50 protein-coding genes (2 of these 50 running past the window's edge) are annotated in these 57671 nt (G+C 48.6%); 43 read left to right on the forward strand and 7 right to left on the reverse strand.

The window, feature by feature from the left end:
• From AN963_RS24375 to AN963_RS24420, 10 genes are all read left to right on the forward strand, one after another.
• Nucleotides 1-67 carry the end of a LacI family DNA-binding transcriptional regulator gene (locus AN963_RS24375; protein ID WP_055747128.1) on the forward strand. 926 nt of this gene lie to the left of the window's left edge, so only the last 67 of its 993 coding nucleotides appear in the window; its start codon lies beyond the left edge, outside the window; its stop codon occupies nt 65-67.
• A gap of 98 nt (nt 68-165) precedes the next feature.
• Nucleotides 166-1173 carry a substrate-binding domain-containing protein gene (locus tag AN963_RS24380; protein WP_055747129.1) on the forward strand — a complete coding sequence of 336 codons (1008 nt, stop codon included), beginning with the start codon at nt 166-168 and terminating at the stop codon, nt 1171-1173.
• A 102-nt stretch (nt 1174-1275) separates the two neighbouring features.
• Nucleotides 1276-2781 (forward strand): sugar ABC transporter ATP-binding protein, encoded by a 1506-nt coding sequence (locus AN963_RS24385; protein WP_055747130.1) that lies wholly within the window; start codon nt 1276-1278, stop codon nt 2779-2781.
• Nucleotides 2778-3752: an ABC transporter permease gene (locus AN963_RS24390; RefSeq protein WP_055747131.1), complete on the forward strand. Its 975-nt coding sequence runs from the start codon at nt 2778-2780 to the stop codon at nt 3750-3752. The genes AN963_RS24385 and AN963_RS24390 overlap by 4 nt, the downstream gene beginning before the upstream one ends.
• 21 nt (nt 3753-3773) lie before the next feature.
• Nucleotides 3774-4823, forward strand: coding sequence for a Gfo/Idh/MocA family protein (locus tag AN963_RS24395; protein WP_055747132.1), 1050 nt, complete (start codon nt 3774-3776; stop codon nt 4821-4823).
• 42 nt (nt 4824-4865) lie between these two features.
• Nucleotides 4866-5069, forward strand: coding sequence for a hypothetical protein (locus tag AN963_RS24400; protein ID WP_201783779.1), 204 nt, complete (start codon nt 4866-4868; stop codon nt 5067-5069).
• 147 nt (nt 5070-5216) lie between these two features.
• On the forward strand, nt 5217-5714 hold the full coding sequence (locus AN963_RS24405) for a MarR family transcriptional regulator (RefSeq protein ID WP_236708076.1): 498 nt from the start codon (nt 5217-5219) through the stop codon (nt 5712-5714).
• Between the two features lie 80 nt (nt 5715-5794).
• Complete coding sequence (locus tag AN963_RS24410) at nt 5795-6976, forward strand: MFS transporter (RefSeq protein WP_055747134.1); 1182 nt, start codon at nt 5795-5797, stop codon at nt 6974-6976.
• A gap of 80 nt (nt 6977-7056) precedes the next feature.
• Entirely contained in the window at nt 7057-9456 is a 2400-nt protein-coding gene (locus AN963_RS24415; RefSeq protein ID WP_055747135.1) for an AAA family ATPase, read from the forward strand.
• Between the two features lie 94 nt (nt 9457-9550).
• Nucleotides 9551-11821 (forward strand): S8 family serine peptidase, encoded by a 2271-nt coding sequence (locus AN963_RS24420; RefSeq protein WP_330218855.1) that lies wholly within the window; start codon nt 9551-9553, stop codon nt 11819-11821.
• Between the two features lie 64 nt (nt 11822-11885).
• On the opposite strand, the gene AN963_RS24425 is transcribed toward AN963_RS24420, so the two are convergent.
• On the reverse strand, nt 11886-13532 hold the full coding sequence (locus tag AN963_RS24425; protein ID WP_055747136.1) for a PucR family transcriptional regulator: 1647 nt from the start codon (nt 13530-13532) through the stop codon (nt 11886-11888).
• A 166-nt stretch (nt 13533-13698) separates the two neighbouring features.
• Between AN963_RS24425 and AN963_RS24430 the strand changes: the two genes are divergently transcribed.
• The 6 genes from AN963_RS24430 to AN963_RS24455 all read left to right on the forward strand — a co-directional run bounded on the left by AN963_RS24430 (nt 13699) and on the right by AN963_RS24455 (nt 22028).
• Nucleotides 13699-15207 carry a CoA-acylating methylmalonate-semialdehyde dehydrogenase gene (locus tag AN963_RS24430; protein WP_055747137.1) on the forward strand — a complete coding sequence of 503 codons (1509 nt, stop codon included), beginning with the start codon at nt 13699-13701 and terminating at the stop codon, nt 15205-15207.
• A 15-nt stretch (nt 15208-15222) separates the two neighbouring features.
• Nucleotides 15223-16584 carry an aspartate aminotransferase family protein gene (locus AN963_RS24435; RefSeq protein WP_055747138.1) on the forward strand — a complete coding sequence of 454 codons (1362 nt, stop codon included), beginning with the start codon at nt 15223-15225 and terminating at the stop codon, nt 16582-16584.
• 179 nt (nt 16585-16763) lie between these two features.
• Nucleotides 16764-17351 (forward strand): LOG family protein, encoded by a 588-nt coding sequence (locus AN963_RS24440; protein WP_055747139.1) that lies wholly within the window; start codon nt 16764-16766, stop codon nt 17349-17351.
• A gap of 195 nt (nt 17352-17546) precedes the next feature.
• Nucleotides 17547-18875, forward strand: a complete 1329-nt coding sequence (locus tag AN963_RS24445) for a hypothetical protein (protein WP_407922567.1) — start codon at nt 17547-17549, stop codon at nt 18873-18875.
• A 297-nt stretch (nt 18876-19172) separates the two neighbouring features.
• Nucleotides 19173-21002, forward strand: coding sequence for a UbiD family decarboxylase (locus AN963_RS24450; protein ID WP_055747141.1), 1830 nt, complete (start codon nt 19173-19175; stop codon nt 21000-21002).
• A 90-nt stretch (nt 21003-21092) separates the two neighbouring features.
• Nucleotides 21093-22028: an aldo/keto reductase gene (locus AN963_RS24455; protein WP_055747142.1), complete on the forward strand. Its 936-nt coding sequence runs from the start codon at nt 21093-21095 to the stop codon at nt 22026-22028.
• A 71-nt stretch (nt 22029-22099) separates the two neighbouring features.
• On the opposite strand, the gene AN963_RS24460 is transcribed toward AN963_RS24455, so the two are convergent.
• Nucleotides 22100-23413 carry an MFS transporter gene (locus AN963_RS24460; RefSeq protein WP_152985723.1) on the reverse strand — a complete coding sequence of 438 codons (1314 nt, stop codon included), beginning with the start codon at nt 23411-23413 and terminating at the stop codon, nt 22100-22102.
• A gap of 210 nt (nt 23414-23623) precedes the next feature.
• Here AN963_RS24460 and AN963_RS24465 point away from each other — a divergent pair, with 210 nt between their 5' ends.
• Both AN963_RS24465 and AN963_RS24475 read left to right on the forward strand, forming a co-directional pair.
• Nucleotides 23624-24820, forward strand: coding sequence for an iron-containing alcohol dehydrogenase (locus AN963_RS24465; RefSeq protein WP_055747143.1), 1197 nt, complete (start codon nt 23624-23626; stop codon nt 24818-24820).
• A gap of 235 nt (nt 24821-25055) precedes the next feature.
• Nucleotides 25056-26227 (forward strand): IS3 family transposase gene (locus tag AN963_RS24475; protein WP_407922562.1). Its coding sequence is split into 2 segments (ribosomal slippage): nt 25056-25329 and nt 25329-26227, totalling 1173 coding nucleotides; the frame shifts between segments, so codons are not numbered across the junction.
• Between the two features lie 52 nt (nt 26228-26279).
• Here the strand turns inward: AN963_RS24475 and AN963_RS24480 are convergent.
• Complete coding sequence (locus AN963_RS24480; RefSeq protein WP_055747145.1) at nt 26280-26711, reverse strand: hypothetical protein; 432 nt, start codon at nt 26709-26711, stop codon at nt 26280-26282.
• Between the two features lie 9 nt (nt 26712-26720).
• Entirely contained in the window at nt 26721-27233 is a 513-nt protein-coding gene (locus AN963_RS24485; RefSeq protein ID WP_055747146.1) for a hypothetical protein, read from the reverse strand.
• A gap of 192 nt (nt 27234-27425) precedes the next feature.
• On the opposite strand from AN963_RS24485, the gene AN963_RS24490 reads away from it, so the two are divergent.
• The 6 genes from AN963_RS24490 (at nt 27426) to AN963_RS24515 (ending at nt 34919) form a co-directional block, all read left to right on the forward strand.
• On the forward strand, nt 27426-28772 hold the full coding sequence (locus AN963_RS24490; protein ID WP_055747147.1) for an NAD(P)-dependent oxidoreductase: 1347 nt from the start codon (nt 27426-27428) through the stop codon (nt 28770-28772).
• A gap of 38 nt (nt 28773-28810) precedes the next feature.
• Nucleotides 28811-30088: an NAD-dependent dihydropyrimidine dehydrogenase subunit PreA gene (gene preA, locus AN963_RS24495; RefSeq protein WP_055747148.1), complete on the forward strand. Its 1278-nt coding sequence runs from the start codon at nt 28811-28813 to the stop codon at nt 30086-30088.
• 102 nt (nt 30089-30190) lie between these two features.
• Complete coding sequence (hydA, locus tag AN963_RS24500; protein WP_055747149.1) at nt 30191-31576, forward strand: dihydropyrimidinase; 1386 nt, start codon at nt 30191-30193, stop codon at nt 31574-31576.
• A 29-nt stretch (nt 31577-31605) separates the two neighbouring features.
• Nucleotides 31606-32496 (forward strand): nitrilase-related carbon-nitrogen hydrolase, encoded by an 891-nt coding sequence (locus AN963_RS24505; RefSeq protein ID WP_055747150.1) that lies wholly within the window; start codon nt 31606-31608, stop codon nt 32494-32496.
• 88 nt (nt 32497-32584) lie between these two features.
• Complete coding sequence (locus tag AN963_RS24510; protein WP_055747151.1) at nt 32585-33109, forward strand: hypothetical protein; 525 nt, start codon at nt 32585-32587, stop codon at nt 33107-33109.
• A 97-nt stretch (nt 33110-33206) separates the two neighbouring features.
• Nucleotides 33207-34919: a methyl-accepting chemotaxis protein gene (locus AN963_RS24515; RefSeq protein WP_055747152.1), complete on the forward strand. Its 1713-nt coding sequence runs from the start codon at nt 33207-33209 to the stop codon at nt 34917-34919.
• A 77-nt stretch (nt 34920-34996) separates the two neighbouring features.
• Here AN963_RS24515 and AN963_RS24520 read toward each other — a convergent pair whose 3' ends face one another.
• Nucleotides 34997-36487 carry an NCS1 family nucleobase:cation symporter-1 gene (locus tag AN963_RS24520; RefSeq protein WP_055747153.1) on the reverse strand — a complete coding sequence of 497 codons (1491 nt, stop codon included), beginning with the start codon at nt 36485-36487 and terminating at the stop codon, nt 34997-34999.
• A gap of 235 nt (nt 36488-36722) precedes the next feature.
• Between AN963_RS24520 and AN963_RS24525 the strand changes: the two genes are divergently transcribed.
• The 15 genes from AN963_RS24525 to AN963_RS24590 all read left to right on the forward strand — a co-directional run bounded on the left by AN963_RS24525 (nt 36723) and on the right by AN963_RS24590 (nt 49942).
• Nucleotides 36723-38384: an ATP-binding protein gene (locus tag AN963_RS24525; RefSeq protein ID WP_407922563.1), complete on the forward strand. Its 1662-nt coding sequence runs from the start codon at nt 36723-36725 to the stop codon at nt 38382-38384.
• Nucleotides 38350-39036, forward strand: coding sequence for a response regulator (locus tag AN963_RS24530; RefSeq protein ID WP_055747154.1), 687 nt, complete (start codon nt 38350-38352; stop codon nt 39034-39036). Before AN963_RS24525 ends, AN963_RS24530 begins: the two co-directional genes overlap by 35 nt.
• 147 nt (nt 39037-39183) lie before the next feature.
• Nucleotides 39184-40245 carry a tripartite tricarboxylate transporter substrate binding protein gene (locus tag AN963_RS24535; RefSeq protein ID WP_055747155.1) on the forward strand — a complete coding sequence of 354 codons (1062 nt, stop codon included), beginning with the start codon at nt 39184-39186 and terminating at the stop codon, nt 40243-40245.
• Between the two features lie 49 nt (nt 40246-40294).
• Entirely contained in the window at nt 40295-40762 is a 468-nt protein-coding gene (locus AN963_RS24540) for a tripartite tricarboxylate transporter TctB family protein (RefSeq protein WP_055747156.1), read from the forward strand.
• A gap of 13 nt (nt 40763-40775) precedes the next feature.
• Nucleotides 40776-42302 carry a tripartite tricarboxylate transporter permease gene (locus AN963_RS24545; protein ID WP_055747157.1) on the forward strand — a complete coding sequence of 509 codons (1527 nt, stop codon included), beginning with the start codon at nt 40776-40778 and terminating at the stop codon, nt 42300-42302.
• Between the two features lie 158 nt (nt 42303-42460).
• The gene (locus AN963_RS24550; RefSeq protein ID WP_236708077.1) at nt 42461-43567 is read left to right on the forward strand and encodes a D-TA family PLP-dependent enzyme; all 1107 of its coding nucleotides are present in this window, start codon (nt 42461-42463) and stop codon (nt 43565-43567) included.
• A 99-nt stretch (nt 43568-43666) separates the two neighbouring features.
• Nucleotides 43667-44257: a GNAT family N-acetyltransferase gene (locus AN963_RS24555; protein WP_055747158.1), complete on the forward strand. Its 591-nt coding sequence runs from the start codon at nt 43667-43669 to the stop codon at nt 44255-44257.
• Between the two features lie 96 nt (nt 44258-44353).
• Complete coding sequence (locus tag AN963_RS24560; protein WP_055747159.1) at nt 44354-44767, forward strand: DUF3054 domain-containing protein; 414 nt, start codon at nt 44354-44356, stop codon at nt 44765-44767.
• Nucleotides 44768-44842: 75 nt separating this feature from the next.
• Nucleotides 44843-44974 carry a hypothetical protein gene (locus AN963_RS32325; protein WP_269084411.1) on the forward strand — a complete coding sequence of 44 codons (132 nt, stop codon included), beginning with the start codon at nt 44843-44845 and terminating at the stop codon, nt 44972-44974.
• A gap of 247 nt (nt 44975-45221) precedes the next feature.
• Nucleotides 45222-45584 carry a hypothetical protein gene (locus AN963_RS24565; protein ID WP_055747160.1) on the forward strand — a complete coding sequence of 121 codons (363 nt, stop codon included), beginning with the start codon at nt 45222-45224 and terminating at the stop codon, nt 45582-45584.
• Complete coding sequence (locus AN963_RS24570) at nt 45568-46194, forward strand: thiamine phosphate synthase (RefSeq protein WP_055747161.1); 627 nt, start codon at nt 45568-45570, stop codon at nt 46192-46194. Before AN963_RS24565 ends, AN963_RS24570 begins: the two co-directional genes overlap by 17 nt.
• Nucleotides 46195-46857, forward strand: a complete 663-nt coding sequence (thiE, locus tag AN963_RS24575; protein ID WP_055747162.1) for a thiamine phosphate synthase — start codon at nt 46195-46197, stop codon at nt 46855-46857.
• A gap of 90 nt (nt 46858-46947) precedes the next feature.
• Nucleotides 46948-47856 carry a hypothetical protein gene (locus tag AN963_RS24580; protein ID WP_055747163.1) on the forward strand — a complete coding sequence of 303 codons (909 nt, stop codon included), beginning with the start codon at nt 46948-46950 and terminating at the stop codon, nt 47854-47856.
• 82 nt (nt 47857-47938) lie between these two features.
• Nucleotides 47939-48229: an antibiotic biosynthesis monooxygenase family protein gene (locus AN963_RS24585; protein ID WP_055747164.1), complete on the forward strand. Its 291-nt coding sequence runs from the start codon at nt 47939-47941 to the stop codon at nt 48227-48229.
• Nucleotides 48230-48409: 180 nt separating this feature from the next.
• The gene (locus tag AN963_RS24590) at nt 48410-49942 is read left to right on the forward strand and encodes a two-component system sensor histidine kinase NtrB (protein WP_055747165.1); all 1533 of its coding nucleotides are present in this window, start codon (nt 48410-48412) and stop codon (nt 49940-49942) included.
• A 47-nt stretch (nt 49943-49989) separates the two neighbouring features.
• On the opposite strand, the gene AN963_RS24595 is transcribed toward AN963_RS24590, so the two are convergent.
• Together AN963_RS24595 and AN963_RS24600 are read right to left on the reverse strand one after the other, a co-directional pair.
• Entirely contained in the window at nt 49990-50673 is a 684-nt protein-coding gene (locus AN963_RS24595; RefSeq protein WP_055747166.1) for a response regulator, read from the reverse strand.
• Nucleotides 50670-51863, reverse strand: coding sequence for a sensor histidine kinase (locus tag AN963_RS24600; RefSeq protein WP_083497099.1), 1194 nt, complete (start codon nt 51861-51863; stop codon nt 50670-50672). Before AN963_RS24600 ends, AN963_RS24595 begins: the two co-directional genes overlap by 4 nt.
• A gap of 216 nt (nt 51864-52079) precedes the next feature.
• Here AN963_RS24600 and AN963_RS24605 point away from each other — a divergent pair, with 216 nt between their 5' ends.
• The 4 genes from AN963_RS24605 to AN963_RS24620 all read left to right on the forward strand — a co-directional run.
• On the forward strand, nt 52080-52466 hold the full coding sequence (locus AN963_RS24605; protein ID WP_055747167.1) for a MarR family winged helix-turn-helix transcriptional regulator: 387 nt from the start codon (nt 52080-52082) through the stop codon (nt 52464-52466).
• 20 nt (nt 52467-52486) lie between these two features.
• Complete coding sequence (locus AN963_RS24610; RefSeq protein ID WP_055747168.1) at nt 52487-55627, forward strand: efflux RND transporter permease subunit; 3141 nt, start codon at nt 52487-52489, stop codon at nt 55625-55627.
• 28 nt (nt 55628-55655) lie between these two features.
• Nucleotides 55656-56885 (forward strand): efflux RND transporter periplasmic adaptor subunit, encoded by a 1230-nt coding sequence (locus tag AN963_RS24615; RefSeq protein WP_055747169.1) that lies wholly within the window; start codon nt 55656-55658, stop codon nt 56883-56885.
• A gap of 247 nt (nt 56886-57132) precedes the next feature.
• Nucleotides 57133-57671 carry the 5' portion of a cytochrome c biogenesis CcdA family protein gene (locus AN963_RS24620; protein ID WP_055747170.1) on the forward strand. It continues 172 nt past the right edge of the window, so the window shows 539 of its 711 coding nt (coding positions 1-539); the start codon lies at nt 57133-57135; its stop codon lies off the right edge, out of view.

The raw sequence follows: 57671 nt of genomic DNA on the forward strand, positions 1-57671 counted from the left end.
ACAGGATCGGGTGGAGAGCATCGTCTTGGACTACGAGTTGATCATCCGTGAATCGACGATGGGATAACAAAGTTCATTGCGCAAGAGGGTGTTTCCCGGGTTACTAATAATCGCTTGTAACATGAGCAACCCGGGTTCTCTATGTAAACAAAAGGGGGAGAATGCATGAAACGGTTTCATCTAGGCAAATGGGCGATTTTGGCTTTGTCAACACTGTTGACGCTAGCCGGATGTAGCGGAGGTGGTGGCTCTGCAGCTGGCGGTTCGGGAACTTCAGGGGGACAGGGAGGCGGCAGTACTGCACCAGCAGCTGCTGAAAAAGTCATCGGGATGTCGTTCCCGGCAGCCGACCACGGATGGTTGGGAGCTGTCATTAAAAATGCGGAGGACGAAGCCAAAGCGGAAGGACTCAAATATGTTATCACGACTGCCGCAGATCCAAACAAGCAGACGAATGACATTGAGGATCTCATTTCGAAAAAGGTATCGGCGATCGTGATGCTCCCGATCGAGTCAGCAGCGATGACACCTGTAGCCAAAAAGGTCAAAGAAGCTGGCATCCCACTGATCGTGGTAGACCGTGAGCTGGAAAGCGATGATTTTACGGCGCTTGTAAAAGGGGACAACAAAGGGATAGGCACCCATGCTGGAACGTACTTAGCCGATAAGCTAGGAGGAAAAGGCAAAATCGTCGAGATCATCGGGGTACCGAGCTCTGTCACGACCATGCGTAGCGACGGCTTCCGCGAAGCGATCAAGGACCATCCTGAGATGCAGATCATTGTCAGCCAATCAGGAGACTTCCAAAAGGAAAAATCTCTGAATGTAATGCAGAATATTCTGCAATCTCAACCGCAAATCGATGCTGTATACACGCATGACGACGAGATGGCTTTAGGTGTCTTGCAAGCGATCAAGGAAGCAAAGCGCACGGATATCAAGGTCGTAACCGGAGCTGGTGGACATAAAGATGTGTATAAGCTGATTAAAGATAGTGATCCATTGATGCAAGCGACCTTCACCTATTCGCCCTTGATGGTAAAGGATGCAGTCAAGCAAGCAGTCGAAATAGTAAACGGCAAGTCCCCAGCAGAAAAGGTCACAATGCTCGAAGCAACGCCGATTACCAAGGACAATATTGACAAGTTTTACGACCCGAACGCGAATTATTAATCGCGCCACGCGCTCGAATGAGGGAGGGGCGGCAATGGATGGATACGTCCGAAAGTTGCCGTCCTTTCTGGTGGGCAGGGTGCTGATTGGCAGGAGGAGCTCATGGCTGAAAAAGTGCTGCACATGCAGGGGATAGAAAAAGCATTCAATGGTGTCCCAGTGTTGAAAGGGGTCCATTTTTCTCTGCAAAAAGGAGAAATTCATGCATTGCTCGGGGAGAATGGAGCCGGGAAATCTACGCTGATGAACATTCTGGGAGGGATTCTGCAGCCAGATGCTGGTGAGATCTACATGGAGGGACAGCGAGCTCACATGTCTGAACCTCGGGTTTCCCAACAGACTGGAATTCGTTTTATCCATCAAGAGCTGAATGCTGTCGCAGATCTGACCGTCTATGAAAATATTTTTCTGGGCGCAGAATGGACGGATCGCTTTGGCTTCTTGCGTGTCGATGACATGTGTCGACGCACGGAAGAGCTGTTGGGAAAAATGGGGTCCAACCTTCATCCGAAAAGCATGGTGCGCGACCTGGAGCCTTCCTTCAAGCAGATGGTAGAAATAGCGAGAGCCCTATTGACCGACGCCAAATTAATCATCATGGATGAGCCTACAACCGCCTTGACGAATTACGAAATCGAGCATCTCATGGACACCATGCGCACTCTTCGAGACAACGGAGTCAGTATCATCTACATTTCTCACAAGCTAAAAGAAGTTTTGAACGTATGTGATCGTTACACGGTACTTAGGGATGGGCAACTGGCCGGGAATGGACTCGTGAGTGAAACAAACGAAGAGGAGTTAACCCGATTGATGGTTGGTAAGTCGGTAGGAAACGAATCCTACCATTGTTCTACCCTAAGTAACGACATTACCCTCGAAGTGAGGAAGCTTAGCAGTGGAAAGTGGTTTCAGAACGTTCATTTTTCCCTGGCTAGAGGAGAAATCGTGGGGTTTACAGGACTGGCGGGAGATGGAAGAACCGAATTGTTTGAATCCATTTTCGGATGTCGTCCTTACTCGGGCGAGATACGGGTCAAAGGACAGGTCCAAAAGCTACGCCACCCTCGTCAGGCCTTACAGGCAGGTATCGGGCTCGTACCCAAAAATCGCAAGGAAAATGCCATCATTAAAGATATGAGCATCAAGGAAAATTTGAGTCTTGCATCGCTCGAGCATTTTCAAAAGAATTTGCTTATTGACGGCAAAAAAGAAATAGAAGCATTCGAAAGGTACCGTGGATTGCTCTCCATCAAAGTCTCTGATCCTGACCTGCCCATCGTCAGTCTGAGCGGAGGCAATCAGCAAAAAGTAGTGCTTGCGAAATGGCTCGAAGCCGACCCAGACATCCTCATCTTTGACAACCCGACACAGGGGATTGATGTGGGAGCGAAAAGTGAGATCTATCAGATCATCGCGGAGCTTGCAAAGCAAGGCAAGGCAATCATCGTTCTGTCTTCGGAATTGCCAGAGATCATGAGACTATGCGATCGGGTGATGGTCATGTATCAGGGGGAAATTACGGGTACGTTGACACGAGACCAAGTGAATGAAGAGTTGATCATGCTATACGCGACAGGCGTGAAAAAGGAGGAAAAAGCCGTATGATGGATACTCCCCCGACAGCTAGGCACGCGGCCTCCTGGAAAACACGCGGACAGTGGGTCTGGTCGGAATACAGTGTCGTTGTTGCTTTCGTAGTCATCGTTTTGATTGCCTCTATGGTGGATAGCCATTTTGCTAGTGTGGTTAACTTCACGAACATCCTGCGCCAGGTTTCCATCATTGGAATTATTTCCCTTGGTATGACCGTGGTTATGCTATCGGGCGGGATCGATCTTTCCGTAGGCGCGGTCTTAGCACTTTTAGGAGCTCTAGCAGTCAGTGTGCTCAATGCGACTCAGAGTGTTCTGATTGCCCTCATGGTGGCATTGATTGCAGGGGCAGCGGTTGGTAGTCTGAATGGTCTGATGGTGACAAAAGGCAAGATTCCTTCGTTTATCGCTACATTGGGAATGATGGCATCGGCACGTTCGATCGTCCTCTATTTCGCGGAAGGAGGGAGCCTTTCAGGGAAAGCAGAAAGCTATACGGCCATAGCCAATACAGAGTGGCTCGGTCTGGCAGTGCCAATTTACATCTTTCTGTTGATGACCTTTCTGGTTTATATCCTCATGCACAAGACGCGCTTTGGGCGCTATGTATACGCGATTGGAAGTAATGAAAAGGCAGCATTGCTGTCCACGATCCGGGTTAACAAAGTCAAAATGGGAGTCTACATGCTATGCAGCACATTTGTCGCAGTGGCAGCGGTGGTCGAATCGTCTCGTCTCAATTCCATTTCGTCAGCTAGCTCCGGACTCTCCTACGAGTTGGACGCAATCGCCGCGGTTATCATTGGTGGGACCAGAATGTCGGGTGGACGGGGGAAAATCATCGGAACGTTCTTTGGTGTCCTCATCCTCGGTGTTCTAAACAATATGTTGAATTTAATGAATATTTCTCCGTATTTACAGGGGCTGGTAAAAGGTCTGATCATTATTGCGGCAGTTTTGCTGCAAAAGAAAGAACAGCAATAGGAAGATAGAGGGGGAATGAAAATGACGATCAGAGTGGGAATCATCGGATGCGGATCGATCGCTAACCAGCGACATGCGCCTGAGTATACGAATAATCCACATGTAGAGCTCTCTTTTGTCTATGATCCCAATCCAGATCGTGCCGCTAGACTGGCAGAACGCTTTAGTGCGAAGGTAGCTGATAGCTGGGAGTACATCGTTGATCATCCGGATGTCGATGCCATCAGTGATTGCTCTACAAACGAGATGCATCACGTGATTACGACCCGCGCCTTGCGAGCTGGCAAGCACGTTCTTTGTGAAAAGCCGATCGCAACCACCCTAGAAGGGGCACAGAGCATCGTCCTCGCAGCAGCGGAGTCAGGCACCGTGCTAATGATTGACCATAATCAACGGCTGGTTGCCGCCCATGAAATGGCACGAGTCCTGCTGCAATCCGGTGAGGTAGGCAAGGTGTTATCATTTAAAACGAACTTTGGTCACAAAGGCCCCGAGTACTGGAGCATCAACGCTTCCAACTCGACATGGTTTTTCAAAAAAGATCGATCTGCACTAGGGGTCGCAGGTGATCTAGGAATCCACAAGGTTGACTTGCTCCGTTTTTTGCTGGATGACGAAATCTCCGAAGTGAGTGCGTATGCGGGTGCCCTCGACAAGAAGGACGAGCAGGGGAAGCCGATTGAGGTTTACGACAACATGGTGTGTATTCTACGTACGGCATCCGGAGCAATTGGGACTGCTTCTTTTAGCTGGAGCTACTATGGAGATGAGGACAACAGTACCATTTTGTATGGAGAAAAAGGGATGATGAAAATTTTTGCCAATCCAGATGCAGATATAGAGATCATAAAATCAAGTGGAGAACGCAAGCATTACAAGGTCGGCGCCATCCAAACAAACGAGCATCAGACGAATAGTGGTGTTATCGATGCGTTCGTAGAAACGATTCGATTTCAGGGAAAGCCTGTTGTCACGGGCGAAGACGGTGTGCGAGCGCTGGAAATCATTCAGGCGGCAGTCGAATCCGCAGAGAATGGAAAATCGGTATCAACACTGCCTAAACATGGATAATGAGGAAGCAGAACGGTCACACTATGGCGGGAGGTGACCACTGTGGAACGAAACATGAATGTAAACGGCAGGGATTACAATTTTGCCACCACGTACGATGGAGATTCGCAATACAATGTTCAAGTGCGCAGCGGCAATAAAGTGGTTACGATGTTCAAGATCGCAGCCGATTCTGAGAGTGATGTCTTTGATGCGGCACTCGCTCATTTTTCCGCAGATGTGGAGATGGGCAACATCAATGTGTGAGAAAACCAAGAGACGCAGCCTCCTAGTGGGGCTGCGGTTTCTTTTATCGTATAAGAAATCGAAATTAGCTGAAATGTTTTGCGTTGCAATCAAATGTTTTCCGTGATAAAGTAACAATGTTTCCAAGGACACAAAAAGGGGCTGTACATGATCGTGGATCAGAAGCAAAAAATTTGGAATCAGTGGGTCTTGATGCTGCACAAACAAGAGGATCGTGCTAAACGTCGAGAAGCCTTGCTGCTAGAACAAATCCGCAAAAGTATGCCTGACTATGATGAGCTCGGCGGACTATCAATTACGGAACTGCACGTCATCCAATCCATCGGTTCTCAGGAAAAGGTGAATGTGACAACCATTGCCCAGCAGATCGGTGTGACGAAAAGTGCCATTTCTAAAATCGCGAGCAAGCTGATGAAAAAGAAATTGATTGAGCGCTATCAGCTGGAGGATAACCAGAAGGAAGTATTCTTTCGTCTGACACGTGCAGGGGAATCTGTCTTTCGTTTTCATGAACTCTTTCATTCAAAATTGGAGCGCCACATGCTGGAATTTTTGGGTCGCTATAGCGATGCAGAGTTAGAGTTTTTGCAGAACGTCATGCGTGACGCGACATTGGAAATGGATAAGAACTGGTCAGGTCAGTAATTCTACAATCTTCTCGCTCGCTTTTTTATAAACCGATTGTTTCCTTGGACACAATATTTGATTTTGAGGTGAACCATCCTATGAATGCAAAGAAGATCCTTTACTTGCTTGGGTTTTCGATCTTACTCGGAACCTTTGCACAAAACCTGTTTATGCCGATTCTGCCTGCCATGCAGAATGAATTTCATACTACATCAACGATCATCAACTGGACGGTTTCCATCTTTACCGTTTCTCTGGCCATTATGCAGGTCGTCTATGGGCCGATGATTGATCGTTTTGGTCGGCGCAAGGTACTGATTCCTGCACTCATGTTGTACGCTTTGGCTTCATTCGGATGCTATATGGTCGATTCGATCAACGGGCTGTTAATCTTTCGTGCTTTGCAAGGAATTGGATTTGCCGCCATCCCGATTGTGGCTGCTACCGTGATCGGCGACGTGTTTGCTGGCCCGAAAAGAGCGGAAGAAATGGGAACGTATCAAATGATGTTGGGAATAGGACCCGCGATCGGTCCGTTACTCGGAGGATGGATAGGTGGTGCTGGCGGCCACAGTGCTGTGTTTCTGTTTCTGGCGATTAGTACTTTATGTGTCCTGACAGCGAATGCAGTTTTGCTTCCCGAAACCAAAAGTGATCAAGTCGATACGAAAAAATTTGGCCTCCAATCATTTCGAGATGTGCTCACTCAGCCAATTGGAGCGTCTGTCATTATGATTGGTTTCACGCAAATGTTTGCCTATCACGCCTTTCTCCTTTTTATTCCCGTGCACCTGACACAGGTCTACCAGTTAACAGCCGGGCAAATTGGTCTCATCTATTTACTGATCTCAGGAGTATTCGTCATCAGCAGTAAGCTTTCAGGACGACTGCAAAAACGCTTAGGAACACGTAGAGCGTTGGTGTTCACAGCAGGCGCACATGCGTTCGCAACCTTTTTGTTTATGGTGGCGACGGATATTTCTCTTCCCTTTATGATTATGGCCAGTGCTATTTTCGGATTTACACTAGGAATCGGGATGCCTGTCCAAACGACGTTGCTCTCGGAAGTATTTGAACATGAGCGCGGTACCGCGATTGGCGTGTATAACTTCATCCGCTATGTGGGAATGGCGGCAGGGCCAGTTGGTGGAGCGGCATTGCTCGGTTTTGGCGGGACGTGGCTCGAGTTTGGGATTGCAGGAATCGTGATCGCGTGTGCCGTTCTGTTTGCACGAGCGCAGATCAGCAAACGACAGAAGAACATTATTCCGAGTGCGTAAGGTCAGAGTCCATTCTTTTCATGCTCCCCTAAATGTGCTACAAATGAGTGACAGACAGGTTCGGGAGGAGCATAACAAACATGAATCAGCAGCAAGAACGGGATCCATTACAGGTGATTGAGCGGTGGCGTACCAACCCACCTACGATACTAGAGGTGACAGAAGGCGAGTTTATTTCTTTGTTGCGGGAAATCGAGCAGCAGAGGAGTACGAATCAGGATCTATCTACTTTGGATAGTGCGGAAGCAGTTGTTCTCACGCGGATGGCAGCTCTGCGTATGACCAAAAAAGGCGGAACTACTCTGGCCGAAGAATGGCTAGATCGGGCAGAACAGTTGGACCCGACTTACATGCCGGCAGCGGAATATCGTCTGCAGCTCTCTTTTTCCTCTCTGCGAGAGCACGTCCTCGCCAATGCATTCCCAGTCATCAGAGAAACAGATAATGTCGTAACGCGCAGACGTACGGTAGAAGTGCTGACTGCACTCGCAGCATCAGAGATGGCTGAGCTTGGAAAATGGAGGGCGATCGCTGCACAGGCCCTCCAATTAGCAACGAAATTACAGGATTCTCAGCTGGAGTCTACGGCTCTAGCGGTAGAGCAGCTTTATGCACAGCGTGAGGGCTTGCTAGTTGAATTGACAGAAAGAGTCCAAGCCTACGCAAATTCGCTTTCGGGTGTATTTTTTTCTACGGAGATGCTCTCACAGCTACAGGACACCATTCGGAAGCTAGCGCAGCAGCATGATCAAAAAGCGCTTTTGTTACCCTTGAATGAATCGGGTGCCAAAGTAGAAGTGGAAATGCGGGAGCTTTCCGCTTTGGAGCAGCTCGAAGGACTGATTGGACTAGAGGATATCAAGCATCGTGTCCGACAACTGGCTCAATTTCTGCAATATCGCCGTTTGCGTGAAGAAAAAGGATGGCATATGCAGGATGAATTGCCTCTTCATTTGGTTCTTATGGGGAATCCCGGAACAGGTAAAACCACTTTGGCACGTCTGATCGCTCGACTGTATCATGAGCTAGGGCTACTCGAACGCGGCCAAATGATCGAAGTGGACCGCTCACACTTGATTGGCGCGTATGTTGGCCAAACGGAGCAACGTGTCATGGAGGCAGTAAAGCAGGCGGACGGCGGGGTCCTGTTCATCGATGAGGCCTATAGCCTGAAGCGTCCTGACAGTTCTGGGAGTGACTACGGACAAGTAGCGGTTGATACGCTGGTAGCCGCTATGACGAGTGGAGAGTACGCCGGTCGTTTCGTCGTCATTTTAGCAGGGTACCCCGAAGAAATGCGCCATTTCCTGCTCGCAAATCCAGGGCTGTACAGTCGTTTTCCCGAGACGGGACACTTTCTCTTACCCAATTACACGGCGGAAGAACTTTTGCTTATCGCAGATCATGTGGCTCATCGTAACGATTTTTCCCTGACAGAACCAGCAAAATTTGCCCTGCGCCAACGCATCGAAAAAGCGCAAGTCGATGATACCTTCGGGAATGCACGGACCGTCACCAACATCGTATTGGATGCGATTTTCGCCAAAGGTCGTGCAACGGCTGGAAAAGAGCTGCAATGGGAGGATTACACGGTACTTCTCCCTGAGGATGTCGTAGAGGAAGAGATCGTAACGGCTGAAAAGTCAGCAACGGAGCGGCTAGAACGTTTGGTCGGGCTCACTCAGGTCAAGGCGGAGCTGCAGAAGATTGCTGCCTTTGTAGCCGTCCAGCAGGAACGAGGGGCTCTCGGAATGCCAATGAGTCCGGTAGAATTACACGCGGTATTTACGGGCAATCCAGGGACGGGAAAGACGACCGTGGCAGCTCTGTACGCCGAAATCCTAAAAGAGATTGGCTACCTGAAAAGAGGTCATCTGGTGCAGGTGAGTCGGGCGGATCTTGTAGCGGGCTATGTCGGTCAAACGGCTACCTATACCCGTAGGAAAGTGCGTGAGGCGTTGGGTGGTGTGCTTTTCATCGATGAAGCCTATTCGTTGCTAGGCAATGGAGAGCGAGATTTTGGACAGGAAGCGATCCATACGCTGGTAGAAGAGATGACCAGACATGAAGAAAATCTGGTCGTAGTGCTGGCAGGGTATCCTTTTGAAATGAATCAATTGTTGGCGAGCAACCCTGGCTTGTTGTCTCGCTTTAAAAAGTACGTCCACTTCGCTGATTACAAATCAGATGAGCTCGTCCTGATCCTGGAACAGGCAGCGATCGAGGCAGGGTACCAGATTGACTCACGTGTTATCCTCAAAATCAAAGAAAAGCTGCAAGCAGCGACGGTCTCCCAACCCTTGGAAGGGAATGGGCGATTCAGCCGAAATTTGTTGCAGGAAGCCATGCAACACCAAGCAGTTCGTTTGATGACGATACCCAAGCAAGACTGGAGTCAGACGTTGTTGACAACACTGGAGTGGTCGGATTTTGCTCCCTTACTCGACTGGATACGGGAAGAAGAGGGTACAGAGAACTAGTTTTTGTCCTAGTTCCCCTCCTTCCCTCCCTTTTTCAAATACACGTTTTCCCGTATAATGGAAACATTACGCCAATTCGGGGAAGGGTGTTTTTGTGTTGCAAAGACGTCTGAACGCGGCACTATCGACAGTAGTTGTTTTGTCACTATTGGTCGCCACGTTGCCAGCAGGTGCCAAACAATCAGGAGAACGAAAAGGACATATACAAATCGAGGCAAAAGAAGATCTGTCAATAGACACAGCTTCTACCAAATCAATGAAGTCGGAGCTGGTCATCATCCAGCTCAGTGGACCTGTACAAGAGGATTGGAAGGAAGAAATCGAAGACCTGGGGGTCACTCTGGGTGATTACATACCGGATTACGCATTCCTAGCAAAGCTTGGTCGTACTCAAAATAAAAAGAAGTTGGAGAAACTTTCTTTTATAGAAAATGTCACCCCGTTCACGTCTGTCTCCAAGGTAACGCCAACCCTACGCTCTGCATTGGGCAAACAAAAGGCTGTCGAGGTTGCGGTAGTAGGCTTTGACCGCCAAGTGAATATGCAGCGGACGGTAAATAGCTTGTCGATGCAGGGTAGTGTGAAGGACTTGCAAGCACTGGATGATGCCAAGCATATTTCGGTGGCTACGATGAGTGGACAAGACCTGGAGGAAGTGATTCAGTCGGAGGATGTGATCGCGGTTGTTCCACTTCCGGAAAACAAGCTGCGCAATGACCTGGCTGCAACGATCATTCACTCGGACGAGCTCACCTCGACAGGTTATTCAGGTGAAGGGCAGATCGTTGGAGTAGCAGACACAGGACTGGATACGGGAAATGAAGCAACGATGCATCCTGATTTTCAAGGACAGATAAAGAGCCTGTATGCCATTGGCAGGCCTGGTGATTCGAGCGATCAACACGGTCACGGAACACATGTAGCCGGCTCTATCCTCGGAACAGGCGCAGCATCGGAAGGAAAATACAAAGGTATGGCGCCCGATGCCAAACTCGTTTTTCACTCCATTGAAGAAGAAGATGAAGGTCTAGAAACCGATGTGAAAACGATTTTGGCGCAAGCCTATGAGGATGGAGCCCGTATCCACTCTGATTCATGGGGGGATGACGACAATGGGGAATACAGTCTCACCTCTTTCCTGTTTGACCAGTTTTTATGGGAGCATCCAGACATGACAGCGCTGGTGGCGGCAGGTAACGAAGGAAATAAAGGCTATCAAACGATTGGCAGTCCGGCTACCGCAAAAAATATCATTGCAGTAGGTGCTACCGAAAACGATCGTCCTCGCTTTGGTACCGAGTCTGACGATATTGATGATGTATGGAAATATAGCAGCCGTGGTCTGACAGCAGATGGCCGAATAAAACCGGATCTTGTCGCACCTGGAACGTCGATTGTGTCTACTCGATCGGCGTTTGCGCAAAGTAAAAACTTCGATCGGCGTCTGGATGATCGCTACGCTTATATGACTGGGACGAGCATGGCAACGGCAATTATGGCAGGTGGCGTCGCACAGGTCCGACAATTCTTGAATGAACAAGGAGAAAAAGAACCAAGTGCAGCCCTGTTAAAAGCGATCCTGCTCAGCAGTGCGGACGAGCTGGAAGAAGACATGCGCCTGCAAGGCTTCGGACGCGCCAACCTCTCTCAAGCGATTCAGACGAACTATAAGGACGAAAAGAAAGGCATCAAAACAAAGGAAAAGGTCACGTATGCGATCAAGGTGTCGGATGATTCGAAACCATTGGCCATAACGCTGGCGTGGACCGATTATCCAGCTTCCTTGGTAGCCAAACGCGCGTTGGTCAACGACTTGAATCTGACGGTTACGACACCCAAAGGGAAAAAGCTGAATGGAAATGACTTTTTCGAGGCCCCTTATGATGACGAGGTAGACAATCTGAACAATGTGGAGCAGATCTGGATCAAGGAACCGGAGAAGGGGATCTACAAGGTTACCGTGCAAGGCTACAACATTCCAAAAGGTCCTCAACCGTATGCACTCGCGACGACCGGTGAATGGACCCGCGCAGAGGAGCCTGAACCGGGACGACCTTCTACCGACGAAGTCACGTATAAAGGGAGCGTCACCAAGGAAAAACCGTATCGTGAGTACACGATTCGTGCAGTGACAGTAGGCGAGTTAAAGCTTTCGGTTGACTGGAATGAGGATGCTGACGTGGATGTGTACGTGTATGACAGACGAAAGAATGAGATCGCATCAGCTGTGAGTGCTGATCATCCGGAAAAACTGGAAGTCTCACTGGACAAGACAGGATTGTATGGAGTAAGGGTAGAGTTGAAACAGGGTGCGAAAGCCAGCTATCGACTGAGGCTGAGCTATCCTAAGACGAACTTCAAATAAAGAAAAGCGGTGGAGTTGCCACCACGCCTTCCGTCCGGTCATGCGTTCGTTCGCAGACCGGATTTTATTTGGTTACAGGGCTGTCTTTCTCTTTCTGGAGCCAATCGAGGGCGCGAAGTGCGATTTCCAGGCACAAACGACGATGGGGCTGCATGTAATCGTCTCCGAGACATTCTGCGATCTTCTCCAAACGGTGGTAGAGTGTCTGCCGATGGATAAACAGTTTTTCAGCAGCTTCTTGCTTGGACAGATTGGTATCGAGGTAAACTCTCAGTGTATACACCAGTTGCGAACTATGCTCCTGATCATGAGCGAGGAGCGGGCCGAGATAATCGTGGATGAAGTTTTGGAGTACTGGATCGTGCGGGATATGAAAGAGCAGTCGAAATAGACCGAGATCGGCAAAAAAAGGACTTTGCGCCTCGTGTTGAAAAGCAAGTGCCTGTTCGGCCTCTGCCAAATGCTTGCCGGCATCTGCCAACCTTTTGCCGATCCTACCAATGCCGAACCAAATCCGTGTATCCATTCCCATCATTTGTCGAGTGATGCGCTCGAGCTCCTGCATGGCTTTTTCTAGCACACGACGTGGATCTTTCACTGGCTGTCGTTCTACGAGAAGAAAGGTAAATCGATTCCCGGTACAACGAATGAATGCGCGTAGTCCTAGTCTCGATAGGACCGAACGAAAAACAGCACTCAAGTCATGAGGAGGGAGTGACTCGACGTGCTCATTGGATTTTTTTTGAAAGGACATGAGCATGGTGTGATAGGCAGGGGGCTTTTCTGTTCCGGATAGGCCCATGTGTGAGCGCATCAGTTCTTCCGGGATGGGACGGTTGGCAATCAAATCATCAAATAGACGGTTTTCCGTAGCAAGTGCCTGCTCTTCCACGAACATCTTGCGCATCATGATTTGCGCCAATGTGCTGACCGTGCTGTCCAGGGTGAGGAGCAGGTACTCATCAGAATGACGCTCGTACAGAACCAAACCAAGGTAGGCGAGCAGATGTCCCATTGCCATGACGGGTTGGTAGACGATCTGCTTCGTATCAGTCAGCTGGTAGGAACTTACAGATGTTTGGGTTCCATCGATTTGAGAAAAATGGTTGCGCATCAATTCGGTTAATTCCGTTTGTACACTTTGGGGGAGTGGAGGTACATACTGTGGTGTTCCCTCAGGCGTGTACAAAAAAACCTGCATCTGTACGGCCGTCTGAAAGTGCTGTAAGACTCTAGGTATCCCCTGGCTCTGTAGGCTCAATTGCTGGAGACTTCGTGAGTAGGCCTCCAGATCCCGTAGTGCCTGCATCTGCCGGTTGATCAAATGCTCGTGCAAGTCCTGTGTAATGTCGACAAAACGAACGGGCTGATGAAAGACGATTAGCGGGAAATCATGATGATTGGCTAACTCTTGCATATCCAGAGGGATGTGCGGAATGTAGTCACCTAGCTCCATACAAAGTCCTACTGCTTTGCGACGTATCAGCTCGGATAAGTACGCCAGCCGTTTTTCTCGCTCTCCACCGAAGCCGAGACCTGTCGAGAGGATCAGCTCCCCTCCGTTTAAATATTGGCAGGAATCGGCAGTTTCGAGGACGTGCACCCAACGAATCGGCCGGGCTAGTCCTCTGCCGCCAGCGACGACCTCCGCGTGTTTGAACAAGGGACGTTTGATAGATTCTGCAACGGTTAAACGCCAATCATTACTCAAGATAGGATCCTCCCCTACTTAGTACCTCAAAATAAGAAATAGACCGTGCAATCGACACTCTGTATGATCCATGCTACTGAAACGTTGACGCTTTGTCTAGTGATGACAGGCATTGTTTTTGGATAAAATGGAATTGTCAAACAATGAACGTGAGGGAGTTGAAGGAATGAGCACAACAACTGTCGGCAATCCATTAAAAAACTACATTGGCGGACAATGGGTGGATTCAACAACGAATCGGTACGAAGATGTTCCTAATCCTGCTACCGGGGAGTTGCTGTCCAGAGTGCCACTATCTACGAAGGAAGATGTGGACAAGGCTGTTCAAGCGGCAAAAGAAGCTTTTATCGGCTGGAGCGCGACTCCTGTAGTTGACCGGGCGCGAGTTATGTTTCGATTCCACAGCCTTTTACTACAGCACCAGGATGAGCTGGCAAAGATGATTACCAAGGAGAATGGTAAGAATCTCCCGGAAGCACAAGCTGAGCTCTTGCGCGGGATTGAAATGGTGGAGTTCGCCTGCGGGATGCCTACATTGATGATGGGAGAGACTTTGCCAAACATCGCTGCACAGATCGATGGCCAAGTCATTCGTTTTCCTCTTGGTGTCGTCGGGGGGATTACACCGTTCAACTTTCCGATCATGGTCCCCATGTGGATGTTTCCGATTGCGATCACAGCGGGGAATACCTTCATCCTGAAGCCGTCTGAGCGCACACCTGTTTCTTGCATTCGCATAGCGGAACTCCTAAAGGAAGCGGGCTTGCCAGATGGGGTATTCAACGTCGTGAATGGTGCGCATGATGTGGTGAACGGCTTGCTGGAGCATCCCGATGTGAAAGCGATCTCGTTTGTCGGGTCACAGCCTGTGGCGGAATACATTTACAAGACTGCGGCAACAAACGGCAAACGAGTTCAGGCGTTGGCGGGTGCGAAAAACCATCATCTCGTCATGCAGGATTCCGATATCAGACGCGCGGCTAAGACTATCGTCAGCTCTGCCTTTGGATGTGCGGGCGAGCGGTGCATGGCTGCAAGTGCCGTCGTGGCGGTTGAGGAAATTGCGGACCAGCTCGTTCAGTATTTAATCGAAGAATCGAACGCATTGACCATGGGGAACGGCATGGAAGAGGGCGTCGATCTAGGTCCAGTCATTCGCGATTCGCATCTGTCCAAAGTCCATTCTTACATTGAAAAGGGTGTCGAAGCAGGTGCTGATCTGGTACGTGATGGACGGGAGGATGCAAAGGAGCTTCCTGATGGCTACTTCCTCGGCCCTACCATTTTTGATAAGGCAAACGCGGAAATGGTCATTGTACGCGATGAAATCTTTGCTCCGGTACTCAGTGTCATGCGCGTGAACAATTTTGAAGAAGGCTTGGAGACGATCAGCCGCTCCCGCTTTGGGAACGGAGCTACTATTTACACGAACAATGGTAAATGGGGACGAGAGTTTGTGCAGCGGGTAGAAGCAGGGATGGTTGGCGTAAACGTGGGGGTTCCTGCACCAATGGGCTTCTTTGCTTTCTCAGGCTGGAAGGAGTCTTTTTACGGTGACCTGCATGCAAACGGGAAGGACGGCGTGCTGTTCTACACCAAGAAAAAGACAGTTACCTCTCGTTGGTTTGAAGATGGAGATACCAGCATTGGATCGCAAAAAGTCTTTGTAAAATAAAAGGGGGAGCCCACGATGGAAGATCAGCTGACGCAATCTTTTGATAAGGAAAGCCTATTGAATGCAGACCGTTCGCACATGTGGCATCACATGTCACCGTACAACCCGAATCCCATGATCGTGACGGAAGCAAGCGGATCGTGGATCACTGACATCGATGGCAACCGTTATCTGGACGGGATGTCCGGTCTGTGGTGCGTGAATATCGGTTATGGAAGACAAGAGCTGGCGGATGCCGCCTACGAGCAATTAAAGCAGCTGGCGTATTTTCCGCTGACACAGAGCCATGTACCTGCGATTCGTTTGGCGGAAAAGGTAAGCGAGTGGCTGGGTGAGGAATACCGTGTATTCTTCTCCAACAGTGGTTCAGAAGCGAATGAAGTCGCATTCAAGATCGCTCGTCAGTTCCATCATCAAAACGGCGATCCGGGCCGCTACAAGTTTATTTCCCGTCATCGTGCTTATCATGGAAACACGATGGGCTCGTTGGCTGCGACGGGTCAATCGATTCGCAAGGAAAAGTACGAACCTTTGGCCCCGGGCTTTCTCCATGTACCTCCACCTTATTGCTATCGCTGTCCAGTTGGTAAGTCTTACGGAAATTGCAATATGGAATGCGCACAATTTTTCGATCAAGTCATCAACTGGGAAGGCGAGAAGACTGTTGCGGCTGTCATCATGGAACCGACCATTACAGGAGGCGGCGTGATCGTACCAGCGCCTGAATACATGCCAAAAGTTCGCGAGATTTGCGACAAGTATGGTGTGCTGATGATTGTCGACGAAGTGATTTGCGGATTTGGTCGTTCAGGCGAACGCTTCGGGCATCAAAATTTCGGTGTGAAGCCTGATATCGTTACCATGGCAAAAGGAATTACAAGCGCCTATTTGCCACTGTCCGCCACAGCCGTACGGGCTGATATTGCGGATAAGTTCAACGAGCAAGGGACAAATCTGCATTTCCGCCACGTCAATACATTTGGCGGCAATCCGGCAGCCTGTGCGCTTGCCCTGAAAAACCTCGAACTGATGGATGAAGAGCAACTCGTAGAGCGGGCAAAGGAACTCGGCGCGCAGCTGCGCGACAAGCTTGCGTTCTTGGCCGATCATCCGTATGTAGGTGACATCCGCAGCTTTGGATTCCTCATGGGTATTGAGATGGTAGAAGACCGAAAAACGAAAGAACCAGCCGCTCCTGCCAAGCTGACCCAGGTAATTGCGGAGTGCAAGAAGCGCGGACTGATTATTGGACGTAATGGTGATACGATCCCTGGTTTCAACAACGTGCTTACCTTGTCTCCACCTTTCAGCACGACAAGTGATGATATTGACTTCATTGCCCATGTGATGAAAGAAGCGTTTGAGACATTGAGCTAATACGTAGGCGAACGATAGACAAACGGGTAACACAGGCGAGTTTGAATTTCTCGTCCGTGATTGACCCGTTTTTTTTTTACTGTTTTCATTCACTCTTTTCTGGATTGTTAAAAAATGATGCGATAAACTTACAAGTGGTACAAAGCGCATTCAACGTCAAGAGATCTCGGGAGGATATGATGAAACGTATTTGTGTATTCGCAGGCTCCAATCCAGGAGTCAATCCTGCTTTCGAACAAGTTGCTGTGGAACTAGGCAGAGAGCTGGTCGCACGAGATCTTGATTTAGTGTACGGAGGCTCTAATATGGGGCTGATGGGAAGAGTCGCCAATGCTGTCCTGACGGGTAACGGAAAAGCAATCGGAGTCATGCCGACAGGGCTGTTTCGAGGAGAAATCGTCCATACTGGTCTAACCGAGCTGCATGAAGTGCAAACCATGCACGAGAGAAAAGCAAAAATGAATGATTTGTCAGATGGGTTCATTGCCCTGCCTGGCGGATACGGTACATTTGAAGAAATATTTGAAGTGGTCAGCTGGGGACAAATTGGAATTCACTCAAAGCCGATCGGGCTGTTGAACGTAGATGGCTACTACACACCACTTGTTGAGATGGTGAATCACGCCAAAGCTGCTGGCTTTATACCGGTCACGCAAGGTGATTTTATCCTGTGCGAAAGCGATCCAGCTGTGCTCCTCGATAAAATGCGTGACTACACCCCTCCTGCTAAGACAAATAAATGGTCGGAGTTGACTGAAAAGGAATAGCCCTGGCTCCATCATCAAAAAAGCAGTTCGAACTGGGGGGCCAGCGAACTGCTTTTTATCGTGAAAGAGCATTGGATAAATTTTCTTGACATAGTAGAGTGTCTAATGGTAAGTTGGATGGAATCTTACCCAAGTATTTGTATAGGATTAATTGGTATATGTTTGTTCTACACAGAAAGAGGAGGAACGAGTATGATCCAGTCTAAAAAGCTGTTGCAGTTATCTACGTCAGCTGCACTATTGGCAGCCCTTGTTTTACCGCAAGCAGCAGCTGCTGCAGGACAAGCTAACACGGTGCCCGCTGCGACTTTGACACTAGCAAAACCATCGACAACAGGTTCGGCTGAGTGGAGTAGCTTTGTAAAGCAACAATATGGTATTCAGCTTTCTGGTACAGTAACCCGTGAGCAATTTTCAGTCGCCCTGAACAAACTGGTAGCAAACATTTCCAGTATATCGGAAAAAGATGCTGCTGCCAAAGGTTTCTTAGCAGCAGGTAACTCCCCGCTGGCTGTGAGTGAGGCGATCAGTGCTGTCGTGAAGGCAGCCGACTTGAAAGAGCTCGCCTATACATATAACGATGAAAAAGTATCTGCTGTACTGAAACAAGCAGCAATAACGTATACAAAAGGTGGATCGATTTCCGCTCAAAATGCTCAAGAGCTTGCGGTTGCCATTGATACGGGATTCGTTTCCTCTGGCCAACTGAAAGAGGCAAAGGTAACGGGAGCCGTTTCAGCTGATCTCGCGTACCAATTGCTCGGCAAAGTAGCAGAATTCAGCGGGCATTACAAAAACTACTTGGGTACCGTCGGGGAAGACGGCATCTACGGCAAACTGGCTCAAGCCTGGTATGAATCCCAGATCATTAAAGCTGGTGAGCTGCAGCAGGTGGTCGATACCGCACTCAAACAAAATCTGGTGACTGGCTACAATCTGAAGGACGCTACGTTTGATCCTCATTTTGATCCAGCTCGTACAATCACTTATGGTCATAGCGATATCATCCACGCCATTCAGTTGATTGGTCTGCTGAAGAGTGAAGGCATCGATGCGAAAGTGCAGTTTGAACCAAAAACGTCCGCTTTCATTTATTTGAAAGAATGGGGAGAGCCTGTTCAGACTGATGATTATCAAGTCGTTCAGATCGAAAATGGCAACTATATCGCTTACGCAAAAGAGTATGATCTCAGCTTTGAGTTTGCAAGTGTTGACGAGAAGAAGCGCTTCCAGCCGCTGATCTTGAAATATGCTAAGAAAGACTCGGAAGACGCAGTTGGTCTCTTGAAGGGATCCTGGTGGCAGCCGCTTTACCACTCTCGTACCGAGTTGGCTGATTATCCAGTCATCACGAATAACCTGCTGAAAGAAGGGCGGTTCATCGTCCAGTCGTTCTCACTGAATGACCAATCTGCTAAAGTCGTCGAAGGCTTTAAGAAACTCGATAACAAGGTCGACATCGAGAGCTATCAGTTCTGGGTAGACCAACCGTTCTACAATTATCTGCTAGGTGAATACAAGTAAGCCAAACGAATGGAGCATCTTTTGAGGAGTCGTGTCACCGGCGAAAGCGGGTAGCGAGCGACACTTGAAAGGTGCTTTTTCTGTAATCATACTTTCGCAATGGTCCAACCCATGTCTCAGTCAAGGGCTTGGGTCTTTTGTTATCGACATCGTTTGACAACTCGAAAAAATTCATTTTAACTGTATTCAATAGACTTGTGAGTTACCTCATGAGGTATGATAGATACAAGAACATCACTATGAACAAAGGTTCAGATAAAGGGTCAGCTATTTTCTAGAGAATGGAGAATTGGATAGATGTACAGCAATTTAGAGGAATGCATCGTTGACTTGGAAAAAAATGGACACCTCGTTCGGATTCGAGAAGAAGTAGATCCGTATTTGGAGATGGCGGCCATTCATTTAAAAGTATATGAAGCCAAGGGACCAGCCCTATTATTTGAAAACGTAAAAGGTTCCAAGTATCGGGCGGTATCCAATCTTTTTGGCACCATCGAGCGCAGCAAGTTCATTTTTCGCGATACATGGAACGCAGTAGAAAATGTGATCGCTCTACGCAACGATCCGATGAAAGCGCTGAAGAATCCTTTTAAACATGTCGGCAACGGTTTGGCAGCATGGAAAGCCCTTCCGGAGAAACAATCGGGCGGTCAGCCTGTCACCACTCATGAAATTAACATATCTGATCTTCCTTTCATACAGAGCTGGCCGATGGATGGCGGGGCTTTTGTCACATTGCCTCAAATCTACTCGGAGGATCCGGAGAAGCCAGGCATCATGAATTCCAATCTCGGCATGTACCGGGTGCAGCTCAATGGCAACGACTATGAGCTGAATAAGGAAATCGGCCTGCACTATCAAATTCACCGTGGAATTGGAATTCATCAGGATAAGGCAAACAAAATGGGAGCCCCTCTAAAAGTCAGCTGCTTTATTGGAGGCCCTCCAGCCCACACGTTGTCCGCGGTGATGCCTTTGCCTGAAGGGATGAGCGAGTTGACCTTTGCAGGAATGTTGGCAGGTCGCCGTTTTCAGCATAGCTATATCGACGGCTTTTGTATCAGTAACGACGCTGATTTTGTCATTACCGGTGAAATTTACGCGGGTGAAACGAAACCAGAAGGACCGTTTGGTGACCACCTGGGCTACTACAGTCTGGCGCATCCGTTTCCCGTGCTGAAAGTACACAAGGTGTATGCGAAACCAAATGCGATTTTTCCTTTCACTGTTGTTGGTCGACCGCCTCAAGAGGACACATCCTTCGGTGCACTGATTCACGAACTGACAGGGGATGCCATCGTAAAAGAAATCCCAGGAGTGAAAGAAGTCCATGCGGTAGATGCTGCGGGGGTCCATCCATTGCTGTTCGCCCTTGGTAGCGAGCGTTACACGCCGTATCAACAAGTCAAGCAACCGACTGAGCTACTCACGATCTCCAACCGGATTTTGGGGACGGGACAACTAAGTCTCGCCAAGTACTTGTTTATTACAGCGGAAGAAAATCAACGCTTGGACACCCATCGCGAAGAAGAATTTTTGACTTACATTTTGGAGCGCATTGATCTGCACCGCGACATACATTTCCAGACGAACACGACAATCGATACGCTCGACTATTCGGGAACAGGTTTGAATAGCGGGTCCAAAGTCATCTTCGCTGCTTATGGAGACAAGAAAAGAGACCTTTGCACAGAGGTGCCGGACGCCCTCAAAGAACTTCGTGATTTTACCGGGGCTCGTCTGGTCATGCCAGGTATCGTAGCGATGCAAGGACCGAAATATGTGGATGAAAAACAGACGCAAAACGAAATGAATGCGCTAAGCGAAGCGATTCGGGAAAGAGGAGGACTCCCTTCCTGCCCGATGATTATTCTTTGCGATGATAGTGAGTTTATGACAGCTACGATCAATAACTTTTTGTGGGCGACATTTACGCGCAGCAATCCATCCCATGACATTCACGGCGTAAACAGCTATTACGAGAACAAGCACTGGGCATGCGACAATGTGATCATTGATGCCCGTATGAAGCCTCATCATGCACCACCACTGGTCCCAGATCCGACAGTAGAGAAGAACATCGAGCGTTTGTTTGCAAAAGGGGCGAGTTTGGAAGGAATTTTGTAATACCTCACTTCTCCCATTAGTACAATCAGATTTTGTGAAGTGAAGCGGATTCGGATTATACCAGAAAAGCCAAAGGAGCTGAACATCTCAATGACCCAGAAATCACGCATCGGTAAAACGGACCTGTATGTAAATCCCATCGGACTGGGAGCAAATGCAGTAGGCGGACATAATATTTATCCGAACCTCAGTGATGAAACCGGAAGAGATGTCGTTCGTACGGCCTTGGAAAACGGGATCAATTTTCTCGACACGGCCTATATCTATGGTCCAGGAAGATCTGAGGAATTGATCGGTGAAGTCATGAAAGAAAAAGGTAATCGTCAGGATGTAGTGATCGCGACAAAGGGTGCGCATAAGTTCGTCGATGGTAAAGTTGTGTTTGATAATTCACCTGCGTTTTTGCAAGAATCTGTTGAGACGAGCTTAAAACGTTTACAGACAGACTATATCGATCTGTTTTACATACACTTCCCAGATGAAGCGACACCGAAAGACGAGGCAGTGGGCGCACTGGTGAAGTTGAAAGAAGAGGGCAAGATACGAGCGATTGGCGTCTCCAACTTTTCTATCGATCAACTGCGACAGGCGAATGTGGACGGTCATGTAGATGTCCTGCAATCGGAATACAACCTGTTCAAACGTGGCGTCGAGAAAGAAATTTTACCGTATTGTGCCGAGCAAGGAATCTCTTTTGTACCGTATTTCCCTCTTGCAGCTGGATTATTGGGCGGCAAATATACGAAAGATACGACATTTGCGGACGGCCGCAGCAGAAATCCGATGTTCCAAGGGGATGAATTTGCAAGCAATCTGGAAAAGGTCGAGCAATTACGGGAGATTGCGACTGCCAAAGACGTGGAGGTCGCTCACATCGTTCTAGCTTGGTACTTGACTGTGGACGCGATCGATACCCTCATTCCGGGGGCGAAAAAACCAGAGCAGGTAACGAACACGCTAAAGACACTTGACGTGCGTCTGACCGCGGAAGAGATCGCTAAAATCAGCCGTGTTTTTCAGGGGTAAGTTCTGTTACATAGATAGACGAGGAGCTGTTGTAGAGGCTCCTCGTCTTTTTTGTTTACTTTCCCAATCTGTTACTTTCTGTGACCCAATTCCGCTTCAATTCGGGATGCCTTTGATGATTCACCCATTCGCCAGTACGCGATGAGACTGATAAAGATACAGAGAGATACGTAGTAATAGAAGAGGGATTCGACCCCAATGCTCTTCAGCCACAACGCAACGAACTCCGCTGTCCCCCCGAATATGGCTACGGTGAGAGAGTAAGGGAATCCCACGCCGAGTGCACGGATCTCGGTTGGAAACAGCTCTGCTTTGACAATGGCGTTGATGGAAGTGTAGCCAGTAATGATGACCAGGCCCAGAAGCATGAGCAGGAAGGCAACGATGGAGTTGTGAGCTCCTTCCATCAGTAAAAACAGCGGAACCGTTAGGAGTGTTCCAAAAATGCCAAAGCTGAGTAGTAAAGGACGACGCCCGATTCGGTCTGATAGGATACCAGCGAGAGGCTGTATCAGGGCAAAGATGAGCAAGGCTATGAAGTTAATCCAACTGACGGCTTTCTTGTCTAGACCGACTGTATTGACCATGAATTTTTGCAAATAAGTCGTGTATGTGTAGAACGCCACTGTCCCACCGAGTGTCAGACCAACGACGGTAAATACTGCTTTTGGGTATTGCATCAGAGCTTGGAGAGTCCCGGCCTTTTTCTTGCTTTCCGAACCCATTTTCTCAAATTGTTCGGATTCATCCATGGAGCGGCGAAGCCACAAGACAGCCAGAGCACCCATCGCACCGATTACAAAAGGAATACGCCAGCCCCACGCTGTCATGGCTTCTTCACTCAACATCAGCTGCAGAATGATCTGCACTCCGAGGGCAACCATCTGACCGGCGACAAGTGTGACGTATTGAAAACTGGAGTAAAATCCACGACGTCCGCTGCTGGCCATTTCGGATAGATAAGTGGCGGAAGTCCCGTATTCTCCACCCAAGGAGAGCCCTTGCAGCAAGCGAGCGATCACGAGAATGATCGGAGAGAGTACCCCTATGGAGCTATAGCTAGGGGTGCATGCGATGATCAGAGAACCTCCTGCCATAATCGTGATCGACAAAGTAAGAGCGGAACGTCGCCCTCGTCGGTCAGCGTAACGGCCCATCAGTAGACTACCGATCGGCCGCATGAGAAAGCCGACGGCAAAAATCGCTGCCGTATTGAGAAGCTGGCTGGTCGGGTCACCTTTCGGGAAAAATTCTTCCGAGAAATACACAGCGAAGGCAGAGTAGACGTACCAGTCGTACCACTCAATGAGGTTTCCCATAGATCCCTTAAAAATGTTCGCTGTAATGCGCCTGGACTGAATACGCTCATCGGATTGAGTAATCATGTCTACCTCCTGGTGAAAATACCGATGTGAGAAACTCCGTACAGGGAATCTATCGGTTTGTGCTGTTAGTATGACCGATCGGAGTATTTTTTTAGTCGGATTCTTTTCCAGCAGATGTATTTTGAAGGGATGAATAGGAAAAGTCGGCATAAAGACTGAAGATAAAATATATTTAAAAAAATACCTGAATCGAACGAGGAGAGGGTCGCCATGTTCCATGGATTTCATCAATTGGTCATGCCAGGGAAAATCTTATATGGTCGCGATTCATTTAGCCAAGTAGGGATACTAGCCGCGGAGCTGGGGAAAAAAGTACTGATTATTAGTGATCCGATTATGGAAAAAGTAGGGAACGTAACACTTTGTGAAACGTATTTACAGGAGCAGGGTATTGCCTCTGTTACATACACAGGAATTGATTCGGAGCCGACTGACCTTCATGTACAAGAAGCTTTGACAGTATGTATAGAAGAGAAATGTGATGTGATCGTAGCGGTCGGGGGAGGGAGTTGCATCGACACCGCGAAGGCTGTAGCCGTCATGGCGACGAACGAAGGGTACATCGGAGATTACATGGGTGCTCAAAAATTGTTTTCTACAAAGCCTCTTCCGCTTATTGCCTGTCCGACTACTGCGGGAACAGGTTCTGAAGTCACCAAGGTAACGGTTATCGTAAATACCCAGACTCAGGTGAAAATGATGATTTCCCAGCCAGAACTACTGCCGGTAGTCGCAATCGTCGACCCGGTATTAACCCTTTCGTGTCCGCCCGCCGTGACTGCTGCTACCGGAGTAGATGCACTGTGTCACGCGGTCGAAGCGTACTTGTCTCGCAAGTCGCAACCAGTGACGGATACTTTTGCGCTAACGGCTATTGAACGGATCGTGCAAAATTTGTTGCGCAGCTATCAAGATCGGGAAGACATAGAGGCCAGAGAAAAAGTAGCTTTGGGAGCGATGTTAGCGGGTGCGGCGTTTTCAAACGCGTCTGTCACACTGGTACACGGAATGTCTCGACCGATCGGCGCCCTTTTTCATGTTCCCCATGGCATTTCCAACGCGATGCTCTTGCCGGTGGTTCTGGATTATACGAGAGACAGCGCCGCGGAAAAGCTGGCGGATATTGGTTGCTTCCTCCATCCTGAGTGGAAGAGTTTCTCAAGACAGGAAGCAGCAGACCGCACGATTGCGGAGATCAAGCAATTGTGTACAGACCTCCACATTCCGAACATGAAAGCATGGGGGATTGACAAAGTTTCTTTTGCGCGATCTTTGTCAAAAATGGCGACTGATGCTTTGGCAAGTGGAAGTCCAGCGAATAATCCCATTGTGCCGAGCCATGAGGAAATCATGAAATTGTATCAACAAAGCTACGATTATGAACTGACGAGTACCCAGTTTGCTTGAGCGATTTTCCTATAACGTACACGTAGAAGAGGAGGGAGTGAGAAGCGACGGAATTCTGGGACGCGTTTAGATCCATCCTACTCAAAGGAGCACAGATTTCAGGGAGGATCCTTTGGGCCTTTATATACACGAAAGAACCCCAAGTGATCTCTGGTAATATCCCCTCATGGTTGACTGTGTTTAAAACCCCACTGTTACAATTGGGTAAGACACAATTGACCAGAGGGGATTTTTTATGGCTAAAAAGGGACAGACATATAAGGTCTATACGGAAGAGGAAAAAATGGAAGCGGTACGTCTTTACGAGTCCGGAGTATCGTCTAGAGAAGTCGCCAGAAGATTAGGTATTCCAGAAAAAAGACAGGTGTTGAACTGGGTTAATAAGGTTCGTATTGGGGAGACACTGACAGCTTCTCGATCTAATCAAACCTGGCGAAAAGGGCGTCCAAAAACCAAATTCACAAGCATTGAGGAAGAGCTAGCTTACATAAAAGCGGAGAATGAATATCTAAAAAAGCGATATCCAAATCTAAACGGGGAGTGACTTCGAAGAAAGCAAGGTTCTCAATCATTGAACAAATGCGAACCAGATATCGATTATCATGGTTACTCAGTTTTGCAAAAGTATCCCGTGCGGGATATTACAAATGGAGAAAGTCCAAAGAGTCAGCTGTTCGACGCTGCGAAAAGGAAGTCAATCTAAAGGAACATATCTTAAGTATCCATCGCGTGCATCCTTATTACGGTTACTTACGAATAACAGTTGCCCTACGCAAAGAAGGATTACAAATCAATCACAAGCGTGTCTATCGATTGATGAAGGAATTAGGCATTCGCTCAGTAATTCGCAAAAAAAGGCGATTCTTTGGCAGACAGGCATCAGTTGTGAACCCGGATCGTCTGGAGAGACAGTTCAAAGCTGAAGCACCTCTCAAGAAGCTTGTAACCGACATCACCTATCTACGAGTCGGAGAACGTTTTTTTTACCTATCTGCTGTGCAGGATCTGTTTAATAACGAAATCGTTGCTTGGCAGGTCTCTTCCCAAAACGATTTGTCACTTGTGATGAGCACAGTAGATAGTCTTTGTAAGGGAAGAGAAATGAACGGTTCCATCCTACACTCGGACCAAGGTTTTCAATACACTTCCAGACACTACAATAAACGTTTGGATGAGTACGGAGTACTAGGAAGTCATTCGAGACGGGGAAATTGCCTAGATAATGCCTGTATCGAATCATTCTTTTCACATCTAAAGACAGAAATGATGTATCGATGCTCGCCAAAAACACATGTGGAATTAAATCAAGCTGTTGAAAAATACATTGCCTTCTATAATCAGAATCGTTTTCAGAAAAAACTTGGCGACCGTTCCCCGATTGAGTATCGGAAAGCGATCGCCGCGTAACTATGGGTTTTTAGACAGTCTACTTGACAGGGTTATGACCACTCCGTTGGGGCTATTTTTCAGATTTCGCCTCAGACTGTTCTGTCTGACCTTCTTCTTCCTCCGCTAAATATGAGCGCATTCCCCGAATAAATAGTTCACGGATCACTTCACTTTGCGTCTTGCTGTTGACACGAGAACGGATTAATTCCAGCTCGGCTACCAACTCGGAATCAAGGTGAAGATTGATGGTCTTCCCTTTACTCCTTGGATGGAGTTCATAACAGCCGGAACTGTGACGGAGTTGACCGTCTATGACCGTCTTATTATCGAACTGATCGGGGTCTATTACGTAGAGGCAAGGCGCTTCCAGAATAATATGGGTCAGTTCTTCGCTAAATCGAATGGCGAGGGGCTGCCCCTTTTTTTTGTGCAGATCGCGTATGCTCCGCGAGATTTCCTGATTGGTAATCGTATTTTCCAGAGTGATCACTGCCAGTTCCATAGTGCCTCCTTACGGGAGTATCAAATCAGTTTCGGCCACTGCTTCTACCACTTCTCCCGTTTCTTCCAGTTGGACTTGATAACGAAAGCGATCTTCCTCTCTATTGATGGAGGTGACCAAAGCACCCCTGTTCCCGGTTGGCACAATGAGCTGGACGCGATCCAAAATGTCAAAGGCTGGGCAAAGCATCCCTTTTTCATATAGAAAACGATATACGTCATCGCGTGGATACAGAAATCGTTTGTTTCCTTGCTTACTTTCTAGCAGAGGAAAACAGTCACGTTCATCGACGACCTCTCCGAGATAACCACTGTCTGCCCACCGTTTGATGGTAGCCATGCTTCCGTTTCGACCTTGGCGGGCTACGAGCAGATCTAATATTTCGCGCGAGGAGAGGTAGGACAGGCGACGCTGACGTTGGTCGTTGTAGGCACGGTGCTCCATCTCGAGTAGCTCTAGCTGCTCTGAGAGCTCCGCAATCTGATTTTGAAGTCGGGCAATCTGTTGTTCGTAATCTTTCATCTTCTGTCCTCCTCCCACTTTGTTTGTTTCAACATATTCGCAGTTGAAATCATTCATTCCAATAGCTGTGCAATGATTTCGTACATTCTGTATTCCAAAAGAGAATGAAACAATCATAAAATCGTTTTTTTACACATTGATTAATAGCAAGCAAACAAATATTTGGAGAATTGGTAAGGAGGTTGTGAAGAGATGGGCGTCCCGAATGAATTGCAAAACAATTTCAGGGAAGTAGTACCGGCGTTAAAACCGAAGGAAGCCATCGATGAGGCAAACCGTTGCTTGTATTGCTATGATGCACCCTGTATCAAGGCTTGTCCGACGTCGATCGACATTCCTTCCTTTATTAAAAAAATCTCCACGGGGAATTTGTACGGATCGGCACGCACGATCATGGAATCCAATCCGGTGGGAGCGAGCTGTGCCCGCGTCTGTCCGACTGAGGAGTTATGCGAAGGTGCCTGTGTACTCAATCACGCCTCGAAGCCAATCATGATCGGACTTTTGCAGCGGCATGCGACAGATTGGGCCATCCAAAACAACGCGACGTTATTTAAAAAAGGCGAGGAAAATGGGAAAAGCGTCGCCATTATTGGGGCAGGACCAGCTGGTTTGTCGGCAGCACGAGAGCTCGCACGTTTGGGGTATCAGGTGACGATGTTCGAAGCCAAAGAAAAAGCAGGCGGATTGAACACTTATGGCATCGTTTCCTTCCGTCTCCCGCAAGAAATCTCCTTGTGGGAAGTAGAGCAGATCGAAGCACTCGGTGTAGAAATCCGTACAAACACGAAAATCGGGGTAGACGTAATGGCGGAAGACTTGCTGGCTAACTACGACTCGGTACTGCTCGCCGCAGGTATGGGGAATGTACCTGATTTGCAGATAGATGGCGAAGACCTGGATGGCGTGCTGGATGCCATTACATTAGTCGAAGAGACAAAGACAAAGCCACTGGCGAATGACATGGTCGGCAAAAAAGTCGTTGTCATCGGAGCTGGAAATACAGCAATTGACGCTGCTACCTGTTCGAAGCGTCTGGGTGCAGACAACGTTCAGATCCTGTATCGCCGTACCGTGAATGAAATGTCCTGTTATCAGTTCGAATATGAATTTGCCAAGCAAGATGGCGTGGAGTTTCGTTGGCTGGTAGCACCTTCACGCATCCTTGCTGAAAATGGTCGTGTCAAAGGATTGGAATTGACGCGGATGGAGCTGGGGGAACCAGATGCCAAGGGGCGGAAGCGTCCGGTACCTATCGCAGGAAGCGAGTTTGTCATCGAAGTAGACTACGTAGTGAAAGCAATCGGCCAGCAACGACATGTATCGATGATAGATGCTTTCGGCATTCAGCATCGTAGCGGGGTCGTTGCGGTAGAGGATACCACTTACCGGACGAGCAACCCGAAAGTGTTTGCGGCGGGGGATATCATTTTCGGTGGAGGGAAGACAGACGCGATGGTCGTAGATGCAGCCAATCATGGCAAACGTGCGGCACATGCCATCCACAGCGCTTTGACCGACCAAAAGCATCCGATTTAAGGAAGAAGAAATCTCGAAAAAATGGAGGAGAACGGATCATGGCAGATCTTAGCATCAATCTGGCAGGCATACAATCCCCCAACCCGTTTTGGCTGGCTTCCGCACCACCGACCAACTCTGGCTACCAGGTACAGCGCGCGTTTGAAGCTGGATGGGGCGGGGCAGTCTGGAAGACCCTGGGGGAACCAATTATCAACGTTACATCGCGCTTTGCGGGATTGAACTTCGGAGGGCAGCGCGTCTTTGGTTTTAACAACATCGAATTGATCACCGACAAACCGCTTGAGGTCAATTTGAAAGAAATGGATGAAACAAAAAAACGATTTCCAAAGCATACGCTGATTGCCTCCTTGATGGTCGAGCACAAACAGGAGGCCTGGCACGAAATCGTGAAAAAGGTAGAGGCTATCGGGGTAGATGGGCTGGAATTAAATTTCGGCTGTCCGCACGGGATGGCGGAGCGAGGAATGGGCTCGGCTGTCGGACAGCACCCAGACTTGATTCGGCAACAGGTGGAATGGGTTAAGGAAGTGGCCCAGACACCCGTCATCGTCAAGCTAACACCAAACATTACCGACATCCGGTTTACGGCGAGGGCTGCTTCCCAAGGAGGCGCTGATGCGATCAGCATGATCAACACCATCAACAGCTTAATGGGAGTGGATCTGGACAGATGGCTCCCTGTTCCTCATGTGGATGGCAAGGGAGCGCACGGCGGTTATTGTGGCCCAGCGGTCAAACCAATCGCCCTCAACATGGTGGCCGAATGCGCGCGTGATGCTCAGGTAGGTGTTCCAATCTCTGGCATTGGCGGTATTTCCAATTGGCGTGATGCTGTTGAGTTTTTATTAATGGGAGCAACGGGCGTACAAGTGTGCACTGCTGCGATGCACCATGGCTTCCGAATCGTGGAGGATATGATCGATGGCCTGAGCAATTATCTCGACCAGCGTGGGATTGCCTCGGTCATGGACATCGTAGGCAAAGCGGTTCCTACTTATTCGGATTGGGGGCACCTCAATCTCAACTACAAGGTGGTCGCACGAATTAACGAGGAGACCTGTATCAACTGCAACAAGTGCCACATCGCCTGTGAAGATACGTCTCACCAGTGTATTGACATTATCGCGGACGAGGTGACAGGAAAGGAACGTTTGATCGTACGCGAAGATGATTGCGTAGGCTGCAACCTGTGCTCCATCGTATGTCCAGTGGAGGGTACTATCGATATGGTGGAAATCCCTAATGATCTGCCACCGCTCAGTTGGAATCAGAGACAGGCAGCATTGGCTGCCAATGGTTCGAGTGAGGCTTGAGAATCAGGCAAACGTAATCTTTTCGAAGCAGGCCGCATAGCCTGTACTAGTGAAGGCACGTCTTAATGTGCCCAGACCAAGGATGAAAAGGGAGGGGCAAGCATGAAAAAATGGATTCGCGGTGGGACTATCGTAACGGCTGCAGATACCTATCAGGCAGACGTTCTCGTAGAAGGAGAAAAGGTCGTCGCGATCGGATACAATCTCGACACGACGGGTGCGGAAGAGATTGATGCGACGGGCTGTTATTTGCTGCCTGGAGGGATCGACCCACATACGCATCTCGACATGCCGTTTGGTGGGACCGTTACCTCGGACAATTTCTTTACAGGTACCAAGGCAGCAGCTTTCGGTGGAACAACGAGCATCGTTGATTTCTGCTTAACAAATAAAGGGGAATCCCTACAATCGGCGATAGCCACCTGGCACGAAAAAGCACGTGGCAAAGCTGTGATCGACTATAGCTTTCACTTGATGGTCTCTGATGCGAACGACCAGATCCTCGAGGAGCTGGAGACCGTCGTTGCCAATGAGGGAATTACTTCACTGAAAGTGTTCATGGCGTACAAAAACGTCCTGATGGCAGATGACGAGACGTTGTTCAAAACATTAATCCGTGCAAAAGAATTGGGAGCGCTCGTCCAAGTGCATGCCGAAAATGGAGATGTACTTGACTATTTGACCAAGCAGGCGCTGGCAGAGGGCAATACGGATCCGATCTATCATGCCTACACGAGACCCCCAGAGGCAGAAGGTGAAGCGACTGGTCGCGCGATCGCATTGACAGCTCTGGCAGATGCGCAGCTGTACGTCGTGCACGTTTCATGCGCAGATGCTGTACGCAGGATTGCAGAGGCAAGGGAAAAAGGCTGGAATGTCTATGGGGAGACGTGCCCGCAGTATCTCGTCCTGGATATCACGGATTTGGATCAACCTGATTTTGAAGGAGCTAAATACGTCTGGTCACCACCGTTGCGAGAAAAGTGGAACCAGGAAGTGCTTTGGAGCGCCCTGAAAAATGGGATTCTGCAAACCGTTGGATCAGACCATTGTCCATTTAACTTTGCAGGTCAAAAGGAATTGGGAAGAGGCGACTTCACGAAGATTCCAAATGGTGGGCCTATCATCGAAGATCGTCTGACGTTGCTCTTCTCGGAAGGGGTACGACAAGGAAGAATCAGCCTCAACCAGTTTGTGGACCTCACCTCGACTAAAGTAGCGAAACTGTTTGGGATGTTCCCACAAAAGGGTACCATTGCCGTTGGCTCGGATGCGGACATTGTGCTGTTTGATCCTTCTGTGAAGAGAACCATTTCTGCAGCGACGCACCATATGAACGTAGACTACAACCCCTTTGAAGGAAAAGAAGTGTACGGTGAAGTCATTTCGGTGCTGTCGCGGGGTACTTTTGTGGTACGCGACAAGCAGTTTGTCGGTCAGGCAGGCGCTGGACGATATTTGAAACGGGCGAGGTTTACGCGTCCGTAGGATAGGGTATAGAAAGGAGAAGGGAACGGATGGTAAATAAAGTGAGCATCGGGCTGATCCAGGCAAAGAACGATGTAAATGGAGATGAGCCTGTTCATCTCCATAAGGAAAAGGCGATTGAAAAGCACGTAAAAATGGTGCGTGAAGCCGCTGCTAGAGGAGCGCAGATCATCTGCCTCCAAGAAATCTTTTACGGTCCTTACTTTTGCTCCGAGCAAAACTCCAAATGGTACGAAGCCGCTGAGGAAGTGCCGAATGGACCTACTGTACAGTTATTCTCCTCGTTGGCACGCGAACTTGGTACCGTTGTCATCCTGCCGGTTTACGAGCGGGTAGGAATCGGCACCTATTACAATACTGCTGCCGTTATCGATGCAGATGGTACGTACCTCGGAAAATACCGAAAACAGCATATTCCTCACGTTGGCGTGGGTAGCAATGGATACGGTTTTTGGGAGAAGTATTACTTCAAGCCGGGGAATCTGGGCTATCCAGTGTTTGAAACGGCATTTGCCAAAGTAGGCGTCTACATTTGTTACGACCGCCATTTTCCTGAAGGAGCACGGCTATTGGGGCTGAATGGAGCGGAGATCGTCTTCAATCCATCTGCTACTGTCGCTGGTCTTTCTGAATATTTGTGGAAGTTGGAACAGCCTGCACATGCCGTTGCCAATGGATACTACGTCGCTGCCATCAATCGAGTCGGATTGGAAGCGCCATGGAACATGGGTGAGTTTTATGGACAGTCCTATCTGGTCGATCCGCGCGGACAATTTGTCACAGTCGGTAGCCGGGATCAGGACGAGGTGATCGTCGCCGAAATGGATAAAAACAAGATCCATGAGGTGCGTGACACCTGGCAGTTTTATCGCGATCGCCGTCCAGAAACGTATGAAGACATGGTCAAACTTCTGCCTTGATGGAAAAGAGGGAAGCGCCACATAGCGCTTTCCTCCTTTTCGCATGAAAGGGAGGTTCCCATCACTGGAATGTGAGGAGAGTACAGGGATGAGGCAAATCGTATATCGTGGGGTGGAGTACGGTGAGGCATTGAGGGTGGTGCGAGCTCAGCGCTATGAACGCGAAGAGCGACGCCATTTTGTCAACGGGGCGAGTGCTAAGGCAGTATTTGGAGCGGGTGTCTATTTGGTGAGTAATCCCGAAGTCGCAGCCCAGTACGCAATCTGTCATGCAGAGACTGTCTGGGACAGGGCGGCCATACTGCGCCAGGAAGTAGATGTGGCCGGTTTATTTTGTTTGGACGAGCGTTATGGAGAAAATGAGTTGCGAACAGATGCACTACGTACCAAGCACTCTGCCGAGTCCTTAGAGCATCGCTCTCACGTGATGGGCTACCAGGAATGGCTGGAGTGGACTGGAGATGAGGTGCGTACTTATCTGCTTGCAGCAGGATACAGGGGACTTCAGTACCGGATCAGCCCTGAACTAACTTACTATGTTTGCTACCAGCCTGAGGTGCAAATTTACGGGATTTCCATTTTATCGGTATTGGATCTAAGAGAAATCACCTAAGACTATCGACTTGTCTAAGGTGATTTGGTAAGATTAGACAATATTCGAGCTTTTTCTACATTATTTTTATTTTTAACAGGAGGATTGCCAAACAACAATGAGTCTCTTTCGGAATTTAAGCACAAGAGCAAAACTGTTTAGTCTGATCATTATGATGGCTGTGTTCTTAGTTGGTGTCGGTTTCACCGGGTATTATCATGTGAAAGTAGCGGGCGACCGGATTCAATCCATGTATGCAGAGCAGCTTCTTCCCGTCAAATGGATTAACGACTGGCGACAAGAAATGCGTGCGATCGATGGATTGGTGTATAAAATGATCCTCGACCCGTCTCCAGCTGTTCTGGCTGAGTATAAAACAGAGCTGGAGCAACGCATGGGAGATGCGAACCAAATTTTCGAGAACTTGAAACAGACCCACCTGGATCAGACTGAGCAAGAAAGCGTCAATATGCTGCAGGAACTATTGACCCAATATCGTGGTGATCAGAGTGAAGTGATCAAAATGATTGAGGGCGGTGACCCACAACAGGCATATTCGTTCTATCGCGCAACCGATAAGACTCTCAACTGGATCAATCAGGAGCAGCTTACCTGGGCGAACTACAAGTCGCAACAAGCTGAGCAAATTCGTCAGGCGAATGAAGCAGATTCCCAAAAAGCGGTAATGGTTTTGGCAGGAGTAGGTGTACTCTCTCTCGTGGTGGCCATGGCGCTCGGGTATTTGATTTCCCGCATGATTTCGGAACCTCTTCGAGTCGTGGCGAAGCGAATGCAAGAGTTGGCTCATGGGAACTTGGCTGTTGCTCCCGTCAGCTATGTGACCCGTGATGAAGTAGGAAAGCTCGGTATCGCATTTAATGACCTCGTAAGCAATTTCCGTTCTCTGATTGAACAAGTTAAAGTAGCTGGGGAACAGGTGGCAGCCTCTTCAGAGGAGCTGTCGGCAAGTGCAGAGCAATCCGCACATGCTACCGAACAATCTATCGAAAGCGTACAACAGATCGCAGGAGCTTCTGAAGTACAAACACAACGGACGCAGGAAAGTGTACGTGTGATGGAAGAAATGTCCATTGCTATCCAACGTATTGCGGATACTTCCGGTGCTGTATCGGAAACATCTGCGCAAGCCGCTATGGAAGCAGAGCAAGGAAATACGCACATCCAAAAAGCCGTTTCCCAGATGGACTCGATATCGCAATCCGTCAATCATGCTGCGGAATTGGTGCAGCTGCTGGGTGTTCGCTCTGAAGCAATTGGTCAAATCGTCGATGTCATTACAGGAATCGCTTCGCAAACAAACTTGCTTGCCCTAAATGCTGCGATCGAAGCGGCTCGTGCCGGTGAGCATGGTAGAGGGTTTGCTGTCGTGGCGGATGAGGTGCGAAAGTTGGCTGAGCAGTCAGAAGAATCAGCTAGAGAAATCGCACGATTGATTGGTGAAATCCAGCACGAGACCACACAGGTCGTGAATGTGATGCAGGATGGAACGAAGGAAGCAGAAAAAGGAGCGATCGTTGTACAGGAAGCGGGGGCAACCTTCCAGCGTATCGTAGCCTCTTCTCAGGAAGTGGCAGACCAGATTCAAGATGTGTCTGCAGCAACCGAACAAATGTCGGCGAGCGTGCAACAAGTAGCTTCTGCCATGGAAGAAATGAACCGTTTGGCAGAAGAAGCCGCTGTACATACCCAAGGCGTATCTGCCGGAGCAGAAGAACAACTGGCATCCATGCAGGAAATCGCGCGATCCAGCAACAATCTCAATCAGCTTTCCCACGAGCTGCAAGAGTCTATTAGTCAGTTCAAGTGGTAGAACTCCTTACGAACGCAAAAGACTGGCGTCCCATTTGGGATACGCCAGTCTTTTGCATTTGCTAGTAGGGATGCCGTCTAGGAAGCTTGCGATTCGCTCGTCCTTGTCGTCACTTTTTCATAATCTTTCACACTCATGATCGTTGTATCGTTCTTCATCATCCACGTGTACAGCACCAAAGATATGAGCAGGCCGATTGTCCAAGCATTATCCCAAATGATGGAGAGAGCCGGAATGTATTTACTGATAAACGGAATGGCAATCCCGATCAGCATCGCCCAGAGTGCGCGCGTATTGAAGCCTGTCTTGTACGAATAAATACCATTGGTCTTGTACAGCTCCGTCAAATGAATTCGTCTTTTCCGGACCAACCAGTAGTCGGCGATCGCAATTCCATCAATAGGGCCGAGCAACGCGCCGTACGTACCGAGCCACAAGAAAATGTAGTTCCCAAAATTTTCGAGGATGTACCAAGGCTGCATTAGCAAGGAGACAACACTGGCGATAATGGCACCGTGTTCATAAGTCAGTCGACGTGGGGCGAGATTTTCCACAGCGCGTGCAGGAGCGACGATATTGGCCGCTACGTTGGTAGTCAACGTAGCGAGGATAATCCCGATCGTACCGAGGAAGATCGCAAATGGCGAAAATTTAGCCAAAACTGCAGCCGGATCCCAGATGGCTTCTCCGTAAATGACGACGGTAGCGGAGGCAACAGCTACCCCAATAAAGGAAAACCCCCCCATCGTAGTAGGTAAGGAAGAAGATTGCCCTACAACTTGAGCTTTCTGACTCTTCGCATATCGGCAAAAGTCAGGAATGTTCAAAGCCATAGTAGCCCAGAAAGCGATCGCTCCTGTAAGGGCAGGGAAGAATACCTTCAAGAAGTCAGCTGTGGAGGTAAATTTCGAGGGTGCGGAAAGCATGGGGCCCCAGCCACCTGCTTTCGTCAGAGCCCAAACAAGTAAGGCGAGACTCATGATGATGAGGATCGGTGCTGCCCAGGCCTCCATTTTCTTGATCGCTTCCGGACCGCGATAGGCGACCCACACGTTCAAGATCCAAAAGCCAAAGAATGCGATCCACAAATGTCCTGTTACGTGCTCCCATCCCGTCATGGACATCAGCAACGTGTCGATAGCGGCACCACCGAACCAACAGTTGATGCCAAACCACCCTGCGCCGATTAGTCCACGGGCCACAGCGGGTATATGAGCACCCTTCGAACCAAACCAGAGCCGTGCGAATACGGGATAGGGGATTCCAAATTTTGTCCCCGCATGTGAATTGAGAAGAATTGGAATAAGGACAATACAATTCCCTAGGATAATCGTGATAATCGCTTGCCACCAGTTCATGCCCAACGAGATCAAGCCGGCTGCCATAGCGTACGTGGGCAAGCAGATCGACATCCCGATCCAGAGACTCGCAAAGTTGTAGGAACTCCAGGTATGCTCAGCTCTGGTTGTCGGACGGAGCCCTTCGTTGTACAGTGGGCTGTCCTTCACCAGTTGTTCGCCTTCTTTCGTAAGCGTAACGATTCCGCCAGATTCCGCCTGTGTTTTCATACTAAATCCCTCCTTTTCCACTAGTCATTCAGGTATTCGGACAGCCGCCCCAGTTTGTCTCGAATACAAGTTGTAACATTATATTGGGGGAAAGAAGACCTAATTCCACAAATTTCGCGCGAAAAAATGCTTAATTTACAAGGTTTTTGATCCGGTACGATCTGGTAGGGTCAATCAGACAGCTCACGTGTTTCAAAACGAAGAATCTACCGTTATCTAGAGGTTGGATGGTAAGATGAACCAAGAGGTGAAATTTGTGACAACAACCAAATTACGATTGTCTTTGCAAACCAGAATGATCGTCTTGTTTACTTTTGTCATTATTCTCATTATTGGTACAATGGGGGCTATCTTTTCATCTATTATTGGGTCGTCGATTGAGGAACAACTGGGAAAAAAGGCATTGAGTGTGGCTAAAATCGTTGCGAACGACCCAGAATTGCGCCACGCTTTTACAACTCAAAATCCTTCAGCCTTGATCCAACCGATTGCCGAAAATATTCGCAAACAGACAGATGCCGAATTTGTCGTCGTGGGGAACCGAGAAGGAATTCGTTATGCGCATCCACTGCCAGATCGGATTGGGAAAGGGATGGTAGGTGGTGACAACGAACTAGGTCTCATGTATGGTCAATCCTATATTTCCAAGGCGGTGGGAAGTCTAGGGCCTTCCTTGCGGGGGAAAGTTCCCATCAAAGACGACAAGGGGGAAGTCATCGGGATCGTATCCGTAGGCTTTTTGCTGGAGGACATTGAGCATGCCATCGGTGATTATCAGGAGAAAGTGTTTGTCATCATTATTCTCGCCCTGCTCTTTGGGGTTGTCGGCGCGATTGGAGTGAGCCGCTATTTGAAGCGTGTCATTCTCGGTCTAGAGCCGGAAGAAATAGCAGCGCTGTATGTGGAGCGCAATGCGGTTCTGGAATCCGTCCGGGAAGGTATTGTCGCCATCGACCGAAACAACAAGGTCACGATGATGAACAAAGCGGCGATTCGCATACTGGATCTCCCGCACGACGATTTCCATCGAAAAGAAATCACAGAAGTTTTGCCTGACAGTCGTATGCCGGAAGTGCTCGAATCAGGAGAGCATCAGCTGGACCGGGAAACCATTCTCGTGGGGAAAGAGATTATTGTAAACCGCATTCCCATGAAATTTGGAGAAAAAGTAGTAGGTGTCGTAAGTAGCTTCCGCCCCAAGTCAGAGATTGACAAGCTTGTCTCGGAGTTGTCGCAAACTCGTCGGTATGCAGACGTGCTGCGTGCCCAAACTCATGAATTTCACAATCTTTTGTATACGATCTCTGGACTGCTGCAGCTCGGTTCCATTCAGGAAGCAGTTGAGCTCATCACCAGTGAGACATCAGCCCAGCAGGAAATGCTTCTCTTTTTGGCCAAGCAAATTCCGGATCCTCTCATCGGGGCTCTCCTATTAGGGATGCATAATCGTGCAAAAGAACTGAAGATTCAGTTTCAGATCAATCAGGATAGTGGCCTGAAAGCACTCCCACCATCGATCAACAGGCAGCAAGTGGTTGTTTTGCTCGGTACGCTGATCCAAAACGCGCTAGAGGCTGTCAATGAGTCCAACGTCGAACAAAAAGTGGTAGAGTGCTACTTATCGGATACAGGGGAGGAGATCTTGTTTGAGGTAGAAGACTCCGGTCCGGGTGTACCCGAAAAATGGCGCGAGGCTATCTTTCAGGATGGCTTTAGCACAAAGCCTGGGGAGCATAGAGGACTCGGTTTGGCAAAAGTGCAAGGGATTATCGAGGAAATGAAAGGCTATATTTTAGTGAGTAAGAGTGAATGGGGAGGAGCGCTCTTTACCGTTTCCCTCCCGAAAGAACGGAGGGGTCTCGTTGCACAAGGTAGAAGTGCTTATCGTGGAGGATGATCTACGGATCGTCGATATTAATAGACGGTTCGTCAGCAAAATAGAGGGGTTTGAAGTCATCGCGACAGCGACAAACGGAGCAGAGGCCAAAGAGCTGCTGTCCTTTACACATCCACATTTGGTATTGCTCGACGTGTATTTACCGGACATGCTTGGAATCGATCTGGTCTGGCACATCCGTCAGCATTACCGCAACGTGGATATCATTATGATTACGGCTGCCAAAGAGATGGAGATGGTACAGGAGGCACTGAGGGGGGGAGTGTTCGATTATATCGTAAAACCTCTCGTTTTTGAACGTTTTCGGGACCGACTGGAGAGCTATCGCGAACATCTGTGGAGGACAAATGACGCCGGAGAAGTCGATCAAGATGTCATCGACCGAATCATGACGCGAAGTCTGAACCAGAGCAAGTCACGAGAAACGGTGATGCCTAAAGGAATCGATCTGCTCACGCTGGAAAAGGTGATCCAGGCGATCCGGCGAACGGGAGAAAAAGGAGTCTCTGCCGAAGAGATCGGAAAAGAGATAGGGACGAGTCGAACAACTGCAAGGAGGTACCTAGAATACCTCGTGCTGGAGAAAAAAGCCCGTGCTGATTTAATCTACGGGACGGTAGGGAGACCGGAACGGAAATATCGCTATTTGTAAGAACGGTCCATGAACAATATGAACACAAAGTTCTCAAAATTCAAAATAGACCTTATGCACGAAAACTATCCACCAACCAATCCCCGTGTTACGTTTATTCCAAGCTTTGAATGCGCTTACATAAACGTAGGTAAAGGGGGATGCAAGATGCAAAAGAGAAAAGTATGGATTGCCCTATCGGTATTTTTCACGCTCGCTCTAACAGCTTGTGGGGGAGGAAATGCAGGTACAGGGAACACAAGTGCTCCGGCTAATTCTGGAGGAACAAGTGGACAGGCGGCGCCTGCTGCTTCCAATTATCCGGAAAAACCACTCGCCATCGTCGCGCCGTCTGGTGCAGGCGGAGGATGGGATAAGACAGCTCGCTCCTTGGCAAAAGTCCTGAATGAAAGCAAATTGGTGACTCAAACCATTACGGTGGAAAACAAGCCAGGAGGGGGCGGCACCGTATTCATGGCAGAGTATGTCAACAAGGATAAAGGGAATCCGTACCGTCTGTTCGTCAGTTCGCCACCAATTTTGATCAATAATGATAAAAAAGAAGGAAATACGCCATATGGGTATCGAGAAGTAACCCCACTGGCACAAATGACGAAAGACTTCGGTGCTCTGGTCGTGAAGGCAGATTCTCCTTACAAAGATATCAAGAGTCTGTTGGAAGCGATCAAAGCGGATCCAAGCAAAATAACGCTTGCTGGGGGATCGGCTCCGGGGTCCATGGACCATTTGGTGAGTGTTCTGCCTGCAGCGAAGTTTGGAATTGACCCGAAGAGCGTCAAATATGTTTCCTATGATGGCGGTGGCGAAGCGATTGCTGCATTGCTGGGTGGAAATGCTGATATGATTGCAACCGATGCATCCGGGGTAGGCGAATACCTGAAGGCTGGAAAAGTTCGCGTACTGGGTGTTACCTCTGAGCAAAGATTAACCGGCGTGTTGGCTGATGTTCCTACGCTAAAGGAACAAGGTGTTGATGCGACCTTCACGATTTGGCGTGGCGTATTCGGGCCAGCTGATATGCCAGCAGACGCGAAAGCTTATTGGGATGCAAAGCTGAAGGAACTGAACGACAACGAGGTATGGAAGAAAGAGCTGGCAGCAAACGGATGGGAAAGTGAATACAAGGACGCAGCTACCTTTACCTCATTCCTAGAAGAGCAAGACAAACTGGTAAAAGAACTGCTGACATCGCTCGGCATGGCGAAATAAGAAAAGGAGGGGGCTACCTCTCCTTTTTCATACGGGTAGGAGGGACTATATGAATCTGACATTTGATCGTTTCGGAAGTATCCTTTTCGCACTCATAGGAGCCATGTTTATTGTAGAGAGCCGTTCGATTTCCACCAGTGCCTACGGAAGCGAAGTAGGGCCGAATATGTTTCCACTCGGTCTCGGTATCATTTTGATTTTACTCAGTCTGCGGTTGTTTTGGGAGACGCTGAAGCACAAAGGCACAATAAACGCGACTGCTTCTGCTGACAAACTGAACTACAAGCGCTTTCTTCCGATATTGGTAGCGACCTTTCTGTACGTTTTTCTATTAGAGACTCTTGGGTATGTGATCGCATCATTTCTATTTCTGACGTTTGCCTTTCGGGTCATGGGAAGCGCAAGCATCGTGAAAGCTGCTCTGGTTTCCCTGGTTTTTTCTGCAGGCGTATATTTCATTTATGTCTATCTTCTAAAAGGAACGCTGCCGGAGTTTCCTGCCTGGCTCGGCGTGTGAGGAGGAATAGTAAATGAGTGCGCTACAGTATTTGGGTGATGGCTTTCTTCTTGCTCTACAATGGCATAATTTGATCTATGCCTTTGTTGGTGTTTTGATTGGAACGGCGGTAGGGGTCCTCCCCGGCATCGGTCCGATGAGCGGTGTGGCTCTGTTGATGCCTGTGACGGCATCGCTGACGTCCGGACTTCCTCCTGAGGATGCGGCAGCAAGTGCGATCATTTTGCTTGCGGGCGTTTACTACGGGGCGATGTACGGCGGTTCGACGACATCCATCTTGTTGAACACGCCTGGGGAATCTTCATCGGTCGTCACGACATTGGACGGGTACCAAATGGCGCGCCAAGGACGAGCAGGGACGGCGCTATCCATTTCTGCCATTGGTTCATTTGTAGCGGGGATCGTGGCTCTGATTGCTCTCGTTTTTCTGGCTGATCCGCTGTCTGACCTCGCACTGAAATTTGGACCGGCCGAGTATTTTTCGCTCATGATCCTCGGGTTGTGTGCAGTGAGCGGTTTAGGTGGGAAGTCGATGACGAAAGCATTGATGATGACAGTCTTCGGCTTACTACTCGCGACAATCGGGATTGACAGCGTTTCAGGTGTGGCTCGCTTTACCTATGATATTCCAGATCTGTATCAGGGCCTGGAGTTTTTGACCATTGCTGTTGGCCTGTTTGCCTTAGGAGAAGTATTCAAAACGATTCTGGAGACAGACAAATCCAATACAGATATCATTAAGGTTGGACGGGTCTTGCCTTCCGTGGCTGATCTAAAGCAAAGTGCCGCCCCGATTGCTCGCGGCTCGATCTTGGGGTTTTTTATTGGGGTTCTGCCGGGAGCTGGAGCTACACTTGCTTCGTTTTTTGCCTACATTCTCGAAAAGAAGCTGAGTAAAGATCCGTCCCGTTTTGGAAAAGGGGCCATCGAGGGTGTTGCTTCGCCGGAGTCCGCCAACAATGCCGCTTCAGGTGGTGCTATGGTGCCACTTTTGACGATGGGTATACCAGGATCGGGCACGACTGCTATCTTGATGGGTGCCCTTCTGATGTACAATGTACAGCCAGGCCCTTTGCTGTTTACTGATCACCCGCAAGTCGCCTGGGGACTCATTGCCAGTATGTTTATTGGGAACGTCATGCTGCTGATTCTGAATATGCCTCTCGTCAAGGTTTTTGCAAAAATCATTGAAACCCCTTCGGAATATTTAATTCCGTTGATCATTGCCATTTCTGTATTTGGTGTCTATGCCGTACAAATTAGCACATTCGATCTTGTGTTACTGGTAATCTGCGGGGTTGCCGGCTACTTCCTTTCTAAAAATGACTTTCCGCTCGCTCCACTCGTCCTCGGACTCGTTCTCGGTCCCATGATCGAAAACAACATGCGTCGTGCGCTAACCACATCCAATGGAGATTTTATGATCTTCATTAACAAACCGATATCTGCGGTCTTTCTTGGATGCGCGCTACTCTGGCTGATTATCCCGATTCTGCTGAAAAAGCGTGGGAAACAGGTCGTGATTAGTGAAGAGGCATAACCTGAAGAGTCGTCCCTTACGTAGGTGACCTACAAAAAGGGACGCTTTTTTTGCCTAAATTGGCAGAACCTTTTAAATAATAGGTGGTCAAGGTATAGTTAACCATACAGGACACATTTTCCAAACGAGAAAAAGGATTAATCTGGAGGGAAAGCAAAGTGGAGATCACCCAATTGGACACACCATCGTTACTGCTGGACTTAGACGTTATGGAAGCCAATATGAAACGGGTCGACAGCTATGCAAACGAACATGGGATATCCTGGCGTCCTCATATCAAGACGCATAAATCGATTGAAATTGCGAAAAGACAGATCGCCAATGGGGCATGCGGGATTACGGTTGCCAAAGTATCTGAGGCAGAAGTCATGGCAAATGGTGGCATCAATAACATCTTGATTGCCTATCCACTCGCTACCCACAAGAAGCTGGAGCGTGTAGCAGCGCTACTTTCCAAAGCGACGATCATCCTCACGATTGATTCTGTGGAACAAGCGACGCACGTCCAACAATTTTTTCAACACATCGGACAAGACATAGAGGTCTGGATCAAAGTGGACTCGGGATTGAAACGTTGTGGTGTCGATCCAGGAGAACCAACTTTGCAACTGGCTCAGCATGTGAGCGAAAATTGCCCAAGTCTTAGGCTAAAAGGACTGTACACGCACGCTGGACATTCCTATGCGGCTTCGTCCTACGAGCAAGTCGTAGCAATTGGCCGATACGAGGGCGAATGCATTGTAGAGAGTGCCCAGCTTTGCGAAAATCACGGCATTCCTATCGAGGTTAGAAGCGTCGGCTCGACACCGACCTTTGAAGTCGCGGGTAAGGTGCCCGGGATCACGGAGGTTCGTCCGGGAAATGCCGTGTTCTACGATGCCATTCAGGTAGGATTGGGCGTCGCAACGTATTCACAATGCGCGCTTCGCCTGATGGGCACAGTGGTCAGCAATCGCCCAGGGGAAAGACTTGTCTTAGATACAGGAAGTAAATCGCTGTCTTTGGACCAAGGAGCGCATGGGAATGCAACGGTAAAAGGATATGGCCACGTAGTCGACCACCCGGAAATCGTGATTCAACGTCTCTCGGAGGAGCACGGAATCGCTACGATTGATGGAAACACGACCCTCGGTCTGCTCGACCGCGTCCAGATCATTCCGAATCATGCATGTACAGTGATGAACCTGTTTGATCAAGTATATGTTGTACGCGATGGACAGGTCATTGAGACATGGAAGGTAGACGCCAGAGGTAATGTACAATAAAAGGTTTGACAGATTGTCGTCCGCCCAGTATCATTGGAAAAATTTATGAGCGCTGTTCTGCGGTTCTTACCTGGCAGAACAGTCAGGGGAGACACAATCATGTTACGAATCACACCTGTCACACTAGAAGGAAAGCTTGTCCGATTGGAACCATTACGCCCAGAACATCGTGAGGGACTGTGGGAAGCTGGCCACTTCGAGGAAATTTGGACCTACATGAGCGTAAAAATGGCCAAGCCGGAAGACGCGTGGAGTTTTATCGATTCAGCTATGAAAAATGAAGCGGAAGGAACAGAGCTTCCTTTCGTGATTATTAATCAACAAGATGGGAAAATCATCGGAAGTACGCGTTTCCTAAATATTTCGCAAAAGGATCGGGGTCTGGAGATTGGCTTCACTTGGTTGACGCCGTCGGTCTGGAAGACAGCAATCAATACGGAATGCAAATGGCTCTTGATGCGTCATTGCTTTGAGGAGTTAGGTTGCATTCGCGTACAGCTCAAGACGGATTCGCGAAATCTCAATTCCCAACGGGCGATTGCTCGGATTGGAGGCGTCCACGAAGGCGTTTTGCGCAATCATGTGATCTTGCCTGACGGATATATCAGAGATTCCGTTTATTTCAGCATTGTAGATCGCGAATGGCCAGCTGTGCAGGAAAAGCTGCATTTGTTGCTGTTTGGTGAATAAACACGTGGAACGATTGTGGGGCGAGCGGAAGGGTGTACAATAGAAGAGCAAAAGGTCTGTTGTACATTTTATGCTTCTTGAGAAATGAGGGTATTCATGAGACTGCGAATCTTGCCGGCTGGTTTCGTGCTATTGGTCGGAGATCTGATCGCCTTCCTGCTGTTCGCTTACTATGGAAAGCTGGCCCATCATATGCCTGTATCGTTACTTGGGATACTGGATACACTCGCCCCGTTTTTGGTTGGCTGGATTGTGGCAATTCTTGTATTTCGAAGCTATGGCTATAAAGCGTATGCATCATTTGGCTCATTACTTTTGTTCACCCTTCTTACTTGGACGTTAGCTGCCCCGATCGGTTTGGTCGTTCGAGTCTGGTGGACCGGAATACCCATGACTTGGACCTTCACATGGGTCGCCTATGTGATCACTCTGGCGTTTCTACTCGGCTGGAGAATCCTGTTTGCCATCGGATACGCGATCTGCAGACGATATCAACGCAAACTGGCGTGAGTGTGGAGTAGAATGGAGTAAAGAGACGGAGTTTGGTTACGCTATCCTTTGACAACATCAAGGGAGGTGGACCGCTTGGGCAAAAACAACAACAGCCAGGACCTGGGTAAAAACCGTGGAAAAACGCTGGACGAGAAAGACAAGAACACGAATTTGCGACAATCTCAACACAATGATCGCAATGAAGGGACAAGTAAAAACCGCTGATTTTCAGCGGTTTTTCTTTTTTCTACTATCGGAAAGTATTAAAATTTTAAGGTTGATAGTGTAAGCGCAACTAAGGCTCCGCCGGCGCCAAGGCTTGGCAAAGCCAAGTTTTCTAATGTGGATGGCGCTCAAATGGGCACGATTCCAGAAGCATTATGTTATAATAGGTTTTGTTTTTTTAATCGCCGAAAGGCAACTTAGCGAGATCTGTGCCTTTTAGGGTACGATAGCGAGTGGAGGGAAGATTGTGACGGAACCGATGCAGGATGTACAGCCGGTGACCTTGTCGTCACAGGCATTTTTGATATTATGCCGTCTCTATGACGGATGCTACGACGAGCTGAAACAAAATGAGCAGCTAACCGAACTGGTCGAGTCGATTGCGGATATTCTCTTGGCAGGTGTGGAAACGCTGGAGAAGCAAGAAACCAAACCAAAGAACATCACGTTCCCGCTGACGTTGCAGCAGGTTTTCCTGCTCAGAAGATTGGTCGTGGATTTGCTGGCTCACGCCCCGGTCGAAGAGGACGACAAGACCAAGCAGTGGCTTCAGGAATGCTTGACCGCTTTATCCGGAGGCGGAGGAAAAGCGAATGCCCCAATCTCCTGAGCTTCATGTCATTACGAACGGTCGACAGTCACTCGAAGAAGTGCTCCGCATGGCGGAAGCTGCTTACGCGGGTGGCATGGATTATTTACATATTCGGGAAAAACAACGTACGGCAAGAGAATGCATGGACTGGGTGTACGCATTAGCAGAGGTAGTGCCCAAGCAGCACTTAATCATCAATGATCGTGTAGATGTAGCAGCCGCAGTAGCATGTCGAGGTGCTCACTTAGCCTACCATAGCCTGAACCCGGTAGAAGCACGGAAAGTATTATCTCGTGAACAATGGATTGGACGTTCTGTGCATTCCGGCGTGGAAGCAGAGCAAGCTGCCCGAGAAGGGGTAAACTATGTCCTGTACGGGCATATATTTCCCAGCGGCTCCAAACCGGGTGCAGCGCCAAGAGGAACAACTGAGCTCGCTCAGATCACCTCAGGTCTCTCAATTCCTGTCATCGGCATTGGGGGGATTACTCCAGGGAATGTTGGTCAAGTTTTGGCAGCAGGGTGTGCAGGCGTTGCCGTGTTGTCAGGAATTACGGACGCTATTGACGTAAAGCAGGCAGCATTGGCATACCGAAACGCATTGGATACTTGGGAGGGGCACGTATAGATGAAAGACATAAAGGTATTGCGAGAAAAAATGGGAGTGTATTTTGTCGTCGGTACACAAGATTGTGGCTATTCGATCGAACGCACAGAGGAAATCGTTCGGGAAGCACTGCAGGGCGGAGTAAGAACCCTTCAGCTGCGCGACAAAGGAAGCAAATTACTTGCAGACGAGCGCTATGAACTGGGTCGTCAATTGCAAGCCCTTTGCCGTGAGCACGGAACTCTCTTTTTTGTGAATGATGATGTCGAGCTGGCTGTGCGCTTACAAGCGGATGGAATACATGTTGGCCAAGATGATATGAAACTGTCGGATGTTAGGAATGCTGTTGGACCAGACATGTACATCGGCGTTTCTGCTGGCACAGTGGATGAAGCGTTAGCTGCTCAGGCAGGTGGTGTAGACTGCATAGGAGTGGGAGCGATGTATGCGACTTCCTCCAAAGCAGATGCGGGCGAGCCAATCGGTCCCGCTGGATTGAGAGCGATCCGTGACGCAGTAGGTAGTGACCTGCCGATTGTCGGAATCGGGGGCATCACGGCGGATAATGCAGCAGAGGTGATTCGTGCCGGAGCAGACGGAGTAGCGATCATTAGTGCCATCAGTCGAGCCAGCTCACCACAGGAAGCGGCAATTGCCCTACAGGGAATTGTACGATCTGTCTAGCACGGACAGGTTGATAAATACATATGGTAGGTTAATAAAAAACTCGGTTGTTAAGAAGCGCCTTATGGCGTCCAAAAGGAGGTGGAGCCGATGAAAAATCGGATTTACCGGATCGGATACGAATGGGTCAGCAAGAGGGAACTGCTGGAGCGATTACTTGTGCATGATAGCGCATTGGTCGAACATAAAAGATTATACCCCTTGCCAGATGACCAAGAGACCGAAGTTCCGCCAGAAGAAGAACGACATTCTGTGCTTATCCGTAGTCAGCGTCGCACTGGAGAATGGGTAACCTTTAATGGCTTGTATGAAATTCTCGGGCGCGAGCCGATTCCGTGGATTGATTCGCCAATCGAATATCACCAGTTCGGGACGGAACTGATTCCAGGAAATATCCGCAGGGAAAAGGCACCCCAAGGGAGAATCCCGGCGCGTACAAAGCTGCAAGTTGCTGCTGTACGTCAAGATACTGTCTTTGTGACGGTTCCTGGCCATCCCTCGCGGCGCTATGAGATGTCGTTGTCACATGCACGATTTGCAAAAGATCATCCGACGGAATTGGAAATGAAGCTACAAGTCTATGCATTTCCTCCTCGTCCGGACATTTTTGTGGATTGGCTGTTGAAAGAGGGACGCAAATCAGGAATCATCACGCGGCCGAATCAGGAGCGTGTAGAAAAGTCTGCTTTTCAAGTGTGGGATGACCTTCGCAAAGAGTACGGAATCAGTGTCAGTGCCGCTTTGCTTGCAATTAAACAGGCATTGATTGTTTTGGATCGAGCGGGTGTAGAGATTGATTTTCCTTACCCCGTGCAGGAACGCTCTGACTTATCCTTGTTTAGTGAAGCAGAGCGAGATGCTTTTTACTCGTATCAATCCGTTCGCAGTGCGATGGCAGCAGTAGCCGCTCTCTTGACGATTGATCCCAAAGATCCCTTGCAGGATACATTGCTCATGGATATCATGCTGGAGCAACAAATGAACCGCAGGCGCGAATAGACTCGTCTGCGGTTATTTTGGCTTTGGCTGAAATCCAATGTATAATGGCAGAGTAGACCAATTTGCAAAGGACGTGACGAATATGTACGTATCCATGAACAGACTACAAGTGCCAGCCGATTATCAGTCACATTTGGAGCGAGCTTTCGGCGGTGGCGGCGAACGAATGAAAGAAGTTCCAGGATTTCTTGAGTTCCTTTTCCTTGCACCTACTGAAGGGGATGAGTACATCGTCTTCACGAAATGGGCGACGGAGGAAGACTTCAAAAACTGGACGCAAAGTGAAGCATTCAAACGTGCTCATTCGGGCAGCAACCCTAATAGTCCGGTCAAATCAGACTTGCGCAACTACCTCGTAAAATCGCATTCGTAATCGTAGGGCATTTGTCACCTGTTTGGGGCAAATGCCTTTTTACTATCACCGTTAGATTTTTGTCCCCATGGTTTCCCTCCGTTTGCTTTACATCTTGGCCCCATTCCGTCCATAATAGAAGCATTCCATAGATGGAAGAAATCTCCACTGCATAGTAAGAAGTAAAGGAGCCAGAGCGATTTGAAAAATCGAATACGCACTTATCTTACTCATCTGGCCCCTGTATTGGCGGCCGAAATGCTTTCATTTCTTTCCAATGGACACCGCGATTTTGCTACTAAACGAGAGGAGTGTACACACCCGAAGTCTTGGCTTGTACAATTGGTTTCGAGATTAGCAGAGACGGTGGAAACAGAAGATTATCGCGATTTGGAACACCACGTAGGGGATTTTGCCAGTACATGCACAAAACAGGGGATGTCCTTACTATTTGTAGTGGAGCGATTGCGGGTTTGCCGGGACAAGGTATTGGAGCATCTGAACAGAGACTCTGAATCGCTGGTCGTGACCAATGAAGATCGAGTGGCGTTCTATCAGATCCAATTACAGTTGTACCAGCTTGTCGATCAAGTGGTCGCTCGATTGCTGGAAAACGGACAACCACCAGATTCAGCGCAATACAAAGAGGATGCCGTGTTGTCACAGGGTGCACAGGGAGTTCTATTTTCAGCGGTAGCAGAACAAGAATTGGTTCAGCTCGTGCTTCAATCTAGTGATATCGCAGTGTTGATGATTGACCGACAGATGAAAATTATCGAAGCAAACTATGCGTTAGCAAGATTGTTTCAAGTCGATCGGGACAAGATCCTCGGAACGAACATCGATGAAACGTTCTGCCCGCATGAAAGCGAACGCTTTGTCCAATGGGTCATCGAACGTGGGCAATCGGGACATTATGTCGCGGAATACAACTCGCAATGGACGACAGTTAGCACCAGCCCGATTTATCATGAGGGAGAGGTGTGGGGCGCCATTGCTGTACTACGTAATGTAACGGACAGCAAGCGATATGAGGAAGAACTGACAAAAAGAGAAGCATTGGCAGCAGTAGGTCAACTAGCTGCAGGAATGGCACATGAAATTCGGAATCCGCTTACATCGATCAAAGGCTTTATCCAGTTACTGAGAGAGCAAGGCGAGCCCAATCGAAGTGAATCTTACTTTTCTGTCATCCTTACCGAGATTGAGCGGATTGATGGCTTGCTAAACGACGTTCTCGTCCTGGCACGGTACAGGGATGACAAAATCGTATCGGAGCTTTTCCCTTTGATGGAGGAAATCAATGGGGTCATACGTTTGCTAGAGCCTGAGGCAAATAGGCGAGGAATCAAGCTGGAGCTGCAAATTGCAGACGGAGAATGGTACATAGTCGGACATTGTTCCAGAATCAAACAGGCTGTTCTAAATATCTTGAAAAATGCATTTGAGGCATTAGTCAATCAAGGGTCACTGGTGAGCATTACGGTGTTTGCCTCGATTCATCAGGTCGTGATTACCGTTGAAGACGATGGGGAGGGCCTCTCCGAAGATACCTTGCAAAATCTCTTTGTCCCATTTTTCACGACGAAACAGGAAGGTACTGGATTGGGACTGTCTACGACACAAAGAATCATCAATGATCATGGGGGAGAAATCTTTGCAGATAACTCACCGAGACTGGGAGGAGCCCGCTTTGAGATTCGACTCCCTTTTCATGCCCAAGGGCAATGGTGAGGGTAACATACGAAAAGACGGAATGAATTCCGTCTTTTTTGTGCTTCTTATTTGACTAATTGATGGCGGAGGGCCATGGCAACAGCCTGAGTACGGTCCTCAACGCCCATTTTTTGAAGGATTCGATGGACATGGGTTTTTACTGTTCCTTCTGAAATGAATAGATTCTGGGCAATTTGATCGTTGCGGAATCCATAGGCAATTTGCTGCAAGACATCCAGCTCTCGGTCTGTTAAATCATCCAGCAGGATAGAAGCTGCTTGCGAATTTTCTGGTAAAGCCCGCTGAGATTGGAGGACTTCAGCCAAAGCCTTGGCAGCCGTTACAGTATGAAAGAGAGCTTCTCCCTGGTAGGCACGTCTAATCAGATCCAGCATCTCTTGAGAGTCTGCGTCTTTAAGCATGTAGCCAACTGCGCCTGCACGAATACCATCCACGACGTAGTTATGGTTGTCAAAGGTGGTCAAAATCAGCACTTTCAAGGCGGGTTTGAGTAGCATGATCTCGCGTGTCGCATCAATCCCGGACTTGTTGGGCATTTGCACATCCATCAAGACGACATCAGGAGTCAGTTCCCCGATGAGCTTTACCGCTTCATCTCCGTCTGAAGCCTCCCCGATCACTTCCATGTCCGGTTGCATTTGGATGACATAACCTAGTCCCTGACGGATCATCGTTTGGTCATCTACTAAAACCACACGAATTTTCTCTTGCTGCTTCGTTTCTGTCATCGCCGTGTGCTCCCTTCCTGTGTGAATGGTGTCAGTGGGATCTCCACATCGATTTGAAAGCCATGTGGTTCCCTCACAAAATAACGTAATCGTCCATTCAGCTTCTGCAGTCGTTCCTGAATCCCGGTTAATCCAAAACCAGGCTTGATGGTCGAACGATTGGTGATGCTTCCGTCATCACGAATGGTAAAAAAGACGTTGTTTCCCCGATGCTCCAATACGACTTCGATCTTTTTGGCGTCTGAGTGGCGCAAGGAATTTGTAACCGCTTCCTGTAAAATTCGGTAAAACGTAATCGTCGCTTCTTGAGACAAGGTTACATCGAGATCGTCACTGATGAGCTCCATTTTCACACCCGTGTGTTTTTCTGCCTGTGACAGGAGAGAGCGAAGGGGAGTGAGACCCAATGACGTTTTATCCATCGCTAATGTATGAACGGATGATCGAATTTCTTCGAGGCTTTGCTTGGCTACACCGAGCATATTTCGTACGGCCTCTTGTGCGAGGGGTGGACCATCCTGCAACATGTACCGCACTGCTTGCAGCTGTACGATAAGCGAAGTCAAGCTATGTCCGAGCGCGTCGTGAATATCACGAGCGATTCTGGTACGCTCTTCTAAAACGGCCACCTGCATGGTATGGAGAGCAGCTTCCTGCAGCTGGTCGTGAGCTTCCTGCAGCTCCGCGTGGGCCTTTTGCAGCTCTTCCAGATGCTTTTGGTTCATTTGATAGGCTTCATTTTGGATGCGGTATCCACGGGCACCAATGTAGCAACCGATATACGTCAAGATGAACGGGATGATGTGAACCAGTGGCAAGATGTTCTCGAAGTACATGGACAGCGTCGTACATACACCAAAAAAAGTGGCGTAGGCCAATGCGCGTCTACCCTCGACGTGAAACCCGATGAACACAGCCATCGGAAGCATCATTCCAAAGCCTTCTCCCCCTAAGAGCAAACTTTTGAGCAGGGAAAGCGACCCAAGCAAAATCGAAACTAGCTCAATCTGGAAAGGCTTCCAATTTCTTTTGGACGCCCAGAACAAGACGATATAGCAAAAGAATAGTACCATAGTAGTGAAAAACTGTATGGGAGTTTCCCGCATAAATGAATTCGGTAATAACGCCAGGACGATGAGAACAGAAAACCAGATGATCAATAAACGTTTTTGGATTGCCTTTATACTCATACTCAACAAAGAGACATCCTTCTTTCTCTGTCGGGATTATCGCTTAGTTTCATTCTAGCATGCGTTGTCGTCTATCTCCAGATAGATACCGTACACTTGGAAATCAACCAACTGGTAGACTTCACTACCTAGGACTGTAGGTAGAATAAAGTTGGTAAATGTCCGATTTTGTTAGGATGGGACTTAGTTACGTAGTGAATGCAAGGGGAGGCTTTCATGAAAGAACTGATTCAGCTGGCAAAGCTCCTGCGAGAAGCGAGTGCTTTGTTTTCATCGATTTCGAAAAAGGAACTGGACACCGGGGATGTTACATGGCAACAGGTTCTGATCCTAGAGCAAATTGAAAAGGGTCCAAAGACGATGGGAGACATTAGTAAGGCTGTCGATCTTTCATACAGTACCACTTCTGGGCTGATTAACAGGCTCGAACAAGAGGATCTGGTGAGGAGGTTTCGAGATATAAGTGATCGGCGCATCGTGTGGGTCTCCCTGACTGATCGCGTATTCGAACAGGATGGGGTGGAGTTGGATGATCCTCACGCAATCTCATCTCTTCATGCGTTACAAGATTTATTTTCACAAGAAAAGAAACTGACTAGCTGATCTAAAAGAGGTGAGTAAAATTGAATTTGTCAGAACTCTCGATTAAACGCCCCGTCACGATGATCATGCTGACGGTGGCCATGCTTATTTTTGGCTTCGTGTCTCTCCCGCGTCTGGCGATCGATTTGATGCCTGACTTGAACTTTCCAGTAGCGGTCGTTGTTACGTCCGTCGATGGGGGTTCACCGAGCGAGGTAGAGAAACTGGTTACGAAGCCGATTGAAAATGCTCTGGGGACGGTTTCAGACCTAGATAGTATTTCCTCGGTCTCCGTAGAAGGTGCTTCCCAGGTCATCCTGATGTTCAACTGGGGAACAGATCTGGATCAAGCAACGCTGGATATGCGGGAAAAAGTGGATCAGGTTCGAGGAGCACTGCCTGACTCCGCACACGCACCACGTGTATTGCGTATCGATCCAAACAGCCAGCCGATCATCCAGTTTGCTGTAACGGGTGATCAGGATGTAAACAAGTTGAAATCAATGGCTGAAGATTTGATCCAATCCCGCTTGGAGCGGATCGATGGTGTAGCATCTGCCTCCATCAGTGGTGGTCAAGATCGCATCATCGATGTCGTCGTAGACCCTGCGAAGCTAGCAGCTTACGGATTGACACTCGATCAGATCCAGCAATCCTTGAGTAGTAGCAACCTTTCCGGTTCAGCAGGTGCTGTTCGTGAAGGGGACGGAAAATTAAACATCCGGGTACAAGGTGAATTTGCCAACGTAGAGCAAATTGCTTTGACTCCAATTTCATTAGGGTTGGGCGGTTCCCTTCGCTTGAGTGACATTGCCCAAGTGAAGGATACTACGGAAGAAGTCTCGCAATTAAGCTATGTAAATGGAAAGCCAAGTCTGGGTATTTCCATCACGAAGGGTTCTGGTGGGAACACCATTGAAGTAGCCGATGAAGTGAAAAAAGAGATGGAAAAGATCAAAAAGGATTTGCCTGATAACATTCAGATAACGACAACGCTTGATACGTCAACCTACATCAAGGACTCCATCTATACAACAGCAGAGCATGCGCTGTTGGGTGGGTTGGTCGGGATTATCCTGTTGTTCTTCTTCCTGGGAAGCTTCCAGTCGATGATCATCGCTATCATCGTATTGCCTGTTTCGATCGTGGCAACCTTCCTGCTCATGTATATGACGGGGCAGACGATCAACTTGATCTCCCTATCCGGTTTGACGTTAGGTCTGGGGTCACTGATTGACTTCGCGGTCGTAATGCTGGAGAACATCTTCCGTCAACGAGAAAAAGGAAAAGGCATGATGGAAGCAGCGTTGATTGGTTCCAAAGAAGTTGGGACGGCCGTTATGGCATCCGCTCTGGCGCAAATTTGCGTTTTCTTGCCAATTGCTTTGACGGAAGGGATCGCGTCAGAATTGTTTGGTCCATTGGCGCTGACGGTCGTATTCTCCCACATCGCTGCGCTGGTGTTTTCGCTTTTGCTCGTTCCTATGTTGAGCTCGCGCATTCTGAAAAAAGTGCCGGAACATGGGAATCGCAAAGATTACAAAGGTTGGAACCCCGTTATTTGGTTCAATATTGGATTCCATAAAGTGGAAAAGGCTTATGCGAAATTGCTGGGCTGGTCGCTGGGTCACCGCAAAACCGTCATGATCTCTGCGGTTGTAATGATGGTAGGTTCCCTGGCACTGACGCCATTGATCGGTGCAGAGTTTATTCCAAGCATGGACCAAGGCCAAGTATCGGTTTCCATCAAGATGCCAAACGGCACGGTGTTGGCTGAGACTGAAAAAGTAACCAAACAAGTAGAAGACATCGTAAATCAGGTGCCTGAAAAGGACATCGTTGCTACTTCTATCGGTAGCAACGGCTCGCCACTTGCAAGTACCTTGTCATCGAATCAGGCGACGATCACTTTGATGCTGGTGGATGTAACGGAGCGACAACGATCATCAGATGATGTCGTGATGGATTTAACGGAAAAACTGAAGTCGATTGCTGGTCCTGAAATTAAAGTAAGTGCTGCCCAAGGGATGTCTACGGGATCTCCTGTCGAGCTGACCGTTCGCGGGGATGACCTCGATGTACTCAAAGACATCAGTGGCATCATCAAAGGCGAAGTAGAAAGTGTGCCAGGTACGAATAACGTAACAACCAGCTTGGAAGAATCCAGACAGGAATTTGAAGTGAAGGTAGACGCGGAAAAGGCAAGTCTGTACGGCTTGACTACTGGTCAAATCCTTTCTTCTGTACGGACTTCTTTCCAAGGTCAGACGGTTACGAAATATCGTACAGGTGATGACGAAATTGACATTAAGCTGCAGTTGCCTAAAAATTATCAGGAAGATATCAACTACTTGAACAATCTGCGCATTTCTGCACAAGGCGGGGCGCAAGTAGCTCTTTCTTCTGTCGCATCGATTAGCAAAGTAGACGTTCCATTGACCATTAATCGTTCCAACATGACTCGTGAAGTGAAAATTACGAGTGATTTGGCTGGACGTGACCTGAATTCCGTTTCGAAAGACATTCAGGCAAAAGTGGATAAACTGAACCTTCCTGACGGATACAAATTGGAATTCGGTGGACAAAGTCAGGACATGGCGGAATCGTTTGGTAGTCTGGCGCTTGCGATTGTATTATCCGTCGTGTTGCTCTACATGGTAATGGCAGCACAGTTTGAATCTCTGTACAGTCCGTTCATCATCATGTTCTCCGTTCCACCGACAGTCACAGGCGTACTGCTTGGCTTGCTCGTAACAGGAACGCCGATCAGCGTATCCGTATTGATCGGTTACATCCTGCTGATCGGTCTGGTCGTGAACAACGCGATCGTACTGATCGACTACGTCAACCAATTGCGTGCACAGGGCTGGGAATTGCGCGATGCGATCTTACATGCGGGTCCAATCCGCCTGCGACCTATCTTGATGACTACGTTGACAACGATTCTGGCAATCGGACCGCTGGCATTCTCCGGCGGATCGGGTACAGAAACACAAGCACCAATGGCGGTTACCGTTATCTTTGGTTTGAGCTTCGCCACACTGATTACGCTTGTCCTGGTGCCTGTCGTTACTTCGTGGTTTGATGATATGGGCAAAAAGCGTCGTGATCGCAAAGCAAAACGAAAAGCAAAGAAAGAAGCTAAGAAAAACGCCAAAAACGCTCCCGCTTTGGAAGTGTAGTACGTTTGTGGGATAAGGAGGGACATATATGATTAAAGTCAATAAACCCGTCATTCTAGCGTTGCTCGCCATCAGTTTGGTGGCAGGTTGTTCCAGCCCGCAAGCGGCAGAAACGCCAACAGAAAAGACGGAGTCAGCTACACCCGTTCAGGTGGAGCAAGTAGCCACCGGTACAGTCAACTCCGAATCTGGGCTGACTGCCAAACTGGCACCGAGTGAGGAAGTGCAGATCACTCCGAAAGTAAACGGAAAGATCACGTCACTTCCAGTGAAACTGGGGCAGCATGTCAATAAAGGACAGCTGTTGTTCAAAATTGACGAACAAGACCTGAGCAACAGTGTGCAGCAGGCTGAAGCCGCTTATCGTGTCGCTCAGGCGAACCTGAAACAAACCAATAGCAGCTCCGACCAAGGTCTGGTTCAAGCGAGAAATGGCTTGAAACAGGCTGAACAAGCACTCGCAGATGCCAAGCTGAATCAGCAACGGATGCATCAATTGTTTACCCAAGGTGCGATTTCATCCCAACAGATGGAGCAAGCCAATACGCAATTGACAAATGCACAGACCTCTTTTGCAAATGCTCAGCAAAGCCTGCAAGCCGCTCAACAAAAGACCGGAACGCAAGTATCTGAGGCATCGGTCAACCAATCCGCAGTCAGTCTGCAAAATGCGCGTGAGTCGTTGGCAAACGCTACGGTTACAGCTCCCATCAGCGGTTTCGTGTCCAGTGTGACAGGAGCAGTCGGACAAATGGCAGGACAACAACCGGTAGTTGTGATCGTGAATACGAATCCTTTGCTGGTGAAAGCGAATTTGTCTGAAGCAGATATTACCAAAGTGAAGGTCGGTACAGCTGTTAAGGTAAACGTGCAATCGACAGGAAACACGATCGACGCAAAAGTGACTGCTGTGAGTCCAGTCATGGATTCTTCACTCAAAGCTTATCCGATTGAAATAACCATTCCGAATGCGGATAACGCACTGAAATCGGACATGGTCGTTAATGTAACATTCCCGAATGTTTCCTCCGAACAAAAGGACAGCTTGGTAATTTCTCGCAAAGCTGTGTTCGAGCGTGAAGGCAAACAATATGTATTCAAGCTGGAAGGCGACGTAGCCAAACAGGTAGAAGTGGCAACAGGCGCAGGTTCCAGCGATACGATCGAGATCACCTCAGGTTTGGCAGCAGGAGATCAGATCGTTGTGAAAGGTCAAACCCTTCTGCATGATGGCAGTAAAGTGAGCATTCAGAAGTAAGCGAATAGCCGGGGAAGAAGGACGAACGAAAAGGGGCGGAGAGTTTTCCGCCTCTTTTTTTTGTCGACAAAGAGCACGTACATTTGATGCAGAGAGGAAGTACAGATGCTGCATTTAGTGTACATAATAATTATTACGTAAACTTAAATGTCACGGTTTTAAGACAAAGTGTTCCGGCCACTTTTGACAACAGGAAAGATTCGTTACAATAAGGGAGATAGTGGATGAAACAACCTCGGAGGTATGTATGTCTGGAAATCTTTCCATCTTGTTAGCTTTTGGTGCAGGCTTTCTCTCGTTTATTTCACCTTGCTGCTTACCGCTGTACCCGTCATTTTTATCATACATAACTGGGATCACCGTCGATGAAGTGAAAAAAGGGAGGACCGTCTTCCAAAAACAGGCTCTCATGCACACCTTGTTTTTCATCATCGGCTTTTCCATTATTTTCATCGCACTCGGTTTGTCTACCTCTTGGATCGGCAGCTTGTTTGTGAACCAAAAGGATTTGATTCGCCAGCTTGGCGGTATTTTGCTCGTGGTCATCGGACTCGTCATGCTTCAAGTGTTTAAAATGGATTGGATGATGCGCTCATTCAAAGTGGATTTAAAATCACGACCATTAGGGTATACTGGGTCCATACTGGTAGGAATGACGTACGCGGCTGGGTGGACGCCTTGCGTGGGACCGATTCTTTCCGGGATTATTGTCATGGGTGTGACGGATCCTTCTAGAGCATTGACGTACACGCTTGCTTATACCCTAGGGTTTGCCATTCCATTTTT

This window comes from Brevibacillus choshinensis (genome assembly GCF_001420695.1).
Taxonomy (GTDB): domain Bacteria; phylum Bacillota; class Bacilli; order Brevibacillales; family Brevibacillaceae; genus Brevibacillus; species Brevibacillus choshinensis.

Coding starts and splice junctions, on each gene's coding strand:
- AN963_RS24380 (WP_055747129.1), top strand. CDS start 166: ATGAAACGGTTTCATCTAGGCAAATGGGCGATTTTGGCTTTGTCAACA.
- AN963_RS24385 (WP_055747130.1), top strand. CDS start 1,276: ATGGCTGAAAAAGTGCTGCACATGCAGGGGATAGAAAAAGCATTCAAT.
- AN963_RS24390 (WP_055747131.1), top strand. CDS start 2,778: ATGATGGATACTCCCCCGACAGCTAGGCACGCGGCCTCCTGGAAAACA.
- AN963_RS24395 (WP_055747132.1), top strand. CDS start 3,774: ATGACGATCAGAGTGGGAATCATCGGATGCGGATCGATCGCTAACCAG.
- AN963_RS24405 (WP_236708076.1), top strand. CDS start 5,217: ATGATCGTGGATCAGAAGCAAAAAATTTGGAATCAGTGGGTCTTGATG.
- AN963_RS24410 (WP_055747134.1), top strand. CDS start 5,795: ATGAATGCAAAGAAGATCCTTTACTTGCTTGGGTTTTCGATCTTACTC.
- AN963_RS24415 (WP_055747135.1), top strand. CDS start 7,057: ATGAATCAGCAGCAAGAACGGGATCCATTACAGGTGATTGAGCGGTGG.
- AN963_RS24430 (WP_055747137.1), top strand. CDS start 13,699: ATGAGCACAACAACTGTCGGCAATCCATTAAAAAACTACATTGGCGGA.
- AN963_RS24435 (WP_055747138.1), top strand. CDS start 15,223: ATGGAAGATCAGCTGACGCAATCTTTTGATAAGGAAAGCCTATTGAAT.
- AN963_RS24440 (WP_055747139.1), top strand. CDS start 16,764: ATGAAACGTATTTGTGTATTCGCAGGCTCCAATCCAGGAGTCAATCCT.
- AN963_RS24450 (WP_055747141.1), top strand. CDS start 19,173: ATGTACAGCAATTTAGAGGAATGCATCGTTGACTTGGAAAAAAATGGA.
- AN963_RS24455 (WP_055747142.1), top strand. CDS start 21,093: ATGACCCAGAAATCACGCATCGGTAAAACGGACCTGTATGTAAATCCC.
- AN963_RS24460 (WP_152985723.1), bottom strand. CDS start 23,413: ATGATTACTCAATCCGATGAGCGTATTCAGTCCAGGCGCATTACAGCG.
- AN963_RS24465 (WP_055747143.1), top strand. CDS start 23,624: ATGTTCCATGGATTTCATCAATTGGTCATGCCAGGGAAAATCTTATAT.
- AN963_RS24480 (WP_055747145.1), bottom strand. CDS start 26,711: ATGGAACTGGCAGTGATCACTCTGGAAAATACGATTACCAATCAGGAA.
- AN963_RS24485 (WP_055747146.1), bottom strand. CDS start 27,233: ATGAAAGATTACGAACAACAGATTGCCCGACTTCAAAATCAGATTGCG.
- AN963_RS24490 (WP_055747147.1), top strand. CDS start 27,426: ATGGGCGTCCCGAATGAATTGCAAAACAATTTCAGGGAAGTAGTACCG.
- preA (WP_055747148.1), top strand. CDS start 28,811: ATGGCAGATCTTAGCATCAATCTGGCAGGCATACAATCCCCCAACCCG.
- hydA (WP_055747149.1), top strand. CDS start 30,191: ATGAAAAAATGGATTCGCGGTGGGACTATCGTAACGGCTGCAGATACC.
- AN963_RS24505 (WP_055747150.1), top strand. CDS start 31,606: ATGGTAAATAAAGTGAGCATCGGGCTGATCCAGGCAAAGAACGATGTA.
- AN963_RS24510 (WP_055747151.1), top strand. CDS start 32,585: ATGAGGCAAATCGTATATCGTGGGGTGGAGTACGGTGAGGCATTGAGG.
- AN963_RS24515 (WP_055747152.1), top strand. CDS start 33,207: ATGAGTCTCTTTCGGAATTTAAGCACAAGAGCAAAACTGTTTAGTCTG.
- AN963_RS24520 (WP_055747153.1), bottom strand. CDS start 36,487: ATGAAAACACAGGCGGAATCTGGCGGAATCGTTACGCTTACGAAAGAA.
- AN963_RS24525 (WP_407922563.1), top strand. CDS start 36,723: ATGAACCAAGAGGTGAAATTTGTGACAACAACCAAATTACGATTGTCT.
- AN963_RS24535 (WP_055747155.1), top strand. CDS start 39,184: ATGCAAAAGAGAAAAGTATGGATTGCCCTATCGGTATTTTTCACGCTC.
- AN963_RS24540 (WP_055747156.1), top strand. CDS start 40,295: ATGAATCTGACATTTGATCGTTTCGGAAGTATCCTTTTCGCACTCATA.
- AN963_RS24545 (WP_055747157.1), top strand. CDS start 40,776: ATGAGTGCGCTACAGTATTTGGGTGATGGCTTTCTTCTTGCTCTACAA.
- AN963_RS24555 (WP_055747158.1), top strand. CDS start 43,667: ATGTTACGAATCACACCTGTCACACTAGAAGGAAAGCTTGTCCGATTG.
- AN963_RS24560 (WP_055747159.1), top strand. CDS start 44,354: ATGAGACTGCGAATCTTGCCGGCTGGTTTCGTGCTATTGGTCGGAGAT.
- AN963_RS24570 (WP_055747161.1), top strand. CDS start 45,568: ATGCCCCAATCTCCTGAGCTTCATGTCATTACGAACGGTCGACAGTCA.
- thiE (WP_055747162.1), top strand. CDS start 46,195: ATGAAAGACATAAAGGTATTGCGAGAAAAAATGGGAGTGTATTTTGTC.
- AN963_RS24580 (WP_055747163.1), top strand. CDS start 46,948: ATGAAAAATCGGATTTACCGGATCGGATACGAATGGGTCAGCAAGAGG.
- AN963_RS24585 (WP_055747164.1), top strand. CDS start 47,939: ATGTACGTATCCATGAACAGACTACAAGTGCCAGCCGATTATCAGTCA.
- AN963_RS24595 (WP_055747166.1), bottom strand. CDS start 50,673: ATGACAGAAACGAAGCAGCAAGAGAAAATTCGTGTGGTTTTAGTAGAT.
- AN963_RS24600 (WP_083497099.1), bottom strand. CDS start 51,863: ATGAGTATAAAGGCAATCCAAAAACGTTTATTGATCATCTGGTTTTCT.
- AN963_RS24605 (WP_055747167.1), top strand. CDS start 52,080: ATGAAAGAACTGATTCAGCTGGCAAAGCTCCTGCGAGAAGCGAGTGCT.
- AN963_RS24615 (WP_055747169.1), top strand. CDS start 55,656: ATGATTAAAGTCAATAAACCCGTCATTCTAGCGTTGCTCGCCATCAGT.